73 protein-coding genes, 1 pseudogene and 1 riboswitch (1 of these 75 only partly in view) are annotated in these 54,723 nt (G+C 44.5%); of the genes and pseudogenes, 67 read left to right on the top strand and 7 right to left on the bottom strand.

The features are described from left to right. Window positions 1-656, top strand: partial view of a relaxase/mobilization nuclease domain-containing protein gene (locus tag KSZ58_RS19785; protein ID WP_009270618.1) — the 3' end only. It extends 859 nt beyond the left edge of the window; 656 of the gene's 1,515 nt are visible here — the last part of the coding sequence; the start codon falls outside the window, past its left edge; the stop codon is at window positions 654-656. A gap of 34 nt (window positions 657-690) precedes the next feature. On the opposite strand, the gene KSZ58_RS19780 is transcribed toward KSZ58_RS19785, so the two are convergent. Continuing rightward, window positions 691-969, bottom strand: a complete 279-nt coding sequence (locus KSZ58_RS19780) for a hypothetical protein (RefSeq protein WP_009270617.1) — start codon at window positions 967-969, stop codon at window positions 691-693. Between the two features lie 400 nt (window positions 970-1,369). Here KSZ58_RS19780 and KSZ58_RS19775 point away from each other — a divergent pair, with 400 nt between their 5' ends. The 9 genes from KSZ58_RS19775 (at window position 1,370) to KSZ58_RS19735 (ending at window position 8,243) form a co-directional block, all read left to right on the top strand. Continuing rightward, entirely contained in the window at window positions 1,370-1,942 is a 573-nt protein-coding gene (locus KSZ58_RS19775) for a ParA family protein (protein WP_009270616.1), read from the top strand. Window positions 1,943-1,998: 56 nt separating this feature from the next. Next, window positions 1,999-2,250 carry a hypothetical protein gene (locus KSZ58_RS19770; RefSeq protein WP_009270615.1) on the top strand — a complete coding sequence of 84 codons (252 nt, stop codon included), beginning with the start codon at window positions 1,999-2,001 and terminating at the stop codon, window positions 2,248-2,250. A 25-nt stretch (window positions 2,251-2,275) separates the two neighbouring features. Continuing rightward, complete coding sequence (locus KSZ58_RS19765) at window positions 2,276-3,223, top strand: DNA cytosine methyltransferase (protein WP_009270614.1); 948 nt, start codon at window positions 2,276-2,278, stop codon at window positions 3,221-3,223. Window position 3,224: 1 nt separating this feature from the next. Further along, window positions 3,225-4,214: a HaeIII family restriction endonuclease gene (locus KSZ58_RS19760; protein WP_009270613.1), complete on the top strand. Its 990-nt coding sequence runs from the start codon at window positions 3,225-3,227 to the stop codon at window positions 4,212-4,214. Between the two features lie 101 nt (window positions 4,215-4,315). Next, window positions 4,316-5,566, top strand: a complete 1,251-nt coding sequence (locus KSZ58_RS19755; RefSeq protein ID WP_009270612.1) for a recombinase family protein — start codon at window positions 4,316-4,318, stop codon at window positions 5,564-5,566. After that, the gene (locus tag KSZ58_RS19750; RefSeq protein WP_009270611.1) at window positions 5,523-5,885 is read left to right on the top strand and encodes a hypothetical protein; all 363 of its coding nucleotides are present in this window, start codon (window positions 5,523-5,525) and stop codon (window positions 5,883-5,885) included. Before KSZ58_RS19755 ends, KSZ58_RS19750 begins: the two co-directional genes overlap by 44 nt. 328 nt (window positions 5,886-6,213) lie before the next feature. Next, entirely contained in the window at window positions 6,214-6,720 is a 507-nt protein-coding gene (locus KSZ58_RS19745; protein WP_009270610.1) for a GNAT family N-acetyltransferase, read from the top strand. Window positions 6,721-6,808: 88 nt separating this feature from the next. Next, a complete protein-coding gene (locus tag KSZ58_RS19740) occupies window positions 6,809-7,312 on the top strand; it encodes a GNAT family N-acetyltransferase (RefSeq protein WP_009270609.1) in 504 nt (167 codons plus the stop codon). Window positions 7,313-7,403: 91 nt separating this feature from the next. Further along, complete coding sequence (locus KSZ58_RS19735) at window positions 7,404-8,243, top strand: AraC family transcriptional regulator (RefSeq protein ID WP_008816607.1); 840 nt, start codon at window positions 7,404-7,406, stop codon at window positions 8,241-8,243. A 399-nt stretch (window positions 8,244-8,642) separates the two neighbouring features. On the opposite strand, the gene KSZ58_RS19730 is transcribed toward KSZ58_RS19735, so the two are convergent. Next, window positions 8,643-9,155 carry a hypothetical protein gene (locus KSZ58_RS19730; RefSeq protein ID WP_008816608.1) on the bottom strand — a complete coding sequence of 171 codons (513 nt, stop codon included), beginning with the start codon at window positions 9,153-9,155 and terminating at the stop codon, window positions 8,643-8,645. A gap of 375 nt (window positions 9,156-9,530) precedes the next feature. On the opposite strand from KSZ58_RS19730, the gene KSZ58_RS19725 reads away from it, so the two are divergent. The 7 genes from KSZ58_RS19725 to KSZ58_RS19695 all read left to right on the top strand — a co-directional run bounded on the left by KSZ58_RS19725 (window position 9,531) and on the right by KSZ58_RS19695 (window position 15,807). Next, window positions 9,531-9,866: a helix-turn-helix transcriptional regulator gene (locus KSZ58_RS19725; RefSeq protein WP_224727230.1), complete on the top strand. Its 336-nt coding sequence runs from the start codon at window positions 9,531-9,533 to the stop codon at window positions 9,864-9,866. A gap of 95 nt (window positions 9,867-9,961) precedes the next feature. Then, a complete protein-coding gene (locus tag KSZ58_RS19720; RefSeq protein ID WP_008816609.1) occupies window positions 9,962-11,182 on the top strand; it encodes a Zn-dependent hydrolase in 1,221 nt (406 codons plus the stop codon). 59 nt (window positions 11,183-11,241) lie between these two features. Continuing rightward, a riboswitch (purine riboswitch) is annotated at window positions 11,242-11,339 on the top strand. Between the two features lie 41 nt (window positions 11,340-11,380). Next, window positions 11,381-12,715: an NCS2 family permease gene (locus KSZ58_RS19715; RefSeq protein WP_008816610.1), complete on the top strand. Its 1,335-nt coding sequence runs from the start codon at window positions 11,381-11,383 to the stop codon at window positions 12,713-12,715. A 49-nt stretch (window positions 12,716-12,764) separates the two neighbouring features. Beyond that, a complete protein-coding gene (gene ade, locus KSZ58_RS19710; RefSeq protein ID WP_008816611.1) occupies window positions 12,765-14,537 on the top strand; it encodes an adenine deaminase in 1,773 nt (590 codons plus the stop codon). A 346-nt stretch (window positions 14,538-14,883) separates the two neighbouring features. Beyond that, the gene (locus KSZ58_RS19705) at window positions 14,884-15,168 is read left to right on the top strand and encodes a GNAT family N-acetyltransferase (protein WP_008816612.1); all 285 of its coding nucleotides are present in this window, start codon (window positions 14,884-14,886) and stop codon (window positions 15,166-15,168) included. Continuing rightward, the gene (locus KSZ58_RS19700; protein WP_008816613.1) at window positions 15,165-15,611 is read left to right on the top strand and encodes a glyoxalase/bleomycin resistance/dioxygenase family protein; all 447 of its coding nucleotides are present in this window, start codon (window positions 15,165-15,167) and stop codon (window positions 15,609-15,611) included. Before KSZ58_RS19705 ends, KSZ58_RS19700 begins: the two co-directional genes overlap by 4 nt. 43 nt (window positions 15,612-15,654) lie before the next feature. Beyond that, complete coding sequence (locus KSZ58_RS19695; protein ID WP_002605956.1) at window positions 15,655-15,807, top strand: hypothetical protein; 153 nt, start codon at window positions 15,655-15,657, stop codon at window positions 15,805-15,807. Window positions 15,808-16,104: 297 nt separating this feature from the next. Here KSZ58_RS19695 and KSZ58_RS19690 read toward each other — a convergent pair whose 3' ends face one another. Beyond that, complete coding sequence (locus tag KSZ58_RS19690) at window positions 16,105-16,521, bottom strand: Rrf2 family transcriptional regulator (RefSeq protein WP_002605955.1); 417 nt, start codon at window positions 16,519-16,521, stop codon at window positions 16,105-16,107. A 209-nt stretch (window positions 16,522-16,730) separates the two neighbouring features. On the opposite strand from KSZ58_RS19690, the gene KSZ58_RS19685 reads away from it, so the two are divergent. From KSZ58_RS19685 to KSZ58_RS19670, 4 genes and pseudogenes are all read left to right on the top strand, one after another. Further along, complete coding sequence (locus KSZ58_RS19685; protein WP_217752877.1) at window positions 16,731-19,289, top strand: YhgE/Pip domain-containing protein; 2,559 nt, start codon at window positions 16,731-16,733, stop codon at window positions 19,287-19,289. 225 nt (window positions 19,290-19,514) lie between these two features. Beyond that, window positions 19,515-19,769 (top strand): spore coat associated protein CotJA, encoded by a 255-nt coding sequence (locus KSZ58_RS19680; protein ID WP_008816615.1) that lies wholly within the window; start codon window positions 19,515-19,517, stop codon window positions 19,767-19,769. After that, a complete protein-coding gene (locus KSZ58_RS19675) occupies window positions 19,769-20,017 on the top strand; it encodes a spore coat protein CotJB (protein WP_008816616.1) in 249 nt (82 codons plus the stop codon). Before KSZ58_RS19680 ends, KSZ58_RS19675 begins: the two co-directional genes overlap by 1 nt. Window positions 20,018-20,020: 3 nt before the next feature. Next, window positions 20,021-20,224: pseudogene (locus KSZ58_RS19670) on the top strand (manganese catalase family protein); the annotation flags it as partial. Window positions 20,225-20,248: 24 nt separating this feature from the next. Here KSZ58_RS19670 and KSZ58_RS19665 read toward each other — a convergent pair. The 3 genes from KSZ58_RS19665 to KSZ58_RS19655 form a co-directional block, all read right to left on the bottom strand. Continuing rightward, on the bottom strand, window positions 20,249-21,796 hold the full coding sequence (locus KSZ58_RS19665) for a recombinase family protein (protein ID WP_217752876.1): 1,548 nt from the start codon (window positions 21,794-21,796) through the stop codon (window positions 20,249-20,251). 150 nt (window positions 21,797-21,946) lie between these two features. Beyond that, the gene (locus tag KSZ58_RS19660; RefSeq protein WP_217752875.1) at window positions 21,947-22,597 is read right to left on the bottom strand and encodes an SHOCT domain-containing protein; all 651 of its coding nucleotides are present in this window, start codon (window positions 22,595-22,597) and stop codon (window positions 21,947-21,949) included. 70 nt (window positions 22,598-22,667) lie between these two features. Then, window positions 22,668-23,522: an XRE family transcriptional regulator gene (locus KSZ58_RS19655; RefSeq protein WP_233104425.1), complete on the bottom strand. Its 855-nt coding sequence runs from the start codon at window positions 23,520-23,522 to the stop codon at window positions 22,668-22,670. 152 nt (window positions 23,523-23,674) lie between these two features. Between KSZ58_RS19655 and KSZ58_RS19650 the strand changes: the two genes are divergently transcribed. From KSZ58_RS19650 to KSZ58_RS19630, 5 genes are all read left to right on the top strand, one after another. Beyond that, a complete protein-coding gene (locus KSZ58_RS19650) occupies window positions 23,675-23,878 on the top strand; it encodes a hypothetical protein (protein WP_217752874.1) in 204 nt (67 codons plus the stop codon). A gap of 34 nt (window positions 23,879-23,912) precedes the next feature. Continuing rightward, window positions 23,913-24,476: a BRO family protein gene (locus tag KSZ58_RS19645; protein WP_233104426.1), complete on the top strand. Its 564-nt coding sequence runs from the start codon at window positions 23,913-23,915 to the stop codon at window positions 24,474-24,476. A 132-nt stretch (window positions 24,477-24,608) separates the two neighbouring features. After that, window positions 24,609-24,854 (top strand): hypothetical protein, encoded by a 246-nt coding sequence (locus tag KSZ58_RS19640; RefSeq protein WP_217752873.1) that lies wholly within the window; start codon window positions 24,609-24,611, stop codon window positions 24,852-24,854. 130 nt (window positions 24,855-24,984) lie between these two features. Then, window positions 24,985-25,191, top strand: coding sequence for a hypothetical protein (locus KSZ58_RS19635; protein WP_217752872.1), 207 nt, complete (start codon window positions 24,985-24,987; stop codon window positions 25,189-25,191). Window positions 25,192-25,247: 56 nt separating this feature from the next. Next, the gene (locus tag KSZ58_RS19630) at window positions 25,248-25,436 is read left to right on the top strand and encodes a hypothetical protein (protein ID WP_217752871.1); all 189 of its coding nucleotides are present in this window, start codon (window positions 25,248-25,250) and stop codon (window positions 25,434-25,436) included. Here the strand turns inward: KSZ58_RS19630 and KSZ58_RS19625 are convergent. After that, a complete protein-coding gene (locus KSZ58_RS19625; protein ID WP_217752870.1) occupies window positions 25,433-25,615 on the bottom strand; it encodes a hypothetical protein in 183 nt (60 codons plus the stop codon). The two genes, KSZ58_RS19630 and KSZ58_RS19625, sit on opposite strands and share 4 nt — an antisense overlap. Before the next feature lie 86 nt (window positions 25,616-25,701). Between KSZ58_RS19625 and KSZ58_RS19620 the strand changes: the two genes are divergently transcribed. From KSZ58_RS19620 to KSZ58_RS19425, 41 genes are all read left to right on the top strand, one after another. Next, window positions 25,702-25,893, top strand: a complete 192-nt coding sequence (locus KSZ58_RS19620; RefSeq protein WP_217752869.1) for a hypothetical protein — start codon at window positions 25,702-25,704, stop codon at window positions 25,891-25,893. Beyond that, entirely contained in the window at window positions 25,890-26,114 is a 225-nt protein-coding gene (locus KSZ58_RS19615) for a hypothetical protein (protein ID WP_054343836.1), read from the top strand. The genes KSZ58_RS19620 and KSZ58_RS19615 overlap by 4 nt, the downstream gene beginning before the upstream one ends. Before the next feature lie 12 nt (window positions 26,115-26,126). Further along, the gene (locus KSZ58_RS23425; RefSeq protein ID WP_217752868.1) at window positions 26,127-26,393 is read left to right on the top strand and encodes a 3D domain-containing protein; all 267 of its coding nucleotides are present in this window, start codon (window positions 26,127-26,129) and stop codon (window positions 26,391-26,393) included. Beyond that, window positions 26,394-26,723, top strand: coding sequence for a sporulation initiation factor Spo0A C-terminal domain-containing protein (locus KSZ58_RS19605; RefSeq protein ID WP_054343838.1), 330 nt, complete (start codon window positions 26,394-26,396; stop codon window positions 26,721-26,723). It begins immediately after the preceding gene. Between the two features lie 5 nt (window positions 26,724-26,728). Further along, window positions 26,729-27,232, top strand: coding sequence for a hypothetical protein (locus KSZ58_RS19600; RefSeq protein ID WP_217752867.1), 504 nt, complete (start codon window positions 26,729-26,731; stop codon window positions 27,230-27,232). Further along, complete coding sequence (locus KSZ58_RS19595; RefSeq protein ID WP_233104427.1) at window positions 27,232-28,581, top strand: AAA family ATPase; 1,350 nt, start codon at window positions 27,232-27,234, stop codon at window positions 28,579-28,581. Before KSZ58_RS19600 ends, KSZ58_RS19595 begins: the two co-directional genes overlap by 1 nt. Beyond that, the gene (locus tag KSZ58_RS19590; protein ID WP_217752866.1) at window positions 28,578-29,651 is read left to right on the top strand and encodes an ATP-binding protein; all 1,074 of its coding nucleotides are present in this window, start codon (window positions 28,578-28,580) and stop codon (window positions 29,649-29,651) included. The genes KSZ58_RS19595 and KSZ58_RS19590 overlap by 4 nt, the downstream gene beginning before the upstream one ends. Before the next feature lie 17 nt (window positions 29,652-29,668). Next, window positions 29,669-30,163: a DUF669 domain-containing protein gene (locus KSZ58_RS19585; protein WP_217752865.1), complete on the top strand. Its 495-nt coding sequence runs from the start codon at window positions 29,669-29,671 to the stop codon at window positions 30,161-30,163. 6 nt (window positions 30,164-30,169) lie between these two features. Next, window positions 30,170-31,756: a DEAD/DEAH box helicase gene (locus KSZ58_RS19580; protein ID WP_217752864.1), complete on the top strand. Its 1,587-nt coding sequence runs from the start codon at window positions 30,170-30,172 to the stop codon at window positions 31,754-31,756. A gap of 3 nt (window positions 31,757-31,759) precedes the next feature. After that, complete coding sequence (locus KSZ58_RS19575) at window positions 31,760-33,973, top strand: AAA family ATPase (protein ID WP_217752863.1); 2,214 nt, start codon at window positions 31,760-31,762, stop codon at window positions 33,971-33,973. 260 nt (window positions 33,974-34,233) lie between these two features. Further along, on the top strand, window positions 34,234-34,563 hold the full coding sequence (locus KSZ58_RS19570) for a hypothetical protein (protein WP_233104428.1): 330 nt from the start codon (window positions 34,234-34,236) through the stop codon (window positions 34,561-34,563). Beyond that, a complete protein-coding gene (locus KSZ58_RS19565; protein WP_254879667.1) occupies window positions 34,511-34,939 on the top strand; it encodes a RusA family crossover junction endodeoxyribonuclease in 429 nt (142 codons plus the stop codon). Before KSZ58_RS19570 ends, KSZ58_RS19565 begins: the two co-directional genes overlap by 53 nt. Beyond that, complete coding sequence (locus KSZ58_RS19560) at window positions 34,936-35,094, top strand: hypothetical protein (protein WP_217752882.1); 159 nt, start codon at window positions 34,936-34,938, stop codon at window positions 35,092-35,094. Before KSZ58_RS19565 ends, KSZ58_RS19560 begins: the two co-directional genes overlap by 4 nt. Beyond that, on the top strand, window positions 35,075-35,278 hold the full coding sequence (locus tag KSZ58_RS19555) for a hypothetical protein (protein WP_374102580.1): 204 nt from the start codon (window positions 35,075-35,077) through the stop codon (window positions 35,276-35,278). The genes KSZ58_RS19560 and KSZ58_RS19555 overlap by 20 nt, the downstream gene beginning before the upstream one ends. Continuing rightward, window positions 35,262-35,873 carry an HNH endonuclease signature motif containing protein gene (locus KSZ58_RS19550; protein ID WP_217752861.1) on the top strand — a complete coding sequence of 204 codons (612 nt, stop codon included), beginning with the start codon at window positions 35,262-35,264 and terminating at the stop codon, window positions 35,871-35,873. Before KSZ58_RS19555 ends, KSZ58_RS19550 begins: the two co-directional genes overlap by 17 nt. 1 nt (window position 35,874) lies before the next feature. Then, a complete protein-coding gene (locus tag KSZ58_RS23285) occupies window positions 35,875-36,000 on the top strand; it encodes a hypothetical protein (protein ID WP_257318763.1) in 126 nt (41 codons plus the stop codon). A 324-nt stretch (window positions 36,001-36,324) separates the two neighbouring features. Further along, window positions 36,325-36,504 (top strand): hypothetical protein, encoded by a 180-nt coding sequence (locus KSZ58_RS19545; RefSeq protein ID WP_217752860.1) that lies wholly within the window; start codon window positions 36,325-36,327, stop codon window positions 36,502-36,504. Then, a complete protein-coding gene (locus KSZ58_RS19540) occupies window positions 36,501-36,653 on the top strand; it encodes a hypothetical protein (protein WP_217752859.1) in 153 nt (50 codons plus the stop codon). Before KSZ58_RS19545 ends, KSZ58_RS19540 begins: the two co-directional genes overlap by 4 nt. A 20-nt stretch (window positions 36,654-36,673) precedes the next feature. Continuing rightward, the gene (locus tag KSZ58_RS19535; RefSeq protein ID WP_233104430.1) at window positions 36,674-37,144 is read left to right on the top strand and encodes a hypothetical protein; all 471 of its coding nucleotides are present in this window, start codon (window positions 36,674-36,676) and stop codon (window positions 37,142-37,144) included. 240 nt (window positions 37,145-37,384) lie between these two features. Beyond that, on the top strand, window positions 37,385-37,573 hold the full coding sequence (locus KSZ58_RS19530) for a type II toxin-antitoxin system HicA family toxin (RefSeq protein WP_217752858.1): 189 nt from the start codon (window positions 37,385-37,387) through the stop codon (window positions 37,571-37,573). A gap of 57 nt (window positions 37,574-37,630) precedes the next feature. Further along, a complete protein-coding gene (locus KSZ58_RS19525) occupies window positions 37,631-38,020 on the top strand; it encodes a type II toxin-antitoxin system HicB family antitoxin (RefSeq protein ID WP_217752857.1) in 390 nt (129 codons plus the stop codon). A gap of 66 nt (window positions 38,021-38,086) precedes the next feature. Further along, the gene (terS, locus tag KSZ58_RS19520; RefSeq protein ID WP_217752856.1) at window positions 38,087-38,797 is read left to right on the top strand and encodes a phage terminase small subunit; all 711 of its coding nucleotides are present in this window, start codon (window positions 38,087-38,089) and stop codon (window positions 38,795-38,797) included. Continuing rightward, a complete protein-coding gene (locus KSZ58_RS19515; protein WP_217752855.1) occupies window positions 38,760-40,127 on the top strand; it encodes a terminase large subunit domain-containing protein in 1,368 nt (455 codons plus the stop codon). The genes terS and KSZ58_RS19515 overlap by 38 nt, the downstream gene beginning before the upstream one ends. A gap of 11 nt (window positions 40,128-40,138) precedes the next feature. Beyond that, a complete protein-coding gene (locus KSZ58_RS19510; protein WP_217752854.1) occupies window positions 40,139-41,530 on the top strand; it encodes a phage portal protein in 1,392 nt (463 codons plus the stop codon). Continuing rightward, complete coding sequence (locus KSZ58_RS19505) at window positions 41,530-43,131, top strand: phage minor capsid protein (protein ID WP_217752853.1); 1,602 nt, start codon at window positions 41,530-41,532, stop codon at window positions 43,129-43,131. Before KSZ58_RS19510 ends, KSZ58_RS19505 begins: the two co-directional genes overlap by 1 nt. Next, the gene (locus KSZ58_RS19500) at window positions 43,109-43,300 is read left to right on the top strand and encodes a hypothetical protein (protein WP_217752852.1); all 192 of its coding nucleotides are present in this window, start codon (window positions 43,109-43,111) and stop codon (window positions 43,298-43,300) included. The genes KSZ58_RS19505 and KSZ58_RS19500 overlap by 23 nt, the downstream gene beginning before the upstream one ends. Before the next feature lie 36 nt (window positions 43,301-43,336). Further along, on the top strand, window positions 43,337-43,573 hold the full coding sequence (locus KSZ58_RS19495; RefSeq protein WP_217752851.1) for a hypothetical protein: 237 nt from the start codon (window positions 43,337-43,339) through the stop codon (window positions 43,571-43,573). Window positions 43,574-43,589: 16 nt separating this feature from the next. Next, complete coding sequence (locus KSZ58_RS19490; RefSeq protein WP_008728338.1) at window positions 43,590-44,120, top strand: phage scaffolding protein; 531 nt, start codon at window positions 43,590-43,592, stop codon at window positions 44,118-44,120. Between the two features lie 3 nt (window positions 44,121-44,123). Beyond that, window positions 44,124-45,320, top strand: a complete 1,197-nt coding sequence (locus KSZ58_RS19485) for a phage major capsid protein (RefSeq protein WP_002605918.1) — start codon at window positions 44,124-44,126, stop codon at window positions 45,318-45,320. Window positions 45,321-45,359: 39 nt separating this feature from the next. Beyond that, window positions 45,360-45,749, top strand: a complete 390-nt coding sequence (locus KSZ58_RS19480) for a hypothetical protein (protein WP_002605917.1) — start codon at window positions 45,360-45,362, stop codon at window positions 45,747-45,749. Beyond that, complete coding sequence (locus tag KSZ58_RS19475) at window positions 45,746-46,111, top strand: hypothetical protein (RefSeq protein WP_002605916.1); 366 nt, start codon at window positions 45,746-45,748, stop codon at window positions 46,109-46,111. Before KSZ58_RS19480 ends, KSZ58_RS19475 begins: the two co-directional genes overlap by 4 nt. Continuing rightward, complete coding sequence (locus KSZ58_RS19470) at window positions 46,108-46,524, top strand: minor capsid protein (RefSeq protein WP_002605915.1); 417 nt, start codon at window positions 46,108-46,110, stop codon at window positions 46,522-46,524. Before KSZ58_RS19475 ends, KSZ58_RS19470 begins: the two co-directional genes overlap by 4 nt. Continuing rightward, complete coding sequence (locus KSZ58_RS19465) at window positions 46,517-46,978, top strand: hypothetical protein (RefSeq protein WP_002605914.1); 462 nt, start codon at window positions 46,517-46,519, stop codon at window positions 46,976-46,978. Before KSZ58_RS19470 ends, KSZ58_RS19465 begins: the two co-directional genes overlap by 8 nt. Next, window positions 46,978-47,520, top strand: a complete 543-nt coding sequence (locus KSZ58_RS19460; RefSeq protein WP_002605913.1) for a hypothetical protein — start codon at window positions 46,978-46,980, stop codon at window positions 47,518-47,520. The genes KSZ58_RS19465 and KSZ58_RS19460 overlap by 1 nt, the downstream gene beginning before the upstream one ends. A 3-nt stretch (window positions 47,521-47,523) precedes the next feature. Beyond that, window positions 47,524-47,988 (top strand): hypothetical protein, encoded by a 465-nt coding sequence (locus KSZ58_RS19455; RefSeq protein WP_002605912.1) that lies wholly within the window; start codon window positions 47,524-47,526, stop codon window positions 47,986-47,988. Further along, window positions 47,942-48,523 carry a Gp15 family bacteriophage protein gene (locus KSZ58_RS19450; protein WP_002605911.1) on the top strand — a complete coding sequence of 194 codons (582 nt, stop codon included), beginning with the start codon at window positions 47,942-47,944 and terminating at the stop codon, window positions 48,521-48,523. Before KSZ58_RS19455 ends, KSZ58_RS19450 begins: the two co-directional genes overlap by 47 nt. Continuing rightward, complete coding sequence (locus tag KSZ58_RS19445; protein ID WP_002605910.1) at window positions 48,517-50,883, top strand: tape measure protein; 2,367 nt, start codon at window positions 48,517-48,519, stop codon at window positions 50,881-50,883. Before KSZ58_RS19450 ends, KSZ58_RS19445 begins: the two co-directional genes overlap by 7 nt. A gap of 11 nt (window positions 50,884-50,894) precedes the next feature. After that, the gene (locus tag KSZ58_RS19440) at window positions 50,895-51,572 is read left to right on the top strand and encodes a hypothetical protein (protein ID WP_217752850.1); all 678 of its coding nucleotides are present in this window, start codon (window positions 50,895-50,897) and stop codon (window positions 51,570-51,572) included. Window positions 51,573-51,582: 10 nt separating this feature from the next. Next, a complete protein-coding gene (locus KSZ58_RS19435) occupies window positions 51,583-53,292 on the top strand; it encodes a phage tail spike protein (protein ID WP_217752849.1) in 1,710 nt (569 codons plus the stop codon). Between the two features lie 17 nt (window positions 53,293-53,309). Beyond that, window positions 53,310-53,951, top strand: coding sequence for a hypothetical protein (locus KSZ58_RS19430; RefSeq protein ID WP_065531770.1), 642 nt, complete (start codon window positions 53,310-53,312; stop codon window positions 53,949-53,951). 17 nt (window positions 53,952-53,968) lie between these two features. Continuing rightward, window positions 53,969-54,598: a hypothetical protein gene (locus KSZ58_RS19425; protein ID WP_065531769.1), complete on the top strand. Its 630-nt coding sequence runs from the start codon at window positions 53,969-53,971 to the stop codon at window positions 54,596-54,598. Window positions 54,599-54,723 lie beyond the last annotated feature (125 nt).

Below are 54,723 nucleotides of genomic sequence, written 5' to 3'. Positions count from 1 at the left end.
CGCCGGCCCCGAATCAGGATTCCCAGATGGTCGGCATGGAGGATACGCAGCAGGATTCCCCTGCCCAGCATGATTCCGACATGTACGAACCGAGCGAGTCCGACGTGAGGGACATGGCCTCCGATTTGAAGAGCGTGTACGCCCGCCGCAGGAAGAGCGAGGGCATGCCTATCGCCGGGGAGCAGTACGAGGCGCTCGCGAATGCAGAGAACGACCCGGAAGACGCCCTCGCCCAGCTCCGCGCCGATGTGGAACGCGCCCGCAGGGAGTTCCGCGATTCCAAGGAGGCACGAGACGCCCTGAAGGGAGCCTGCCCGAGCCTTGCGATGGGATTCGGGCTGTACACGTTGGCGAGCAGGACCGGGACCGACCCCGTCTCCCGCATGATGTCGGATATGATGGCCCGGATGTTCCGCATGATGATACTCCAGTTCATGGAGGACCAGCGCCGCAGGATGCAGGAGGACGCCGAGCGTCGTCTCTACGAATCGCGCGGCAACATGTGGGACGCCGAGAAGCGCCTGAAGGCCGCCGAGGAGGCTCTGGACAACGAGGCCGCCCGCACCGTCAAGCATCGCGGCGTCACGCCGAAGATGCAGCAGACGGCCGAGGCGACGGAGCGCGTGCGCGACGAGGACAAGTACCTCGGGGAGTAAAGAAATGACGGCTCCCTTGCGGGAACCGTCATTCTCAGTGAATCTCGGGGGCGGGCACGCAGTTCCAGCCTGTACCGAAGTGGGTGATTCCCCAGACGTACAGGTCGAGTTCCTCGTCATGGAACACCGGCTCGTCCGTGTGCTCCATCAGGAAGTCGGGGTAGCTGATGATGTACCACTGGAATATCTCGTCCCATGGTGCGAAATCCCCGCTCACGAATTCCAGCGGACGATGCGCCATCTCGTTGGCGAGGACCATCCCGCCGACCGTCTTGGCCAAATCCGCATAGGTCTCGATACCGTAGCCGTTCATCTCTCGTCTCCCTTTCTTTCGGGCCTTCTCCTTCACGCGCCGACCCGATGCCGAAGGCATATCGGCGGTCGAGAGCGCGGGTGGGCTTGAGATGGGCTTGGGAAAGACCTTTCAAGGGTCTTTCCCCGGAAGAGGCGGAAACGTCGAAAAATCGACTTCGGTTCATTTATGGGACGATTATCGAAAATCGTTCCGAGGGAAGTCTTTGGATGATGAAACGGTGGGCTTCGGAAAGCCCCTCGAAGGGTCTCTGTTGAGACCATAAAGTGACCATTGAGCTGGGACTTTATGCAATCGGGTACTATGTTTCGTCTTGACAAATAGATACTGAATATATATAATTTAGATATTCAGTATCTATAAAATATCTATTGAATAAATATTGATGGAGGTACTGATTATGAAAACAATTGCAGTTGTCTGCGAAAAAGGTGGGACTGGAAAGTCTGTCGTCGCATCCGAACTTTACGAGAGTTATGTGAGACAAGGGCTGCGCACGTCTCTCTATTCGCTGGATGGACAATATTCGGACACGTCCCGCTCTAAAAAGGTCGATGATGCGAAGGTTGCCGTAGTGGATACACCGGGCGTGCTGACTGATAACCTGAAGGATATCGTAGAGGGTGCCGATGTGGTGGTCATTCTCGTGCGCCCTACGCCGAACGACATCGAGCCGTTTACGCGGACGGTCTCCATCGTAGCGAAGAACACGAACGCTCCTATCGTAATTGTGGTGAACGGGCACAACCGATTCCGCATGTGCGTGTCGTTTATAGAGTGGCTGGGTAGGAAGCCGTGGGCGAAGAACGTCGTAACCGTTCCACAGTCCGAGGCTATCGTGCAGGCGCAAGGGTTGCATAAGTCTGTTGTGCTGGTCGATAAGCATGGGGCTGCCGCAAAGGCAGTTGACAAGATGTGTCGAATGGTGAGCAGTCTTGCAGGTCTTCCATTCGAGCATAAGGTTTTGAAATAAATGATAGATACTACTTAGATATAAAATAGCTATTGAGTATCTAAAAGGAGGTACATATGGCTAAGAAACAAGATATGGCTGCGATGCTTGATGAGTTTGAAGCTGCCGCGGCAAAAGAACATGATGCGAAAGAAGCGAAAGCTGTGTCAGAAAGCATTACTGAAGACGATGCGCGTGCTACTGCTCTTGTTTCTATGACAAAAAGCGATAAGGAACGTCTGACAACGATTGCGAAGGCTCACGGTTTAAGTCTCAGTGCGTTTTTCCGTTTAGCCGCAGACGAATACATCGCAAATCACAAATGGTAATTAGATTGATAAGGAGATGACATATATGAAACATATGACACAGGCGAGTCTTTTCTGCGGTGCAGGTGGATTGGATATTGGATTCGAGCGTGCCGGTTTCAAAACGGTATGGGCGAATGATTTCAACAAAGATGCCTGCGATACATTTAGTCGTTGGAGCGATGCGACAGTTGTATGCGGAGATATCGGCAAGGTTTCTGAAGATGATATTCCGGATACAGATATTATTCTTGGTGGTTTTCCTTGTCAGGGATTTTCACTGTCGGGCCCGCGTAAGCTGGATGACAGCAGGAATTCCTTGTATAAGCATTACGTGCGCATCGTGAAGGCGAAGCGACCGTTGGCTTTTATTGGAGAGAACGTCAAGGGTCTGCTCACGATGGGCGGAGGTGAAATCATCGATGCCATCGTCGAGGCGTTCTCCGATTGCGGGTACGACGTGCATTACAAGTTGTTGAACGCGAAGAATTACGGTGTTCCTGAGGATAGGGAGCGTGTCATTATCGTCGGATTCCGTAAAGATTTAGGCATTACTGAGTTTGATTACCCTGAATCGAGCAATAAAATCGTGACAATGCGAGAGGCGTTGTCGAAAGTTCCAGCACCGAATCTGGGTGATGTGTGTACGGCGCCATACAGCAGTCGATATATGTCGCGAAACCGTAAGCGAGGCTGGGATAATGTGAGTTATACGATTCCGGCAATGGCGAAGCAGGTTCCGTTATGGCCGGGGTCCCCTGATATGGTCAAAATCGACAAAGACGTCTGGCGTTTTGGTGATGGTGAAACCCGTCGTTTGAGCTGGCAGGAAGCGGCCGCGATACAGACGTTTCCTGCGGATATGCAATTTTGTGGGGATTTGACCAGCGTGTACAAACAGATAGGAAATGCTGTTCCGTGCAAACTTGCGGAGGCAATTGCCATTCGTGTTCGAGATGTTTTAGAAAATATTGATGAAAGCGAGGAAAATTGATATGGCCAAATCGGGTATACAGACAAAACTTGGAAAAGCATTTGAATATGCTTGCGTTAATGCTCTTTTTGAAAAATACAACAGCACACAGGATGTGGTTATCGAAGATACACCTCAGATGATTACGGCTAAAGGATGCTTTGAGAACGCAGATGATAAGCAACAAGATTTAATGGACGCGGCACATGCCGCAGTGAGAGTTATTGACAGACTTGAACCGCGATTGAAATATGAGGATAATGATACGCCACTTATTCTTTCGGTACAAACAGATGCGACAGGTATCGCTGGAGATGTGCGCGATGTTCTATGTATTCGCAAAGGACATCGTTGGGAAATTGGTCTTTCTTGCAAGCATAATCACCATGCAGTTAAGCATAGCCGGTTATCTGACCAGATTGATTTTGGAGCTGACTGGTTTGGATATTCATGCTCAGAGACATATTTTTCGGAAGTTGTTCCAAAGTTTACTGAATTGAGAACTCTGCGAGATGAAAGCAAAGAAACTGGCAATCCTGCTTTGTGGTCTGAGCTGGATGATAAAGCAGGTGATTATTATGAACCTATTTTGCAATCGTTTATGGATGAGTTGGCACGACTGAGTGAAAAGTATTCAGATATCCCAGAAAAGCTCATTCGATATTTAATCGGAAGGTATGATTTTTACAAAGTTATAACTGACGACGCTCGACGAACGACTCGTGTTGAGGCAATCAATATAGCTGGTACGCTCAATGAATCGTCGGAAGGGCATAAACCGATTACGAATGTTCCTTTATTGAAAACTCCAACGAAGTTCTATCACATCGGATTCAAGGAAGATAAAGGAATTAAATCGAAGAACACAATACATGTAGTGTGTGATAATGGTTGGGAAATCTCCATGCGATTACACAATGCAAGCTCAAAGATTGAGCCATCATTAAAATTTGATGTTCAGCTCATTTCGTTTCCATCAACGCTGTTTGCTCAAGTTGAACCTTGGGATTAGGGTTTGGTGTTGCAATAAGCTCGTCATCTTATTAGGTGGCGGGCTTTTTCAAATTGACCAATTATGTAATTGATTAAATAAGTAATTTGGAGGTGATTCGTTTGGCGAGAAAGAAATCAAAGCTCAACGACAACAACCTCGCCATCGCGTACTACCGCTACTCCTCCCACTCGCAGAACGAGGCGAGCATCGAACAGCAGCGCGAGCTTGCCCACGAATGGGCGGACGCGCACGGGCTGAAAATCGTCCGAGAGTACGAGGACGCGGCCATATCCGGCACGAAGGAAGACCGTCCGGGATTCCAGCTTATGCTGTCGGAGGTCGCAAAAATCCGTCCGAACACCCTCATCGCGTGGAAGACCGACCGTTTGGGTCGCGATAAGTACGTGCTGGCGATGGCGAAGAAGACGATTCGCGACGCGGGGTGCGAGATACACCTGCTGGCGGAGAACATCCCGACGGACACCGCCGAGGGAATCCTCATCGAGGGGCTGATGGAGGCTCTGGCGGAGTATTACAGCCGGAACCTGTCCGTGCACATCCAGCGAGGGATGGACTTCAACGCCGAGCACGCGAACTTCAACGGCCATAAGGTGTTCGGCTTCAAGACGGAGAAGGTGGACAAGAAGCGCAAGTACGTCATAGACCCCGATACCGCGCCGTTCGTGCAGTTGATGTTCACGAAGTACGCCGAAGGAGAACCCATGCAGTCCATCTGCGACGAGTTCAACGAGGCCGGTCTGCGTACGTCGAGGGGTAACCCCTTCGGTGTGAAGACGATGCACAGGATGCTCAAGAACCGCGCGTACATCGGCGAGTACAGGCACGGCGAGTTCGTCGTTCCCGGCGGGATGCCCGCTCTGGTCGACGAGGAGACGTTCGACAGGGCGCAGAAGCGCCTCGCCGAGAACAAGCGCAAGGGTTCCCAGAGGGCGCGAGGAATGGACGAGGATGGCGCTCCTCGCTACTGGCTGACCGGGAAGCTGTACTGCGGCGAGTGCGGGGAGACGATGCAAGGTGTCTCGGGCACGAGCAAGACGGGGCGCACGTATTACTACTACTATTGCTCCGCCCAGCGGAAGAAGCTGTGCGCGAAGAAGAAGGTCAAGAAGGACTGGATTGAGGACCTCGTGACCGACGTCCTGAGGTACATCATCGACGACTCGGAGAACCTGATGTCCCTTGCGGTGGACGCCGCCGTGTACTACAAGGAGCATTACAAGGAGACGGGATACCTCGAAGGTCTGGAGGCGAAGCGCAAGGAGGTCGAGAAAGGCATCGCGAACCTGATGAAGGCAATCGAGGGCGGTGCGCTCAGCGACACCCCTCATAGAGCGCCTGAACCAGCTTGAGGCGCAGAAGGCATCCCTGAACGACGCGATACAGGCCGAGAACGTCAAGGTCTCGCTGTGCGAGGACGAGCACAGCATCAAGGCGTACTTCGAGAAGTTCCTTCACGCGGACTTCGACAACCCGCAGACGCGCGATAAAATATTGGAATATTTCGTCGATAAGATTTATCTCTACGACGAGAAGCTGGTCGTGACCTCGTGGTATTCGGAGGATAAGACCGAAATCACGTGGGATATGCTGAAAGGAGCGGACGGCGACCCTTTTGTTAAAGGGGAAGCCGCCGAGTTCGACTGCTTCCCCTTAGGCTCCACCAAATAAAAGTGCCAAGTTGGATGTCATCGAAAAAAAGCCGATAAATAAAGGCTTATTTGATGATTTGTCCAACTTTTTTGATTGGAATCCGTATTTTATACTTCTCTTCCCCGATAGAAAACGAAGCAGGATTTGATACATCCATCTTTCATTGTAGATAAGCGCAGAGTATGCTATGATATTTTTATCAGGATGATAAGGGAAAAGGACGGGATATTTCTGTGCCTTCCTTATCAAAAGGCTAAAAACAGCATGCACATAGCTAATTTCACAAGAGATAAATCATGGGTTCATTATCTATTATATATAGATTGCAGAAAAAAGGAGGAAAACCATGTTGCAATTACGAGAATTCACAGAAAGTGACCTTGCACTGGCCGAGGCTTGGCTGCATAAGGCTCATGTAAGAAAATGGTATGAAATTCCACAGCTTGGTGTTACGCTCGAAGACTGGATGATGGAATGTAAAGAGCGAAACGGAAAATATCAATGGATCACACATCTCATTGTTATGTGGCAGGAAAAACCGATAGGTCTATGTCAGTATTACAAGGCTACAGATAGTGAAGAAGATTTTGGTACACTACCACGCATTGGAACATATGGCATTGATTATCTTATCGGTGAAGAAGACTGTATTGGTAAAGGCCTTGGAAAAGATATGCTGAAATTGCTGGTAAACAGGATATTTTCTTTTCCAGACGCCTATAGAATTACTGCTGACATCGATAGGGAGAATCACGCTTCTGAAAAAACATTGCTATCCTGCGGCTTTACCTTACAGAATCCGGTCAAGAGCCGGTACATATTGTTGAAATCGGAGTTTATTAAGACTAGTTAGCATACCGGCTACCGAAATGGTTTCTTCTCAGACTGTGATATAGCTGCTGCAGCGGTTGTCGAAATACCATGCGATAAGGAGGATGCTTATGAAGCTCACAGATTTTTCTGATACATTTCACGTCCGCAGACTCTGTCCAGAGGATGTGGAAAACATATATGCGCTATGCAAGGCAAATAAAACCTATTACAAATACTTCAAAACAGCGCCAACACATGAAAATATCATGGAGGACTTATCCCGCACTCCACCGGGAAAGACTGCAGACGATAAATACTTCCTCGGCTTTTTTCAAAAGGATCAGACACTAATTGCGATTCTGGATCTGATCTTCGATTATCCGAAACCACAAGTAGCATATATCGGTCTGTTTATGTTGGATGTTTCAGAGCAGGGAAAAGGAACAGGCTCCAATATCATGAAGGGAGTTTTTAAACAGCTTGCGAATCAGGGAATCACCTGTGTGCGTCTTGGCTGTATACACGGGAATGTGGAAGCTGCTTCCTTTTGGAAACACAATGGATTTTATTCACTTAAAGAACAATTACAGGCTGTTGATGATCAGGTTGATTTAATGGAAAAGGTGCTGTAAAAACAAAATATAAACCCGATAAAATCAATTCTCTAAACATCGGGTTTTCTTATGCGATTCCGGTTATACTTTGAATGAAAGGAGGATGGTGATGGAGCTGATTACAGGAATCAACAGGGTCATGGCTTATACGGAGCAACATTTGAAGGAGGATTTGGATTGCGCTAAGCTTGCCCAGCTTAGCGGGTGCTCCTATGCGGATTTTCAAAGAGTATTCTCATTACTGAATCATATGAGTTATCTGGAATATGTCAAAGCGAGAAGGCTATCGCAGGCTGCTGTTGAAATTATTCACAGCAGGAAACGCATACTGGATATTGCACTGGAATACGGCTATGAAAGCGCAGATGTATTTGCGGCAGCTTTTCGCAGAGCCTTCGGCTGTTCACCGAGCCAGGCCAGAAAACAGAATCTGCAGCTTCCGCTGTTTCTGCCGAGATCCTTTGCTATCACTGTGCACGGAAATACAGAAATGAAATATGAAATAAAAAGGAAAGCCGGTATGCATCTGTCCGGTCATTCCGTGATTTCTACACAAAATGAAAATCGTTCAATAAAATTTTGGTCGGATGTAAAGGCAGATGGCACATTGCAGCGTATGATGCAGGAAGCAGCTACGGCAGTTTCCTACGGCCTGTGCTTCGGATATGATAAGTACGGCAATAACCGCTATATGATTGCGGTGGAAGGTATGCTGTCAGAGGAGTATGAGGCCTTTGCGCTTCCCGCGGCAGATTGGATGAAATTTCAGAACACCGGACCGATAGCTGAGGGCTTGCCTGCATTGTGGAAAACTATTTATGCAGAAGTGCTGCCAGCGAGCGGCTATGACCGAAATGAAAGCATGCCGACCGTGGAGCTGTATGGTGAAGGATCATGTGAGGCAAAGGATTATCACATGGAAATATGGATTCCGATTATTCGGCGGTGATGCTGTACAGGCATACTTATAAATTCATGAACTGTTATACTTTTACGTTAGTAAAGGATTCACAAAGCTGTAAAAGAAACGCAGCCGGTGGATGTAAAAACATAAGCATACAAAAGGAGTGCTCATGATCGTTGCCGTGCAATGGTTGTGAATACCCCTTTTTTGTGTGTAGAGGATAATGCGTTTTCTGGTGCGTTAAAGTTAAAAAAAGAAGATTTCACCTTGTCGTTAAACACGAAAGGGATTGATCTTCTAATCTCAATGGATATTTTCCGGCTTACCTTATGCGTCCTTCAACGTATTGAAGGAAGGCAGAACATGGGCTCTTTGTTTTGCCAATACTAAAATGATTGTGGAATTCGCTGAAACACCATTATATGCTGCTGAATTTATAGGCTGTCAGCTTTCACTCAGAGCATTGATATATTTCTGGAATGCTGTCTGATACTGGCTCAGCTTGTCTGTTTTTAAATCCAGACCGGATTTCGCCTTAATTTCATTGCTTTGAACGATTTTATCGGATTCCCTGATGCCCTTATACAGCTTTTCCCATGCAAACTTCACATCATCGTACTTCTTATCCTTTAATCCGTTCACAAAGGTGTTGTATTCCTCAAGCTTTGCAATAGCTTCGTTATACTGCTTTAATGTCAGTTCGATGTCCAGCTCCTCTCCTGTCGCAGAAGTACCGCTGGAAGTGTAATACCCGATATCACATAAACCGACATTCCAGATATCTGTAACATACCAGTCATTGATTTCACGCAGCTTGGCACTCACTTCCTTTGTAGATAATTCTGTTGAGCTTTCATCATTGCTTTTTGGTGCTTCCCCGCTCTTATCATCATTTCCTCCACCGCATCCGGTAAGCATAAGCATTCCTGCAAGTAAGACAAATAACAGCTTTTTCATAGAAAACGCCTCCTTTTGTTTATCATATCATGTTTTATCCGGTTTGGTGCAGGAAATCGTATGGTTTTGTATGTAAATATTACCAGTGAAATAAAAAAATCCGACAGCTTTTTACTGTCAGATACCTAGGCAGGCCGTCATCAGATACTGATTTGTGAGAATGAAGTTAAAAGTCAGGTATTCTGATGACGGTATCGTTATTATAAACGAATTTTGCATAAAATGCAATCACTTATTTATAGTGTAGTAACTAAAAAGATTCTAAAATACCGTGTAAATATTACATATGGCATAATATAAGTTTAAATTTAGATGTTATGGTAACACTTATACTATAATGAACATATAAGTGGTGATAGTATGCAAAATGACGTGATGACTGATAAATTTATAGATTATGTGAATGACAGAATTGAGGATCTGGATATGACGAAGTCTTCTCTTGCAAGAAGTGTCGGGCTGGATAAAAACTCTGTAACAAAATATCTGAAAAAGGAACGGACGATGCCTCTGCATGTCGCTTTGAAAATAGCGAATTATCTGAATATGGATATCAGCAGAATCTGCGGTATTCAGACTGAGCAGGTGCTGATGCCGATAGAGCTGAATCTGATGCGGGAGCTGCGCAGTATCCGGGATGAAACATCACAGGTGCGTCTGACGCTTGATTTCATAAGTATTACCAAATCCTTCAACTCCTCTCATCGTTAGCACCGAGAACAAGACACCGGTTTGATGGTGTCTTTTCTGCTGTCTTGGCTTTTTTGAAGCAATCAGCTATAATGTTCATAATCAGGAGGTAGCCTATGAGAATCAATGAGAAGCGTTTATGGAATCATATACAGACACTGGGGCAGATTGGAAAAGCAGAAGATGGAAGTGTAACACGGCTTTCGTTCACGAAAGAGGATGAGGCGGCAGCTTTTCAGCTGACGGAATGGATGCGGGAAGCCGGTCTTCACGTAACGATTGATGCCTGTGGTAATATCATAGGTACGCTGAAGGGAGCTGAACCAAACCTGCCTCCTGTTGTTTGCGGCTCCCATTTCGATACGGTAAAGGAAGGCGGAATATTCGATGGCTGTCTGGGAGTGCTGACAGGTATTGAAGTATTGCAGACCATACGGGAAGCAGGAGTACAGCCGCAGCGTTCCATCATGGTCATTGGCTTTCGGGATGAAGAAGGAAACCGTTTCGGATATGGCATGATTGGCAGCCGCTCGATTTGCGGGAAAGTGGAAAAAGACGGACTGCTGTCTGTGGATCATAAGGGAATTACACTTGCACAGGCAATGACACAGGCAGGCTATCATCCTGCGTGTTATGTGACTTGCCAGCTGTCGTCGCTGGAAGCTTTTTATGAGGTACATATTGAGCAGGCTGATGTTCTGGCAGCACAGAATCTCTCCGTGGGAATTGTTGAGGGGATTGCCGGGCTGGTGAGATATACGGTCACAATATATGGCAGAAGTGCACATGCGGGGGCAACACCGATGCATCGTCGTCATGATCCGGTAACCGCCATGTCCCGCTGGATTATGCACATGACGCAGCTTGCGCAGCAGCAGCCGCATACGGTGGCTACAATCGGGGAAATTCATACCTACCCCGGCGCCTGCAATATCATTTGTGATCGTGTGAGCTTTTCTCTGGATCTGCGCTCTCTGGATGATGCTGTCATACAGCAAATACTGGATGTAATGCAGGAGTTTGAAGGAATGCTCGAACAGGAACAGGGAGTACGGATTGAACGCCGCCTGGAACAGCAGCTGCCGGCGGCGATATGTGATGAAGGCCTGAAGCAGGAGCTGGAGGTCTGCTGTAAAACACTGCAGCTGCCGATTCTGCGACTTGCCAGCGGTGCCGGTCATGACTGTATGAACTTTCAGGGCATTTGTCCCACAGCGATGATCTTTGTACGCTCTCAGCATGAAGGTGCCTCCCACTGTAAAGAGGAATACAGTACACAAAAGGACTGTGCAGACGGGTGTCAGCTTTTGCTGGAGGCATTCCGGAAGTATTTGTAAGCATTCAGGAAACAATTACCTATGCATAGACGTTTACAGTTTTGCTTCCTCTTTGGTATAATGAACACTGTTGTGCTCACCATATAATGTCGGGATATGGTCGACAGTCTCTACATCTCACCGTAAATGAGATACTATGGTGCTTCTTCTTTCATGGATATCATGGAATATGGTGAGGACATGGTTAAGGAGGAAAATATGAGCAAAATCGCAGATTTTTTCAAATTTAGGGAACGCAATACCAGCTATAAAAAAGAGCTTATCGCCGGTATCACCACGTTTATGACAATGGCATATGTTCTGGTTGTACAGCCCGGGGCAATCGTCGGCTATGGGGATGCCGCATTTATCATCGATGCCAACGGCGTCATGATTACGAAGGAGGCAATTGTTGTCACCTGTGCCATTATCAGTGGGCTGATTACGCTGCTGATGGCATTGTATGCAAACCTCCCGTTTGCACTGGCAACCGGTATGGGAAGCAACTTCATGTTCGGGGCACTGATTCAGAGCCAGCAGCTGTCCTTTGGCGGTGCTATGGCAATGACTCTGATTTCAGGTGTTATTTTTCTGTTGCTGACAATCTTCGGTATCCGTGATTTGATTGTTAAGGCGATACCAAAGAACATTAAAATATCGATCGGTACCGCAATCGGCTTCTTTATCGCCTATCTGGGATTCAAAAATACAGGGATTGCAGCCTTTACGGAAAGCGGAATGGGCATGGGGAATTTCACCGATCCTGCTGTTATGCTGGCCGTTCTGGGGCTTGTTATCATCGCTATTCTGACAGCGTATAAGGTGAACGGTGCTATTCTGATCGGTATCGTTATCGTTACGCTTCTGGGAATACCGGCAGGGGTTACCACAGTGCCGTCTACCTTTGCCAAGGTTCCTGATTTCACAGGGCTGGGCAATGTCATGTTTAATCTGGATTTTAAATCCGTATTCAGTTTCTCATCCGTCATTCTGATCTTTACGGCGTTCTGCGGAGATTTCTTTTCTACGCTGGGGACAATTCTCGGTGTCAGTGCAAAAGCCGGCATGCTGGATGAAAACGGGGATTTACCGAATATCCAGCAGCCGTTTCTGGTAGATGCCATCGGTACCTGTGTCGGTGCGCTTACCGGTAATACGGTCATCACCACCTTTGTGGAATCCAGTGCTGGTGTGGAAGCAGGCGGACGTACGGGATTTACAAGTGTTGTGGTATCCGTTATCTTTATGATTATGGTATTTCTCTCTCCGCTGGTGCTGATGATTCCCAATGCGGCAACCGGACCGGCTCTGATTTTCGTTGGCTTTTTGATGATCAGCGGCTTTAAGGATATTGATTTCGCAGATTTTACAGAATCCTTCGGACCGTTTGTCATGATTATGTTCACTGTGTTTACAGGCTCTATCGCCAGCGGTATCTCTGCCGGTATTCTGGCATTCGTACTCATCAAAACAGCAACCGGTAAATTCAGAGAAGTACATCCGATCATGTATGTTATGGCGATACCACTGATTTGTTATTTTATATACGGGTAAAGCAAAAGATGCATGAGAGTGCATCTTTTTGAGAAAGGAAGTGTTGTATATGAAGCTGCAGCCGAAGGATAAGAAACAGCTGCTCAAGGCGGCTCTTGGTGAAATTCCAAGCGATTTGCTGATCAAACATGTTCAGCTGGTCAACGTGATTACCGGAGAAATCTATCCGGCCAATGTATTTGTTTATGATGGTATGATTGCACATGTGGAATATAAGAATCTGGATGCGGATCTGGACAAGGCAGCGACCGTTGTGGATGGACAGGGACACTATCTGATTCCCGGCTTTCTGGATGCGCATGAGCATATCGAAAGCTCCATGATGACGCCACGTAATTTCGCAAAGGCAGTTCTTCCTCACGGGACAACGACCGTGATTACCGACCCGCATGAAATTGCCAATGTATGGGGCATGGAGGGCGTGCGTTATATGCATGACAGCGGAGAAGATCTCCCCATGCGTCAGCTGATCGATATTCCAAGCTGTGTGCCTGCCGTACCCGGTCTGGAGAATGCGGGAGCGGATTTTCTGGCAGAACAGATTGAAGAGCTTTGCGGCTTAAAGCGTGTCATCGGACTTGCGGAGGTTATGGATTTCCTTGCCGTTATCCATGGTGAGGACCGTATGATGGATATTCTGAAGGTTGCGGAGGATCGCGGACTGTATATGCAGGGACATGCACCGTATGTCAGCGGGCGGATGCTGTCTGCCTATCTGTGCGGTGGTCCGAATACCTGTCATGAAACACGGGCATCGGATGAGGGCTTGGAAAAGCTGCGCAGTGCAATGTATGTGGATGCCAGAGACAGCTCCATCACAAAGAATGTAAAGGATATCTGGGAGGGTGTTAAGCAGGTGAAATTCTTCGATCACCTGTGCTTCTGTACGGATGATCGCGAAGCGGATGATATTCTGAACAACGGACATATGAATGATGTAGTCCGCAATGCCATTCGATGCGGTATGGATCCGGTAACAGCTATTAAGAGTGCTACCTATAATACGGCACGTGAAATCAAAATCGAAAACCTGGGAGCGATTGCACCTGGCTTTGTGGCAGATATGCTGCTGGTGGAAAGCCTGGAGGAATTGAAGCCGAGTCATGTATTTTACAATGGTGAGCTGGTAGCGGAAAATGGAAAGCTGCTGGCAGACATTAAGGATGAAAGCTATGCTATTGAGCATCGTAATTCCATGCATGTGAAGAAGCTAAGCGTTGAGGATTTCCGTATCCAGGCTCCTGTGGAAAACGGGACGGTTAAGGTGAATCTGATGGAGTATAAGGATCTGCTGTTGTCCAGCACACTGGTAAGCTGTGAGGAGCTTCCTGTGGAAAACGGTTATCTGAAGCTGAATGATGATGATTTGAAGTTTGTAGCTGTCGTAAACCGTCATGAGGGACACGATACAGTTGCACTTGGTGTTGTGCGCGGCTTTGGTACGACAACCGGAGCTCTTGCTTCAACGGTTTCTCATGATTCACACAATCTGACGATTGTATACGATACTGCAGAGAACGCGTTGCTTGCCGCAAATGAGCTGATTGCCTGTGGAGGCGGCATGTGTGCGGTAAAGGACGGAGCTGTGCTTCATACCTTGCAGCTTCCGCTGGCAGGACTGATTTCGCTGAAGCCTGCAGAGGAGCTGGCAGTTGACAATGCACTGATGAAGGATGCGAATCGTGCGCTCGGTCTTGTGGATATGGAAAACCCGCTGCTGAGAATCGTAACCCTTGCTTTACCGGTTATCCCGGAGGCGAAAATGTCTGATCTTGGACTGATCGACGTTTTAAAGAAGGAGATTGTACCGCTGTTTGTATAAACAAGGCGAGTGAAATACGCTTAGTTTGTAATAACAACAACAGTGACAGCTGTTCATCACTTAAGGAGCAGGCTATGGGCGCTCTGCTTCTTACTTGGAAGCAGCGAGACCAGAACACTTTGAGAGATTGGGAATCAGGCTTATCAGCTTCGTGCGATGAGTCTGATTCCTTTGTTTATAACTGATAACAGCGGATAAAGCTCTGTTTTATAAAATCTGCTTCCTGTATTAAGACACGGGTATAAAACGGTAGTTAAAAATGGTATTTAATTTCAGTAATGCAGAAATGATTTATGGTACAATGAAGCTGTAATCGTCGTGCGTATGGCATGGGGAGGAGACTGTTATGGAGATAAGCAGAGAGGATCACCGTATATTTATAGAGGAACAGGGACAGCTGCCTGCAGAGTTTACATTCCCCTTTGTGGACAAGCAGGTCGTGGATATCAATCATACATTTTCCGATGTATCCCTGCGCGGACAGGGGATAAGAGGCGCACTGATGAAGGAGGCGGCAGCTGTGATAAGGAAGAAGTGCTGGAAATGTATGGCATTTAGTCCCTATGCACTTGCCTGGATGAAAAAGCATGAGAAGGAACAGGATATCTGGATGAAGGAGGAACCACGATGAAGCTGGCTTGTATATATATCAATGCACTGCATTTTCGTGATACGGTAAGCTTCTATGAGCAGCTGCTTCAGCAAAAAGGGAAGGAAGTTACTGCACAGCGATGGGTGGAGTTTTCCTGCGGGCATACGCTTGCCGTGCTGCATGCGGAATATGATGCGCAATGCGTACAGAAAGAACAGGATGTGGACGAACACTATAATGATGCATATGTCGAAGACTGCATACAGACGGTGAACCAAGGGAATGATATAATGGTTCAGAATTATGTTTGTGAGGATTTGCAGTCAGAATATACGCGTTTGAAAAATCTGCAGATCGGACCGCTCTCTCCCTTATATTATGTTTCAATCTCGATGCCTTACTGGTATTTCAATATCACAGACCCCGAAGGAAATGTCTTGGAAATAACCGGGCCGTATGCTTCAGGCAAAGAATCGGTATAGTCAATCCCTTCCGGACACATACTAAGAATGGAGTGTGATGAACATGGAACAGAAGAAAAAATCCTGCTGTGACAGCGAAGAGCTGCTGCATGGTGAGGAAGCAAAGAAAACAGCCGGCAACAATCAATGGACGAACAATAACCTGAAGTATTATCCGGATGAAAGAGATCGTCAGGACGGTCCCGGCGGAAATTGAGAAAAAGGAAAGACTGAGCCTTCTATACCGGAAGATTCAGTCTTTTTCTTATCACGTTAGGACATCGCGTAAAGGAAAAAAAGAAAAGCAGCTTAACAATCAAAGAAAGCTGCCTGGATTACCTATGGCTGATACATGGTGAGTAAAGTGCAAATGACTCTGCCAGTGTTAAAGCCCCCGGCTGTAGCTTTTTTTTATTTTCTTTTTAAAGCAAGCTTATAAAATAGCTTATGTAAGAAATATTATCATTTCTGATATGATATACAGCAGCATGAACATGTCTTGCGGCTGTTATTATCAGACATCGGATAAAATCTGCTGGATGGTGATTTCTTTTAATTTCTTTCGATATTCCAATTCCGCACCATGCAGATAATGCATGATTTTTTCTTCCTTTTCCTTTACCTGCTTTCTGGAATCAAACACCCGATCGACAAGGCTTGTACTCACAGCAAATTGCTCCTGCCCCTCGATGGCATTAAACAGGTCCAGAAAGGTGATGCGGGAGGGGGTTTTCAATAATACAAAGCCGCCGTTTTTACTGGCGATTGAAGAAACGATCTTCGCTTTGACCAGCTGCCGCATGATTTTTTTTAAATAGGAATCTGATACGTTCAGCTTTTTACTGAGCTCGCTGCTTTTTACCGGCCGGCTGCTTGTACTTATCAGCAGCACGATACAGATTGCCTGCTCCAGACTGCCGCGTATTCTCATACTCTCACCTTCTATCATGTATAGTATAGCTGTTTTTTCTTTGTCTTTGCAAGCCTTTTCCTTGAATCAAGCCGTCTTTTTCGTGTGAATTTTTCATAACAATTCTAAACTTTCTGTAAAGAGCGTTGACACAAGCATATAATGTACTATAATTCCAGTATTCCGTGGATATGGTATATCTATGGATAGAAAAGAAAGAAGAGGATATTATGAAGGAAGAATGGAAAAATATAGCAGGCAGTACATGGATCAAGGTTGTGCTGGCAGCGATTATTGTGATTCCCATGCTGTATTCAGGTATTTTTCTGGGTTCTATGTGGGATCCTTACGGAAATGCGGATAAAATACCGGTTGCAGTAGTAAATGAAGACAATAAGGTTACCTATAACGGTTCCAGCCTTCATATCGGGGAGGATCTGGTTGCGAATCTGAAAAAGGCAAAGGAAATGGATTTCTGCTTTGTCGATGCCGCAAAAGCCAGCCAGGGCTTAAAGGATGGCTCTTATTATATGATTATAACGATACCTGAAAATTTTTCATCAAATGCAACAACGCTCATGGATAAACATCCGAAAAAAATGGAGCTCAGGTATACAACGAATCCCGGTACCAATTATATCGCCTCGAAAATGGACGAGACAGCGATTGCAAAGATACGGGAACAGATTTCCGCTACTGTGACAAAAACCTATGCCGATACATTATTCTCCAACGTTCAGGTGTTGAGCAGCGGCTTGAAAACAGCGGGTAAGGGCGGTCAGAAAATTCAGAACGGATTATCCGACAGTATTGCGGGGAATCAGACCATCACGGATAATCTGAACACTCTTGCCTCCAGTACACTGACCTTTCAAGACGGAAGTGAAACACTGAAGCAGAGACTGCAGGCTTATACCGATGGAGTGGCACAGCTGCAACAGGGAAGCAGGCAGCTGCGAAGCGGTATCCGCACGATGAATGGAAAAAGCGTACAGCTAGTTAACGGCGCATCCTCGCTGCACACAGGAAGTGGTGAGCTGCAGCAGGGGGTAGAGGCGTATACAACCGGTGTAGCTGCCCTGCAACAGGGAAGTGAGCAGTTAATGCAAAGCTCTGCTGTATTAGATCAGGGGGTGAATGCTCTTGCGCAGGGAACCTCCGATTTGCATAAGGGCAGCTCTCGTGTTCTGTCTGGTATGCAGGAGCTATCCACTGCAATAAAATCAAGTACCGACAGTCATGCTGATCTACTTGCTTATTTGCACGAAAAAAATACCGGCAGTGCAGATAGTCTGAAGCAGGTTACACAAGGGGCTGCGGCATTGGAGGCTCAGCTGCAGACAATCATAAACAAGAATACAGATGCGAGTCAGAGATTGAATGCAGCCGAACAGAAATTGAAGGATTTGCATGCTTATGAGGATACTGTGAATCAGCTAACAGAAGCGGCAGCGGATATGAATGATTTAAATCAGCAATATGCTGTGCTCAAGACAGGGCTCTCTAAGCTTTCCAAAGGAAGTGAGGAGATGACAGGACTTCTCAGCGGAAACGATCAGGCATTGGCGCAGCTGCAGCAGGGTCTTTCCACTGTACAGCGTTCACTGGATGCACAGGGCTCCACCGCGGAAGCCATGGGTCTGATACAGGGTATGCAGCAGCTTCAAAGCGGCCTTGCAGATGCTGATAAAGCCTTATCTGGTGAACAGGGACTGGCTTCGGGGATTCATGCTTATACAAAGGGCGTAGATACGATTGGAAACGGTCTTTCCACCTTATCACAGAAATCTACGGCTTTAACAGCCGGTGCAGCTCAATTACAAACAGGTACGACACAACTGAACTCTGCGATTCCTGCTTTACAGGGCGGAATCACACAGCTGCTAACGGGTAGTGATTCTCTATATCAGGGAGCCTCAGCATTAAACAGCAGCAGTCCGACATTATTAAACGGCTCTGCTCAGCTGCAGGGCGGCGCTTCTCAAATCAGCAGTGGTGCTCAGCAGCTTGCGCAGGGCTCCAATACACTGGGAGGCGGACTGTTACAGCTGAAGGACGGTTCCCATACGCTGACAAGCTCGCTGCATAAGGGAGCTGAAGAAAGCTCGGTATCAGCAACACAGAATACAAAGGAAATGCTGGCACAGCCGGTGGTCACAACTCATCAGGAATTGAGCAATGTGGAAAACAATGGTACAGCGATGGCGCCCTATATGATGTCTGTCGCGCTGTATGTTGCCTGCATGGCCTTTACTCTTATGTATCCGCTGTTGAAAAACACAGGTAAAACGACGTCCGGTTTGCGTATGTGGGCTTGCAAGGCTTCTGTTATGTATACGGTCTCCACATTGATGGCAGTCATTATGATCGGTGTGCTGATGCTGGTTAACGGCCTGTCTCCCTATCAGACGCTGCTTACCTTTGCCATGGCGGCACTGGTTTCCGCGGGCTTCATGTCCATGATCGTTTTCTTTAACATCACCTGTGGAAAAATCGGAAGCTTTATTGTTCTGATATTCATGGTATTGCAGCTGGGGGGAGCGGCAGGTACCTATCCGATTGAAACATCCTCCGGATTTTATAATGCGATTCATCCGTTTATGCCATTCAGCTACAGTGTGCATGCATTCCGCAATACGTTGGCAATCGGCGGATCCATTACACCGGATATTCTTGTCTTTGCAGGTATGCTTGTAGTCTTCTCTGTTCTTTCCATTCTGTTTTATCGCTGGAAAACAAGTGTCAGTGAAGAGCATTTTGAAAAGACATTGCTGGCGCAGTTTCATTAGTGCTTATGTAAACCAGCATACTTTGAACATATTATAAGCAATCTGAAAAGGACTTATCGAAGCGATGCAAACGTTCTGATTACTTTGCGGCCGATAGGTCTTTTTTCATCTGCTTCCATGCATATAGAAATGAATTTTTCATCTTCTATATGCTTGTCCTATGCCTGTTATCAGTATTTTCATATTATGCAGTGAGGTGAAAGCCTCAGGTTAGGAGGAACTTATATGAAGTATGCGAATGGTGCGTGCTGTCCATGGATTCCCAGGGAGCGGGAAACTAATGATGAATACTGCTATGATGATGTGGACTTTATGGAGCAGCAGCCCAAACATCAACGGCAGCAGGCACAGATGCCTGGTATGGCCTATGTACCGATGCAGGTATGGAAAAAACCGTATGAAAGAGAGATTGGGTTTCAAAGAGGAACAATTTTTCATGCTCTTGATAAACCCTTTCTCGGTGATGAGGGGGCGTGCTGATGATGAATAGAAAGCAACTGCTGAGAAAGCTTCAAATGCTGGATTTTGCGATTCAGGAAACAGCACTGTTTTTAAACTCACACCCTGATGACAGACAGGCAATGCAGTATTATCAGTCTGCCGTGAAGGAACGCGAGAAGGTTGCAAAGGAGTATGAACATCTTTGCGGACCATTGACAAATCGGCAGAATCATTCGGATAGCTGGGAGTATAGTAAAGGGCCCTGGCCATGGGAAAGGGAGGATTGATGTATGTGGACATATGAAAAGAAGCTGCAGTTTCCGGTGAATATCAGAAAACCGGATCCTGCTTTCGCAAAAATCGTAATTTCGCAGATTGGCGGTCCGGATGGAGAACTGGCTGCCTCAATGCGTTATCTGAACCAGCGCTATGCCATGCCGTATGACAGTGTACGTGCGATGTTAACGGATATCGGAACGGAAGAATGCGTACATAAAAGTTATCCGTCAAAAAAGCCTTTATTTATGGGAGATTTTCGGGTATAGGTAGAGCGTGAAATTATCTGCGGTGCCGCCATCGCGTATGGAACACTCTCTTTCATACTTGACACAGCGCAGGACTTCCTTCAGCATGGAGTTCTTTTCAAGGGCACTCATATTCTCGTACTGCAAGAGAAGCTGCTCTGTCATCGGGATGATGCTGGTGGCACTTTCAATGCGTTTGTTCTCTTCTATGATCTCCTGCTGCAGTGTCTTCTGCTTCTCTTCGATTTCTGTTATTCTGGATGATATCTTTTGAGAACGCTGCAGGAAGGTGTCCACATCATAGATGCCTTTTTCCAGAAAATCGTGAATGTTATCATTCTGCTTGTTCAAATCCACTGTCTCTTCCCGCAGATCCGCCAGCTGGTTCTGCAATATCTGAAGAACACTGTCGTCGATCTGTGTGTGGCCATTGCTGATTCTTAGTTTTTCTTCCTTGATATATTCTGCCAGGACTTCGATAAGCATCTGTTCAACGTCATCAAAAGGTGCACTGACATTCCTGCATTTATTGTTGGGGCATATCAGACCGGTTCGAATGTTTTCTCTTTGATACGGACGTCGTTGCATCTTGGCACCGCACTTTGCACAGATCACAAGCCCTGCCAGTGGATTTTTCATTTCTCTAGCGGAGGTCGGCAGTGGTTTATGCATGGAGAATTTCTTCTGGACCTGGTCGAAGAGCTGCTGATCAATGATAGGCGGATGAATACCGTCAGCCAGCAGGTAGTCATCACTGCGGGGACGGCTTACAGATACGGAGCCGTTCTTTACTTTTTTACGCTGTCCTCTCCACCCCCAGCGGATCTTGCCAACATAGACCGGGTTCTGCAGGATATCTCTGACAGTGGGGTATACCCATTGTTTACCGGTTTTGGATGGAATGGCCATTTCATTCAGCTGATCAGCAATGGTGGAGATGCCATGTGCTCCATATGCATACCAGCGAAACATCATCCTTACGACCTGCGCTTCCTTCTCCAGCGGCTTTAATGTGAAGCCCTTGTCGTTCTCTATCTTGATGCGTTCATAGCCGTATGGAGGCCGGTTGCCCACATATTTGCCTTCCTTAACGGATGCCTGTCTGCCGTTGTTCAGTCTGCGTTTGATCGTCTTATATTCACGGCGGGACATGAAAAGTCCAAACTCAAAATACTCTTCATCGAACTCGTTGTTTGGATCGTATGTTTTAATCGGTGTGATGATCTTCGTATCGGACAGCTTGAAGGCCTGGGCTACAATGCCCTGGTCGATCGTATCACCTCTTGCAAGACGTTCTACTTCCATGACCAGTACGCCGTCCCATACGCCCTGTTCCACTTCAGACAGAAGCTGCTGCATCATCGGTCTGGAGGCAATGGTTTCTCCGGATACGACTTCACGATAAATGTCGGCAATCGGCAGATGCTGACGTCTGGCAAGCTCCAGGAGCGCTTTCTCATGACGGGCAAGTGTTTCTCCTTCACCACGCATCTCAGCTTCTTGGTCAGCGCGGGACTTTCTCAGATAAATTAAATATTGCATGTTGATACCTCCATTTACATTTTATGTTGCGATGTGGTAAAATAGAGGCATAGAAAAAGATATGACTGGCGAGGTCATTTTTCTATGCTGGGTGGTATTGGTAGTACCGCCTATACACTCCGTGTTGGTAGCACGGGGTGTTTTTTAATTTTATAAGTTTAAAAGCTGTTTCTTTTTTGCTTCGAATTCTTCCTGCGTGATTGCCCCGATATCAAATAACTCTTTAAGTTTTTTTATTTCTTCGTAAAGATCGAAGTGATTTAAAGTATTTCTTTCGTTAAATAGAGTCAATAATATATTAGCTTGTTTTTCATAACATTGATATTTCAAAGTTTCAGTATATTCATTTTCATACTGTATATCTAATTCAATATCTGAAACTTCTTCTTTTACAATATTATGAGTACGAGTTATACTTGTAGAATTTTCATTCATTTTAGTATTTCCTGTACCGTGTGCAGCACCGATTACTGTTCCTATTCCAGGTGCAATCAATGTACCAACAGCAGCTCCAATGACACGGCCTGTCTTTTTGCTTTTTCCATTATTAGCTGTGTCGGTTACTGATAAAACATTGCTTACAATGTTTTTGCCATTCCATTTTATATTTAAAATAGTGAATGCCGGTTCTTTATTATCTATTGTAAATAAATCTCCTCTAGAACAAAGCCAATATGTACTCAATACATAAGTTCCAAATTTGTTTTGTTGGCCTTTATATAACTCACATATTTTAATATCATCAGAGATTTTAGGTTGAATTGTTGCTACAGTGCGTTCCTTCTTATTAAATAATCGCATATTATCTTCCTCCTGCTTATATATTAAGCCTTAAACCTTCTATTAAGAAATCCTTATGTATTAAACATTTTTATTTCACTGATATAACTTTCCCCAAGCATATTACTGAATCGTTTATATGAATATCCTTATACTTTTTATTGTGACTAATCAAAACACCATCACCAAGTTCTTTTACAAATGCTTCTCCATTGATCATGAAGATACCAGTTTCACCAGTACATATCTCTGACTGCTTCTTTATCAGCAGCGTATCACCATCATTGTACGTAGGTTCCATACTATCTCCATTTACTCCGATAGCGAAATCTACATGCATGTTATCCATCTCATTTTCTATTTCTATCATTTCTGGTGGGATATCATCGAATACATATTGCCCGGTCCCAGCAGATGCTATATGGCCATAATAGGGTACTAGAATCGGTGGTTGTATCATTATGAACTCTTTATATGGCTCTGGCTTATAAGTGGAATCAAGTTTCTTTTTCACGAGATCTTGGAGAATTTTCTCAAGAAAGTTTTTGCTGGAATTCATAAGTTCTAAGTACTCATCAGCTGATATAGTTATTTCCAATCCTTCTTTTTTTATTTTATATTCGTCAATGCACTCCTCGTTAGAGTATCCTTGAATCGACCAACCTATCGAAGAAATAAGCTTTCTAAAGTTATATGAATGATCAAGATGCTTATTGAGATTTTCGTTTTCTAATTTCCATTCATCAACATCTTCTCCAACAATAATACTAGGAGAGACACCAAGCACCTTAGCCAATGCAGCTATTCTACTACGTTTCATATTTTCAATACTTCCACTTTCCCATCTTGATACAGTAGCTTCACTAACATCACAAGCTTTTGCAACATCTAACAAAGTTAAATTTTTTTCTAGTCGCCTGTTTTTTATTATATCTTTAATTTCCATTACTTTCACCTCTATTTAACAAATATATATTATCACGAGTATTGCGAAAATGCAAGGTGTTTTGCATAAAGGCAAGATAGCGAGCGATTTCGTATTGACAAGCAGAGAATAAGGGCGTATTATGTACTTGCGTAAACGTAAGGAGGTGTGAAATGAACAGTTCACTTTTAGATGCAAAAATTATTGAGCGTGGACAAACTCAAGAAGCATTGGCATCGTATTTAAGTATATCTCCATCAACTTTTTATCGTAAGAAAAAGGGTGAAAGTGATTTTTTTAGAGATGAAATACAGAAAATAAGAAAGTTTTTATCTCTATCATCACAAGAAGTAGATCTAATTTTTTTTGATGAATGACTTGCATTTACGTAAGTTAGAAGAGAGGTGTTACATGATGACAGAATTACAGATTTTCAAAAACGACGAGTTCGGAGAAGTACGAACAACAACTATTAAAGGTAAGCCTTATTTTTGCGGGAGTGATGTCGCAAAGGCGTTAGGGTATTCAGATGTGCATAAAGCTTTAAAACAGAATTGTGATAAAGATGGGTGGGCAACATGCCTAGTCAACGATTCACTGGGAAGAAAACAGGAAGCAAAATTTATTACAGAGGGAAATGTACATCGCTTGATTGTATCAGCTTCCAAGCAGAGTAGAAACAAAGATATTCAAAATAAGGCTAAAAAGTATGCAAGTTGGATATTTGATGAAATAGTTCCAAGTGTAAGAGCAAACGGCTATTATGCAATGCCAGGAGTACAAGTACCAGATTTTAGAGAGATACCAATAGGTGATCTGGCAAGTTATCTGCGTATTCAAAGAACAGTGATGAAAGACTTAGGCAAGTCACCAAAAGAAATCGCTACAGAGTTTAAGAAGGTGTCCTTGCAGTTTGGCATAAATTTTTCAGATAACTTCGATCAGTTGGCGTTTGAGCAAGAAAGTTTGTTTTAGAGCAGATTTTCCCAGTAATTTGGGAAAGAGTAGAAGAATTAGGTATAGGAAGAAGAATATGGTTTGTAAGCTCTTGGTGTTAATGTAAGCGAGCTTTTTGAAACCAGTGATTCAGATTAGGAGGTGAAGAAGATGAAGAAGAAAATGTATGGTTTATTTGAATTAGAAGATGATACGGCAAATGCGATCATCAAGATTGACGGAGAGCCTATTGGAACAGGGGTATGTGAATATACTCTAAATCACAAAGCTGGAGAACTACCAGTTGTTGACATTAAAGCTGATATTGGTGTAAGTGGAAAGAAAAAATTCATTATAAGGGCGTTCTATGCAATGAAAAAAATGCAGTATATTGTCCTGAATGTGGATTTTTATTAGGGGTAGCGATGTTTAAAGAAGGTCAGATGATTTGCCCAATATGCAAAAAAGTAGCTTCACGCAAATGAAGCCGCAATTTGAAACAAGGTCAAGTCTAAAGAATATGCATACCTTATAAAGGAGGGATGTAATGGATGTGACAGGAAATGTAATTGCAGATTATATGAGTGGGAATACCCGTATAGTTATATTGGATGATGCGATAGAACCAGAAGAGGAGCAGGAGCTCATCTATGAACGTGTCAGAGGTATCATCACAAGATCGCGTCTGCGTAGACAAAAAGAAAAGGATGCTCACCCCGTCGAAAGTGCAGCATCCAAACTCAAACCCTTATAAAAAGGATACGCCTTTATTATAAGGGATACATATGCGAAAAGCAAGGGAGTGATTTGATGAAATCAGAATTCAAAATTGCAAAAGTCAATACCATGATGTTCGATAATGGAGATTGTTTACAAGAAATAACAAAGGAAATAGTAGATTTATTAATCGATAGAGAATTAAGTGCTGGTATGGCGAAAGCAATATTAAAAGATGCCCTGATTACTGTTCAAGGCATCTTAGATAAAAAGAAACTTTAATCAATTTCTACATCGTCATATTCTTTACTGATTTTTCTAAACGCCTGTAAATATGATTTGATGTAAAATCTGGTTTCTTCACGATAGCCGATATTTTCTGGGTGCTCTTTGCGATATTCCAGAAGATAGGCTTGCGCCATACCTATAGCCAGGTTATCAATAGTATCTTCTTTATCCATAATTCCACTTCCTTTCATTATATTTAGAGTTTATCACACATAAAGGAAAGGTCAAATTTTTAACCAAAAGCAAGGAGGAATAAGACATGACAGCAAATGAATCAATAAATGCAGAAAGTCGCAAAGCCAAAAATGATGAGATCAATAAGGCCGTATCCGGTTTGACGCTCAATGATGCAGAAAGAAAGTTTCTTGCATTTCTTATCGACATGGAAGACTTGGATACTGTATGTAAATTCTGCAGTATCATCCAGAAGGCGAAGGAATACCGGCAGTGAAGATATGGAGAGTGCCCGCAGCCGGTGTGGCAGTCCTGACCATATCAGTCTGTGCTTTATTGGCCAAAGCTGATTGGGAACAGAAAATCGAAGAGCTGCAGGTGTTGAATCAGGTCAATCATGAAGAAATCGATATGCTGCAGTCTAAGGTCAAGGAACTGAATGCAGAATTAAGAATCAAAGAAAAAAAGATCGTCGAGCTGGAATCACAACCGAAATGAACAGCTCTCGAAGTGAGGATAACGTATTACTGGCCAGGTGAAGACGAGTGGGGTGATATCATCAAGTATCCATGTGATGGCGAGCACAAGGCCATAGAAGGGCATACGATCGCAGTGGATCCAAGTGTCATATCACCTGGAAGTGCAGTGCTGATAAACGGCCATGAATACATAGCAGAAGATATGGGCGGAGCTGTAAAAGGCAATGTTATTGATATTTATAGCAGTGTACCTCACTATGAATCATATGAAACTATAGTTTATGTAAAGGAGGAATAAATGAGCACAACAGCAACCCTATTGATGGATATGGGTATCACTCCTGATTTGAAAGGATTCGATTATATTAGATTGGCGGTAGCATTCGTTATAACGGATAAGGCAAAGTACAGAAATGTAACAAAGACACTTTATCCGGATATAGCCAAAGCATTTTGCTCTACTCCTGTAAGAGTAGAGAGGGATATCCGGCATGCAATAAGTAAAGCAATCTATTTGGATCATGGAGAAATTAAAAATTTAATCGGCGTATCGCCATACAAAAATAAAATGACTAATTCAGAGTTTATATTTTCGTTGGCATATGTTGTAAATGAAAATGGAGGATAAAAGTAATGGAAATGTACAAGAATCCACGTTCTGAAAGTAATATTATCCACAGACTTCAGAAACTTGGCTTCCGTGGAACGATGGCTTATACAGATGGATTCTTCCAGTTGGTAAAGTATGACGGCAGTTCAACGATACTAATCAGTCAGGACTGTGAGCAGTTCCGCTATTATGGACCGGAAGGTACCGCAACGCATGAGGATGCAGAACTTGATGGAGAAGAATGGTATAAGCAGCTTCTGCAGGCCATCTATCTGCCGGTGATTAAGCCTGGAATGCTGGTCGCATATGACCCTGGATATAAAGTAGAGCTTGGCAAGGTCAAACGCCTCAGCAAAGATGGTACAAAGGCCTTTGTCTGGTATCACAGTGGCGATACTGCAGCATGCACACAAATCGAGGATCTGTATCCGATTGAAAGGGATTTTGTCCTGCAGCATAGAGATATGTTTGAAAACGCGTATGCCATCGATGATATTCTTGCAAAAGAATTGGAAGGAGAACAATAATGAGTGAAGCTATAAAAATCAATAAGCTTGAGATTGAAAATGTCAAGCGTGTAAAGGCAGTCAAAGTAGAACCATCTCAGAATGGTCTTACTGTCATTGGAGGACGTAACAAGCAGGGGAAGACCTCTGTTCTGGATGCAATTGCATGGACACTAGGTGGAGATCGTTATAAGCCATCTAAAGCTCAGCGCGATGGTTCTATGGTACCGCCACACTTGAAAGTAGTTCTTTCAAACGGCCTTGTTGTGGAGAGAACAGGGAAGAACAGTAGTCTTAAAGTGCTGGATCCGGTAGGAAACAAAGGCGGGCAGCAGCTGCTGAAAGAGTTCGTAGAGGAGCTTGCCCTCAATATCCCAAAATTCATGCAGCAAAGCGGCAAGGAAAAAGCAAATACACTACTCCAGATCATTGGTGTTGGAGATCAGCTGCATGCATTGGAATTGAAAGAAACAGAAATCTATAATGAGCGTCATGCTGTTGGACGAGAAGCCGATCGCAAAAAGAAGTTTGCTGAGGAACAACCATACTATCCGGATGCACCAAAGGATGTTATCTCTGTTTCTGAACTGATACAACAACAGCAGGAGATCCTTGCGAAGAACGGGGAGAACGCTCGCAAGCGTCAAAAGGCTGATGAAATACAAAGGCAGTCTAACTGGCTCGATTCTGAAATAAAACGAATGGAAAAAGAATTGGAAGCTAAACGCACACAGTATGCAGTCGTTATGAATGACCTGATGATCGCCAATAAAGATTCTATGGATCTCCATGATGAATCTACAGAGGAACTGGAACAGAATATCGCAAACGTTGAGGCTATCAATATCAAGGTTCGCGCAAATCTGGATAAAGATATAGCAGAAGAAGATGCTAAAATTCTGCGCGATAATTATGATCAGCTCACAGCAAAGTTGAATGATGTGAGAAAACAGAAAACGGATCTCTTACACAATGCGAATCTCCCACTTCCGGAATTATCTGTGGAGGATGGTGAGATCATCTATGAAGGGCAGAAATGGGACAACATGTCTGGTTCCGATCAGTTGAAAGTCGCTACTGCTATTGTTCGTAAGTTGAATCCAAAATGCGGGTTCGTGTTACTGGATAAGCTGGAACAGATGGATATCGATACGATGAATGAATTTGGACATTGGCTGGAAGAACAAGGCCTGCAAGCAATCGCTACACGAGTGTCAACGGGGGATGAATGCAGCATCATTATCGAAGATGGCTATGTAGAGGATAATCTGAAAACTACTTTGCAGAAGACAACTGATATCCCTACAGAACCACTTCCTCAGCCCGTTACTCCTGGACAGACGAAATCGTGGAAAGAGGGATGGAAATGAGATTTGAAGTAATACAGGGAACATTGTATCGAGCAAATAAGGTGGTGGTTTATGGTCCCGAGGGAATAGGCAAGAGTACATTTGTAAGTCACTTTCCGCAACCTCTGTTCATAGATACAGAGGGATCTACTAACAAGCTTGATGTAAGACGTTTTCCAAAACCGTCAAGCTGGCAGATGCTGAAGGATGAGGTTACGGATGTGATCAACGAAAGACCATGTAGGACCTTGGTTATCGATACGGCTGATTGGGCAGAACGGCTTTGCATCGAATCTGTTTTGCAAGTACATGGAAAGAAAGGTATCGAAGACTTTGGTTATGGAAACGGTTATACATATGTTGCAGAAGAATGGGGACGATTCCTCAACCTGCTGCAGGATGTTATCGATGTAGCGAATATCAATGTCGTGCTGACTGCGCATGCTATCATCCGTAAATTTGAGCAGCCGAATGAAATGGGGTCTTATGATCGGTATGAGCTGAAGCTTGGAAAGAAAACTACAGCGCAGACAGCTCCTCTTACGAAGGAATGGGCTGATATGGTCTTGTTTGCGAACTATAGAACATTCTCAGTCGCTGTCGATGATAAGGGAAAGAAACACAAAGCACAGGGTGGTCAGCGTGTAATGTACACAACACATCATCCTTGCTGGGACGCAAAGAATCGAGATGGCTTATCTGATGAGCTGCCTTTTGATTATGAACATATCCGTCATGTCATTGAATCTATGCCAGTGCAGCAACCACAGCCACAGAGTAGTCCTGTTGTTTCACCAAGATTGGATATAGCTGATAATGTTGGTTCAGGTCCGATGATATATACACCAGATCCAGTCCCACAGATACCACCTAAAGAGACAGAAGATGAATATGCAGGGTTACCACAGGCTCTAATTGATCTAATGAAGTCAAATGAAATCACGGTCGAGATGATCAAGCAGGCAGTGTTGGCAAAAGGATTCTTTCCAGCTAGTATGGAGGTTCGTGAGTATGATGCGGATTTCCTGGAATACTTGACCACCAGTGATGGCTGGGGAGGACTTATGAATGAGATACAATTACCGTTTTAAATGAAGGAGGAAAATGAATGGAACAGTATAATAATTATCAGCAGAACCAGGAATTAGGATGGGATGCAGAAATCAGAAAAGAAAGTGAAATCATCTTATTAGAACCAGGTGATTACGATTTTATCGTAGAGTCATTTGAAAGATCGCGTTATGAAGGGAGTACGAAGATGCCTGCATGTAACTGTGCTGACCTATCCCTGCGCATAGATACAGCGAACGGACCGGTCACTATCAAACATAAATTGTTTTTACATCAGAAAACAGAGTGGGCACTGAGTGCATTCTTTCGATGCATTGGTCAAAAGAAGAAAGATGAGCCATTACGAATGAATTGGAATACGGTCCCTGGTTCAAAAGGAAGATGCAAGATTGGTCATAAAAATTACAACGATAATGAATATAACGAAATCAAAAAATTCTATCCAGCTGATGAAGTTACACCTGGAATGCAGCAGCCTCAGGGATATGCTCAGCAGACAGCCCCTCAGTACAATCCGTCTAAAAGATGGTAAATGGTCATGGAATTAAGACCATATCAAGCAGAAGCGAAAGAATCTATTTTCACAGAATGGGACAAGGGGATGCAGCGTACTCTCCTTGTCCTTCCTACAGGTTGTGGAAAAACGATCGTCTTTGCCAAAGTAGCTGAAGAGTGTGTATGCAGAGGGTACCGTGTATTGATCATGGCACACCGTGGAGAGTTGCTGGAACAGGCTGCTGACAAGATAGATAAAGCTACCGGTCTTAAATGTGCAACGGAAAAAGCAGAGGAAACCTGCTTGGGTAAATGGTTCCGGATCGTTGTCGGTTCTGTCCAGACGCTCATGCGGCAACAACGATTAGAAAGATTCAAGAAAGATTATTTTGATGTCATCATCATTGATGAGGCACATCATTGCCTTTCAGACAGTTACCAAAGGGTCCTTGCTTATTTTGATCAAGCAAAGGTCCTTGGTGTAACGGCTACTCCAGATAGAGGAGATATGCGGAATCTGGGTAGTTACTTTCAAAGCCTAGCATACGAGTACACATTGCCAAAAGCAATCAAAGAAGGATTTCTGGTGCCTATCAAGGCGCTTACGGTCCCGTTAAGGATGGATCTGTCCGGTGTCGGAGTCCAGGCCGGGGACTTTAAGGTAAGCAATATAGGAACAGCCTTGGATCCGTATCTGTATCAGATCGCTGATGAAATGCTGGAATATTGCAAGGAACGAAAGACAGTAGTTTTCCTTCCCCTGGTGAAGACTTCGCAGAAGTTTAGGGACATCCTGAACGAGAAGGGTTTCCATGCAGCGGAGGTGAATGGTAACAGTCATGACCGAGCAGAGGTACTGAAGGATTTTGATGAAGGCAAGTATAACGTTCTGTGTAACAGCATGTTACTCACGGAAGGATGGGACTGTCCATCAGTAGATTGCATCATCGTGCTGCGGCCGACAAAGGTACGCAGTCTGTATAGTCAGATGGTTGGTCGGGGTACTCGTCTGTGCGAAGGAAAGGACCATCTTCTATTATTGGATTTCCTGTGGCATACGGACCGGCATGAGCTTTGCCATCCTGCATCACTGATCTGTGAGAATGAAGAAGTGGCAAAGAAAATGACAGATGATATGGAAAAGGCTCCGGGGATGGCTGTGGATATCGAAGAAGCCGAACAGTCTGCAGCTGAGGATGTCATCCAGCAGCGAGAAGAAGCATTGGCCAAGAAGCTCATGGAGCAACAGAAAAAGAAGAAAAAACTTGTGGATCCTCTTCAGTTTGAATTGAGTATACAGGCTGAGGATCTATCCAGTTATGTTCCTGCTTTCGGTTGGGAATGCTCACCTGCCAGTGAGAAGCAGCTGCAGGCATTAGAGAAATTCGGTATTTATCCGGACGAAATAGACAATGCCGGTAAGGCTTCATTATTACTTGATAGACTGAATAAGCGCAAGGCTGAGGGGCTGGCAACACCAAAGCAGATTAGATTTTTGGAGAACAAAGGTTTCCAGCATGTCGGTACATGGCAGATGGAAACTGCGAAGAATATGATAAGCAGGATCCAGGCTTGTGGCTGGCACATACCTAATGGTGTGGATCCGCAAACATACAAAGGAGAAGAATAAGCTATGCAAAATACCGACTTGAAAGAATTACTGGATTATATAGATCCTGCCTCTCTTAATTATCAGGAGTGGGTGAATGTCGGTATGGCTTTGAAATACGAAGGATACACTGCAGCGGACTGGGATGCGTGGAGTATGCAGGATTCAGCTCGTTACCATAAGAATGAATGCTTCAAGAAATGGGACACCTTCAAAGGAACAGGAATACCGGTCACAGGTGCTACGATCACACAGATGGCAAAGGACAGGGGCTGGCAGCCGATGCGAAGCGGCGGGCGGGAATTGGACTGGAACGATGTCATTAGTGGCGACGATGATCTTGTGATTGTTGATAAAGGATGGATTGAAGGGAAGGAGATACAGGAGCCAAAAATCTGGAATCCTGTGAAAGAACTTTCTACATATCTTGAAATATTATTCGATTCTGATGAGAATGTCGGATATGTCACAAGAAGCTGGGTAAAAGAAGGCAAACATTTACCGACAAAAGGGTGCTGTGATCGTACCGCAGGACAGCTTATACAGGAACTCCAGAAATGCAATGGAGATATAGGCAGAGTTTTAGGCGATTATAATCCGGAAGCGGGGGCGTGGATACGTTTCAATCCTTTAGATGGAAAAGGCGGAAAAAACGAAAATGTAGTTGACTGGAGATATGCTCTTGTAGAATCTGATTCAATGGATTTAGCGCAACAGAATGCAATCATAAGAGAATTAGAGCTTCCAGTAGCGTGCCTGGTCTATAGTGGTGAAAAGAGTATACATGCCATCGTGCATATCGATGCTGCAGATTATCATGAGTATAGAAAGCGTGTCGATTACCTATATACGATCTGTAAGAAGAATGGTCTGGAAGTGGACCAGCAGAACAAAAATCCTTCCAGGTTATCGAGAATGCCGGGAGTAACTAGAAACGGTAAAAAGCAGTTCCTTATCGATACGAATATCGGAAAGACTTCATGGAATGAATGGCAGGAATGGATAGAATCCGTGAATGATGAGCTGCCAGAACCAGAAAGCTTGGAAGATTATTGGGACAACCTTCCGGATCTGGCACCACCGTTGATAGATGGTGTTCTTAGGCAGGGACACAAAATGCTTATTGCTGGTCCTTCCAAAGCAGGAAAATCATTTGCCCTCATTGAAATGTGTATTGCTATCGCAGAGGGGATGAAATGGTTCAGCTGGCCGTGTACACAGGGAAAGGTCATGTATGTCAACCTGGAACTTGATAGAGCGAGTTGTCTGCACCGATTCAAAGATGTATACCAGGAGCTGCATATCGCTCCCAGAGGGCTTAAAAACATTGATATATGGAACTTGAGAGGAAAGTCCATACCTATGGATAAGCTGGCACCGAAGCTGATAAGACGAGCTGCAAAGAAAAACTATATCGCTATCATCATCGACCCTATATATAAGGTCATTACCGGTGATGAGAACAGTGCAGATCAGATGGCCAATTTTTGCAATCAGTTCGATAAAGTATGTACAGAGCTTGGTTGTGCTGTGGTTTATTGTCATCATCACAGCAAAGGCTCACAGGGAGGTAAGCGTTCAATGGACCGTGCTTCCGGTTCCGGAGTATTCGCGCGTGATCCGGATGCGTTGCTGGATCTGATCGAACTGGATGTGAATGAAAATCTTGTTGAGCAGCAGTCGAATCGAGCTGTCTGTGATGTATGTATGAAATGGCTGCAGAAATATGGAAAAGAGGACATAGCTAATGAAGATGACCAGTGCAGTGAGAAGCAGATGCTGGCTATCTGCAGATTGAATTTAAAGGCCGTATATGAAGAAATTATCAAAGAGGTAGCCGAAGTACGCAAACAGGTCCAATGGCGCACAGCGTGGCGGATAGAGGGCACTCTGAGGGAATTTCCAAAGTTTGAACCAGTCAATCTGTGGTTCGATTATCCGGTGCATAGAGTTGATCACATAGGTGTATTAAAAGATGTCGTCCCAGAGGATGCGCAACCTGCATGGCAGAAAGCGATAGCTAAAAGGAAGGATCCTGAGGTGAAGAAAAAAGAGCGTAAAACTTCAATCGAAACAGCTTACGAGGCGTGTGGAATTGATGATAAAGTAACCGTTTCTGCCTTGTCGGAATACATGGGTGTTGGGGAAAAAACAGTAAGAAGACACATAAAAGAGCATGGAGGATTTTACATAAAAGACGGTATCGTCCTACGTAAAGAAGAGGGACAAAAACAGTAAATGTCCCTGTCCCAAACTCTGTCTTCGAGGGACAAAAACATGTTTTTGTCTGTCTGTCCCTCTGTTGAAAATATGAAAATTTGCATATATGTATACGTATATAATTACGCACGCATATAGCGCGGGCGAAAGTATACACATACTGTATATGATAAGTCAGGTATACAGTAATACGTAAGTTAAAAGAAAATGTCCCGCTTGCGGTTGCGGACATTTCCTTCCAACGTTACTGACGTAAACCGCGAGAAAGGAAAAATAAAATGAGAAAAAAAGAAGTCGAAAAGTATTGGGAAAACGAAGAAGGAGAAACAATTGAGTTTGGAAAGCATTTTATGAGATGCTTTGACAAAGCAGGGAAGTTGCAATTTGGTAAAAAGTTTTACGATCCTTCAAATGGAGGACTAAAATACAAAGTGATTTTTGTATTAGACAGAGAAGAATTGATTAACAGCAAGGAAGGTGCAGAATTTCTGATGCAAACGATCGATGACTGGAGAAGCCAAGAACAGGGGCATGATGGTTCGTTCAGTAATTGTGATGTGTGCAATAATCAAACGTGTAGCGATGGATGGTGTAGTTGGGATGACTGAGTTCTTCATGCCCATGAAGCCACCTACAACGACCGCTCAGCAGCACAAAGTGACGGGCTCACACTTCTATGACCCGCCGGAAGTAAAAGCTGCTAGAGTGAAGCTGGAAGCCCATCTGGCTAAACATATACCAGTATCGCCTTACATAGAGCCTGTAGAGTTGGTCACCACCTGGTGCTTCCCAGTAACAGGAAAGCATAAAAACGGTGAGTACAAATACACACGGCCGGATACAGACAATCTTCAGAAGCTGCTGAAGGACTGCATGACGGAATGCGGTTACTGGAAAGATGATGCACTCGTATGCCGGGAAATCATTGAGAAATTCTGGGCAGATCAACCAGGTATCTACATACGGATCAAGGAGCTTGTATGAAAAAAAATGAAACCATAGAGGGTCAAATCGATATTTATGACATTCTGTATCCAGGATGTAAACCTAAAAAATCAGGAGGAACGAGAAAGAATGAGAAACACGATGGTAGACTTGAACAATCACTTGTTCGAGCAGATGGAAAGATTGAACGATGAAGAATTGAGTAATGAAGAACTGGAAAAAGAAATACGCAGGGCCAAGGCAATGACTGAGATATCTGGACAGATCATCGAGAATGCAGCTCTTGGTCTAGATGCTGAAAAGATTAAAGCAACCTATGGAAATCGTAATATCCATTTGCCGGCAATGCTGGAGAGCAAGAATGGCACTGACAGATAAACAGAAGAAATGGATGAATGAGAATTACAAAGGCATCGGAAATAAAGAACTTGTCACGAAGATGAATGAAGTGTTTGGAACTGCAATCGATGTATCAGTAATTAAATCGTACAAAAATAATCACGGCTTGGACAGCGGTCTGACAGGCAGATTTAAAAAGGGACATATACCAGTTAACAAAGGTACCAAAGGGAAATACAACGTAGGTGGTAACTGTACCAGTTTCAAAAAAGGACAGAAGCCACCAAATACAGATCCGATCGGCACAGAAAAGATGCTTGGCGATGGATATGTATGGGTTAAAATCAACAACTTGCCAAAAGTTAAGAAGACGGTCAACTGGAAACAGAAACATGTGTTGATATGGGAACAGACACATGGTCCTGTTCCTGGAAATCATGTAATCATATTTCTTGATGGTGATCATGAAAACTTTGATTTAGATAACCTAAAGATGGTTAGCAGAGCGACGAATGCGCGATTAAATCAAAATCACCTGCGCCGCAAAGACAAAGAACTAACAGAAGTAGGAGTGGCAGTTGCTGAGCTGTTGACGACGATACATAAAGCAAAACGACGAAAGGATGGAAAATAATATGACAACAAAGCAACAGGCAGCAGAAGCATTTGAACGATATTTGGAAACCGGTAATCTTGAATATGCAAAGGTCGTTGCTGATTATCTGTCATGCAACAAGGAGGAAGAAGATGAAGTGCAGTGAGTGTAAACATCTGATTGCAGGCATATCCCAGCATAACAATTCACGTAGTAACTGGTGGTGCGCTATTGCTAGAACTGTGTGTGAACCACACAGAAGAATAGCACAGGCGAAAGGTGATGTTATACCGACAAAGACATCACCTCGATGGTGTCCATTGAAAGGAGGTAAATAACATGGGATGCAAATGCGCTAAGTATTATGATCATGATGAAGGGAGATATTACTGTGACGTGACTGGCGATCAGTGCATGTACTTAATGCCAGACAGTAAAAGATGTGCCGCAGATTATGGTGAAGGGCCTGATGCGCAGATGGAGACAGAAAATGAAGAATGCTGAAAAGTATGCGGGAGATATTGCAACACTAATAGCAAATCAGAATATTGGAGCCTGTGAGGTTTTTGCTGATTTGGAATTATTGAGATGTAGCTATTGCCCGCTACGAGGAATATGCAATAGTCAAGATAAGCTGGAGAAATGGCTCCTTCAGGAGGTTTCCTCATGAGGCCGGAGCATCACCAGGGGTACATACTGCTGCGTAACAAAGAACGACCTGTAGCAGTGACTGTGGATTGTGCCTGGTTCATGTCACTGCCTAAAAAGGTGAAGCAGTATTATCAGCTGAATTGGAATGTCGTATTGATCAGAGGTTGAAAATAGAAAGGTGGATCAGGATGATCGAAATCAAAGAAGTAAAAGAAGTAAAAGAAGAAGACGTACTGAGTATCAAAGAAAATCATGTGTTGAGCTGTTTCACGGATTACCTGTATCATAAGCATGCCTCAGATCTTATCCAGGAGGAACTGGTCAACATAGCTGCTGAGCTTTCATCCGGATCTACTTCAACCAGCATCATCAGAGTATCGAAGGACAAGGGCAGCTGCACACCTTGGGAGAATGAACTGCTGGCAAGGGAACACGAGCTGATCCAGGAGCAGGATAAGCATGAAGAGGCTATGGAGGTCGTACATAAGTGGCTTGCAAAAATTAAAAATCCAGATCACAAGAATATCATTGTGGAGTATCTGATTAACAACAGAGGTGAAAATGTTGAGATGGTCGCTGACTTATGCTCCACTTCTCCAAGTAATGTATATAAAGCGACAAAAAGGCTGATTAAGAACTTTGCAAGGAGAATTTCTTAAAATGTCCAATCATTTCCATGTCAAGTGTGTTATCATGATAGCATGGATATAGCAGGGAGGTAGAACTTCCTGCTTTGACCAAAAGGAAATAGCGGTAAGGGTTCCTAAGCGGACTTACGTAAAGCGTCTGAAAAGGGCGCTTTTAATTTGATATGGCATACAATGTGTATAAATGTGTATGAAAATATTGACATGCGCATTAGTACGTATTATAATATAGACATGAAGGGAGGTCATACGATGCCAATGACTTCAAAGCAGATGGTCAAATTGCTTAAACAAAACGGTTTTATTGAGATACGACAGGCAGGTTCTCATAAAATATTGAATAATCCTGTGACCAATAGAAGCGTCGTTGTTCCTTTTCATGCAAAAGATTTACCAAAAGGCACTGAAAGGAATATTCTAAAACAGGCGGGGCTGTTATAGCCCCTGACCTGAAATAAGAATATACCGAAAGAAATAAAATTAAAGGAGGAAATGATTATGAAGGTGATTTATCCAGCTTTGTTTGAAAAAGAAGATAGTCGCTACAATGTTACGTTTCCAGATTTGCCAGAAGCCATTACGTGTGGAGACACATTAGAGCAGGCGATTGAGATGGCTAAGGAGTGTTTAGGTCTTTGTTTGGATGTGAGAAAAGAAAACAAAGAAGAAATTCCTGAGATGAGTGATCCATCTACGATCGACTGTGCAAACGGAATGTTTGTTATGATGATTGAATTTGATTCCATTGAATTCAATAAGCGTTATAACAAAAAAGCGATAAGGAAAAATGTTACGATTCCAGCTTGGCTTAATGAATTGGCTGAGGAAAAAAACGTTAACTTTTCAAACGTACTGCAAAATGCGTTAATGAAGAAACTAAATATTTGAGCTTGGCTATATTTAGGGAGCACCCAATGAGGTGCTTTTCTTTTACCTAGAAAGGGGCGTGATAAGATGCCGAAGAAACCGGATGAGCGTATTGAACCAGCCAAGCAGATGTATCTTGATGGTATGAAATTGATCGATATAGCGAAGCAGTTGGATCTGCCAGAAGGGACTGTTCGGCGTTGGAAGTCCACTCACAAATGGGATAGCGAGCGTTCGGATAAAAAGGATGCGAACGTTCGGAAAAAACGAGGAGGCCAGCCAGGCAATAAGAATGCTACAGGACCACCCAGAAATCAACATGCCCGTAAGCACGGACTTTTTTCAAAGTGGCTGCCTGAGGAGATCAATGAGATCATTGGAGAGATACCGGAGAACACACTTGATATCCTGTGGCATAACATTCAGCTGCAGTACGCAAATATAATCCACTCCCAGCAGATCCTTTATGTGAAAGACAAGGACGATAAGACTGAAGAAACGACGTTCTCCGGCGAAAAGGGAGAAGGGTATGAGATCCAGCAAGCTTGGGACAAGCAAGCAGGTAACATGAGTGCTTTAAGCAGGTCTATGAAGACACTGATGTCGATGATCAAGGAATACGACGAGCTGCTGCATAAGAACTGGGACACTGCCAGTGAGATTCAGAAAGCACAGCTTGCACAGATACAGGCACAGACGGATAAGCTTACGGGTAATAACGCTGAGATTGAAGACCTGGAAGAAACGGACGATATGATCTATGGCGAAGATAACAAAGAAAAAAACGATACGGTATAGATTCGGCCAAAAGCATATCGACTACATCCGGAAGTGTGCTCAGTGTACGATCAATGTAGCTGAAGGTGCTGTACGTGCCGGTAAGACTGTCGATAACGTATATGCGTTCGCTCATGAACTGCGCTTCACGAAAGACCGCATCCATCTGGCCACTGGTTCTACAGTAGCCAACGCGAAACTGAATATCGGTGACGCCAATGGCTTCGGCTTGGAATACATCTACCGCGGACAATCGCACTGGGGGAAATACAAGGACAATGACTGTCTGTATATCAAAGGACCCGCAACAGGATATAGACAACGTATCGTCATCTTTGCAGGTGCGGCCAAGGCAGACAGCTTCAAGAAGATACGTGGAAACTCATATGGCATGTGGATCGCAACTGAGATCAACCTGCATCACGAGAATACGATCCGTGAGGCATTCAACCGGCAGCTGGCTGCTGACAAGCGTAAGATATTCTGGGACCTCAATCCAGACAACCCAAAGGCTAAGATCTATACAGACTACATCGACAAATATGCGAAACAGGAAGAAGAAGGGACGCTGATCGGTGGCTACAACTATCAGCACTTCACGATATTCGACAACGTAACTGTAACAAAAGAACGTTTTCAGGAGATCATGGCACAGTATGATAAGAACAGCATCTGGTACCAACGTGATATCCTTGGAAAGCGTATGATCGCGGAGGGACTTATCTATCGTGCATTCGCTGATGCCGTACTATCTGAAGCTGAAACAGGTGAGAACCGGTTCAAGCGTAAGGAAAAACCGAAGAACCTCATGGAGATCATCATCGGTGTGGACTTCGGAGGCAACGGTTCCGGTCATGCGTTCGTTGCGACTGGCATTACCAGAGGATATCAGGAGATCATTCCACTGGCTTCGGAATGGCATGATTGCAGCAAGAAAGATATCGATCCGGACAAGCTGGGGCAGCTATTCATTGACTTCTGCCTGAAGGTACTGAACATGTATGGTAATATCACACATGTCTATTGTGACAGCGCAGAACAGACATTGATCAATGGACTGAAAAGTGCAGCTAGAAAGAACGGACTCGGCTGGCTGCGTATCGACGACGCATTGAAAGAAGTAATAACGGAGCGTATCCGCCTCACCAATAGGATGATGGCGCAGATGCGCTTTTCTTATATGCCAGAGATGTGTGACACACTGGTATCTGCATTATGCACCGCTATCTGGAATCCTAAGGAGATCACAGTGGATGAGCGGCTGGATGATGGGACCAGCGATATAGATACCCTGGATGCATTTGAATATACGATCGAACGGTATATCAAGAAGTTCATCCGGTATGAGTAGGAGGTGATGGAATGAATTTCACAAGGATGATGAGCCTTATTGCAAAAGAACTGAACAAGACTTCAGAAACGCAGGTAGATATGGCTCTAACTATGAAGATGGCTACACAGATAGAGCTTTGGTCTAAGATGTTCCAAAACAAAGCCTTCTGGTTGAATAGAAATGTGAAGAGCTGCAACCTGCCCGCAGCCATCGCTTCCGAGATTGCAAGGCTGGTCACTCTGGAATTGAAATCAGAGATATCCGGAAGTCCTAGAGCGGAGTATCTACAGAAGCCCTATGCAAAGATGCTGAAGGACATCCGAAGGTACGTTGAATACGGATGTGCAAAGGGCGGACTGGTATTCAAACCGTATGTGACAGAACAGGGGATCAGTATCCAATTCATCCAGGCTGACGCATTCTTTCCTGTATCGTTTGACGACTCGGGAAATATCACAAGGTGCGTGTTCGCAGAACAGATGCGGAAAGGCCAGTCGATCTTCACTAGGCTGGAAGACCATGAATTGAAAGGTGACAAGCTGTGTATCACGAATCACGCATACCGTAGCACGACTGATGCAACGCTTGGGACGGAGATACCGGTTCAAAGTGTTCAGGAATGGTCGCGGCTGGAATATGAAGTGATATTCTCCGGTGTTGCGAAAGTACCCTTCGGTTATTTTAAGGTACCATTGGCCAACGCTGATGATACAGACAGTCCACTTGGATGCTCAGTATATTCCCGTGCAGTCGATCTGATACGTGAAGCAGACGTACGCTACAGTCAGATCAGCTGGGAGTATGAAGCAAAGGAAGCTGCTGTCCACATCGGAGAAAGTATGCTGCAGGATGACCCAAACGATAAGAGCAAGAAACTGTATCCACATGGGAAAGACAGACTTTATCGCCCATTGACATTCGATGTCGGAGCAAGAGATAAACCGTTGATGGATACTTTCAGTCCGGACATACGCTCTGATCCACTGTTCAAAGGCTTCAATGCGCAGCTGAAGCTCATAGAGTTTAACTGCAGCCTTGCTTATGGTACGATCAGTGATCCGCAGAATGTGGATAAGACTGCAGAAGAGATCAAAAGCAGTAAGCAGAGGTCCTATACTCTGGTGTCTGACACACAGATGGCACTACAGGATGCCTTGACAGATCTGATCGATGCGATAGACTTCTACTGCAGTATCTATAATCTGTGCCCTTACGGTAGCTTTGACGTATCATTTGATTGGGATGACAGTATCGTGGTCGATGCTGAGAAGGAACGTCTACAGGACATGCAGGAGGTACGTGAGGGGCTGATGCCGAAATGGAAATACAAGGTGAAGTGGCAGGGGCTGACGGAAAAGCAGGCGAAAGCTGAACTGGCTGCTGAAGAATCGCAGGGTATCGACTTTCCCGGTGATGAATAATGCTCAATCCTAGATATCTGAGGGATGTACCGGAGGGGATCGCTGAGTATTTCGACGAACTGGAAACACGTATGCTGAAAGACATTGCTAGAAGGATCTCACAGAATGATTACATGATGACCAGTACAGCTGAATATCAGATGCATAAACTGGAGGAGCTCGGTGTTTCGATGTCCGAGATAGAACAGGCGATATCGGAAGTTCTGAACATCACAGATACGAAAGTGAAGGAGATCATACACGATTCCTCTTATCGGTCTGTGCAGAAAGATAATGATATGGCTAAAGCAGCAGGGATAGAACCTCCGCATCCAGATCTGACACAAGCTATTCTGAATGGTATCCGCTCTACGAATACAGAAATACGTAACATCTGCAATTCGATGGCATCTGCAGCTAACATGGCATTTGAGCACGCTTTGGATCAGGCATATCTTTCTGTATCCTCCGGAGCGTTTTCCTTCGCAGATGCAGTGAAAACAGCAGTCAACGATTTAGGAAAGAACGGGATCCGATGGATAGATTATCCAACCGGTGCACATAGAAGAGCTGATAGTGCCATACGCAATGCATTGCGGACAGGTGTCAATCAGACCGCGGCCAGATGCCAGGAGCAGAATCTGGATGAGATGGACTGCAATCTGGTGGAAACGACATCCCATATGGGGGCAAGACCGGAGCATGCCAAATGGCAAGGAATGCTGTTCTGGCGGAAAACACCGGTCAATGGATTGCAGAACTTCTATGAAGCTACAGGATATGGGACAGGTGCTGGTCTATGCGGATGGAACTGTCGGCATAACTTTTTTCCGAATTTCGATGGTGAATTATCCTTTGAACACTATGACGAGGAAGCCAATGCGAAGCAGTATAAGCTTGATCAGGAACAGCGTTACAACGAGCGGAAGATACGTGAATGGAAGCGCAGGCAGGCCGTGAACAAGGCTGGAGGTGTAGACAATACCAGAGAAGCAAAGAAAGTCAGGGCATGGCAGAAACGTCAGGCAGACTTCCTGAAAGCACATCCGGATATGAAGCGGAATTACGCTAGAGAAAGCATATCAAATAGTAAAGTAATGCTGGGAAGCAGTGCTGGCGGTAAAGCAAATGATGCTGCAGGGATACTGATTGAGCAAATCGACATGAAACATGTTGACAATTACATCCATAAATATGAAAATAAAATTGAGAATCTACCGATTGAGCATTCCTATGTTTTACAGGCTGATGGTAAAGTGTTTCATTATACAGGAGATAAGAAGTCAGTCAGATTTGATGAAGCCAATCTGAAAGATGCGATTATCCTACATAACCACCCTATTTTAGAAGATGTTGAAACAAATTCTTTTGAAAATGATGATTTCTGGTTCTTACAAAATTATGGTCTTGTCATCGATAAATTAAGAGCAACATATGGAAATCTGCGTTATGAAGTAAAAGTCTTGAAAGATATCTCATCAATTGATTATGACAGCTATATGTATGGTGACATTGGAACAGCGTTGATGTATGGGGAGATTGAAGGAGATATCCATGAATTGATCTTTAAGCAGCTGGATAAGGAGGGATATATCAAATATGTCAAATCAAAAGCTAAATGATAAACAAAAAGCACTTTTTGAAGAATGGGTCAAGAAAGACCAGGAGTTAGAAGCATCTTTTCCTCCTTTGAAAGGTCAGCAGCTTAGTACAAGAAAAGTGTTACCGAAAAGAAAACTATTAGAAGTATACAAAAAGAAAATCAGAGAAGCAGCAGATAAGCACTCATAGCGGGTGCTTTTTTAATACCTGGAAGAGGGTGAGATAATGTGCCAGCATGCATATATCACGAAGCAGCGAATTTATTATGATAAAGGATGCAGGATCATACGGGAATATGATACCTGCATTTTTTGTGGACGCAAGACAGAAGAACGTCTCAGCTATATGAATGATCCACCGAAGCGGAAGCTGCCCTATTTTGGACCACATTTCAATAGCCACGGCGCAAGGCGTAAAAAGGCGTGCAGTCAAGTGGATGCAACCCATGTGAATAAAGCGTAGACGGAAAGGTAAAAAAATGAAAAGAAAGTTTTTAGAAGATCTCAAGCTCGAAAAAGAAACGATCGATAAGATCATGGACGAGCATGGAAAAGATGTAACGAAACTGACAACAGAACGTGATAATTTCAAAAACCAGTATGAAACTGCACAAACTGCTTTGAAAGGTTTTGAAGGTGTTGATGTCAATGAACTGCAGACAAAGATATCCACGCTGAATACTCAACTTGCGAATAAGGATACAGAATGGCAGGGAAAACTTGATGAATTGGAATTTTCCGGTCTGTTGAAAGATGCTGTTAAAGGAGCAGGGGCCCGCAATGACAAGGCTGTTATTGCTTTGCTGGATGTAGCTAATCTTAAGAAAAGCAAGAATCGTCAGGCAGATATCACCACAGCCTTAGAAGCAGTCAAAAAAGACAACGCCTATCTATTTCAGGACTCCAAGACACCGTATGTTGTTTCGAGGACAGAGGGGCCAAATCAGAATACAGCTGATCAGAAAGATCAGGCAAACGCAGCGTTTAGATCGCTGTTTGGAAAGGAGTAAGTTATGCCAGTAAATATTACAAATCGACAGGATGCGGAAGCTCTTATCAGAGAGCAGGTCGTATCGACAATTTTTCAGGACGCACCGAAGCAGTCCGTATTCATGGGGATGGCACGTAAGCTGCCAAACATGACGAGCAAACAGACACGCATCCGTGTTCTGGACTTTTTACCGACCGCATACTGGGTGAATGGTGATACCGGTATGAAACAGACGACCCGTCAGGCATGGGACAACGTGTATCTGACAGCAGGTGAGCTGGCCGTTATCGTACCGATTCCGGAAGCAGTTCTTGATGATGCAGAATTTGATATCATGGGTGAGATCACACCACGTGTCAATGAGGCAATCGGACAGTGTGTCGATTCCGCTACCATCTTCGGATATAACCGCCCGGCAGAATGGCAGTCTGATATCATCACACTGGCACGTCAGGCAGGGAACAATGTCGCTGATACAGGTGACAAGGATCTGTATGACAAGCTGCTGGGTGAAGACGGTGTATTCTCCAAGGTAGAAGAGGACGGCTACATGGTAAGCGGCTGTCTGTCTGCGCTAGGCATGCGTGCTAAGCTGCGAGGACTTCGTGCAACAGATGGGGCATTGATCTTCAAGAGCGATATGCAGGGGTCTACACAGTATGCACTTGATGGAGCACCGATGTATTTCCCTACGAATGGCAGCTATGACAAAAACATCGCGCAGCTGGTAGCCGGTGACTTCAAGCAGGCGGTATATGCGATCCGTCAGGATATCACAGTAAAGATCCTCGACCAGGGCGTTATTCAGGATCCGGTCACCAAGGAGATCGTATATAACCTTGCACAGCAGGACATGATCGCGCTTCGTGTCGTATTCCGTATGGGCTGGGCATTGCCGAACGCAGCAACCCGTCTTGATGAGAATCGTACCGGCTGCGCATTCGCATATCTGGAGCCCGCAACGCCGTATACGGCACAAAAGGTGACTTTCACTGTCAAGGATGGCAGTGGTGAAGATGCTAATCTGGTAGAGAAAGCACGCGTCGATGTAAACGGCGCTAAACTGATGACAGGTGCTGATGGTACTGTGGAATTTAATTTACGTGAAGGGACTTATCCTGTGAAGATCACGAAGAAAGACCACATCACGGTCAACGATACTGTAGTCGTAGCAAAGACTGCAGTAACGAAGGATGTCGCATTGATCAAGAACCAGTAGGAGAGGGAATCCTCTCCTTACCTTTAAGGAGGTGCTGAAATGGATTATCAGTATTATAGAGATGATTACAAGGGGACGGTCAGAGAAGCGGAGTTCAATGTATTGCTTCCAAAAGCTGAAGCAGTCTTAAAGATGTATATAGATGACCGCGTAAGGACGGATCAATTGCATGATACATTAGATGGGTATGGAAACTTTGATAAGGCATTGTGCTTTGAAGTCGATTATATCGATCAAAATGGCGGTGCAGCAGCGGTGAACGGTGCATCTGACCTGGATCTGAAGCAGGTACAGTCAAGCGGCTATACATTTCAGATGGGAAACGGCGGGCAGTCCTATAAAGGGATCCCATTTTCTCCGCTCGCTAAGTCTGTGATCATGGCGGAACTTCGCCGCAACGGTCTGCTCAAACTGGGGTGGAACTGGTGAGGGTGCTACCGAGAAGATTCCGACCGCATACAGTACAGCTGATCAAGCAGCTTCCTGAGGATGATAACGGAGTGGCAGCTGAACAGGTCATCACAATACTGCATGTGAAAGCAGATCTAAGCTACGGTATGCAGCAGTCAAAGCGCGGGATCACAACTGATGACAAGATCATCGTGTATGTAGAGCTTGGTGATTACACTGCCTATGATGAAAATGACCGTGTACTGCAGTACGGAACAGATTTTATTATCAGTACCAATGATGCACTGAAATTCCGTGATGATGAATACACCATCACAGGAGTGAATGCGATATTTCTCGATGGTACGAAGCCGATCAGAGTGGAGATGACAGGGAAATGAGTGTCAAGGTAAAGGTCCAGTTCGATGGAAACAAGCGTATGCTGAAAGACCGGATGAAGCTAACAAAGTGTAAAAAGAAGCTCATCAGTCAGGTCATCAAGGACACGACACCATATGTGCCTATGCAGGAAGGAAATCTTTCCCAATCCGCAATCACAAATCAGAACCGCTATAAAGATAAGGTCGTATGGAATGGTCCATATGCTAGATTTTTATATAAAGGGCTGGTCATGGTCGGTATACGTTCACGTAGAGCATGGGCAAGACTTGGAGAGGTCAAAGAGGCTACGAGCAAGGCATTGAAGTATGGTAAGACGCATCCGCTTGCCGGCCCTGAATGGTATATCCGTTCCAAAAGCAAAAACAGAGGGAAATGGGTGAAATTGACGAAAGGATGGTTCAAGCATGGCTAATGTAGCACTGGAGGATGTCAGGCAGATCGTAGAAGATCTGTTCATGGGATACATCAGTAATATCCGGATCCCAAACACAAAGGGATGGTATCTGGAGTATTTCCCAAACTCCAAAGAAACGGCGATCTGTTTCAAACGAATGAATGATGTTCCGATCCTTCAGCAGTATATCACCGGTGGATATAAGGCAGAGTTTTCGTTCACGGTAAGCATGCAGGCATCTGTTAAGGATACCAGACATAATCTGGACATCACGAAGCCATTGAATGACCTGGCTGCGACATTTGCCCGAGAGACAAGAGAAGGCTTTCCGAATCTCCACCTTACGGATGCGAAGCCGATCAGTCTGGAAATGACATCAACACCGGTCGATGATACCGGAGAAAAAGAAAAGACGGCTACCTTCGTGGCAGCCTACAAATTAGTATATGAAAAGAAAGGAGCGTTTGAGTAATGGCATTTACACCAAAAAGTACCGTCGTCAATCGACATGAGAATCTGAACTATGCTATATGGGATGGTATCGAGAAGCCGGTCCTTGCCGGAACCGGTATCACGGACTGGACAGAGGACGCATCACCGAATACAGATGACGGACAGTATATTAATGAGAAGAACCAGCATTCCAATATGACAGGATATGCACCATCAGTTTCGTATTCGGGAGAACTTATTCCGGATAACGCCTTTGTCATGCATGTGTATGAGGTAGGTAAGAAAAAGCTGATCGGGGAGATGTTTACGGCCTATGAAGTAGAAACATGGGCGCCGATCGAAGGGTCTGCAGGTGAATTTGCAGCACATAAATCCGAGTATGAGATCCAGCCATCCAATCCAGGATCCGGTGAGGGTGGCGGTAAGATTGCACTGGAAGGAACGTTCGCACAAAAGGGTGACAGCTTGCATGGTAAATACAATATCGCTGATGGAACATTCACAGAAGGCGTGTACGACTATAAAACCGGTACCTTCAAAACAGATGGAGTGGGGGCATAGCAGATGAAGATCACATTACAGGAAAACATCATCCCACTAGATATCGCAGGACTACACTTCGAAATGGATGCGGATGATATCACATTGCATCAGACAATCAGCGATTTCATGGATAAATATCGCGGAAACCGACTTGTAACGGAAAACTTTATCGACGACTGCCGGAATACTATTGACGGACTGTTGGGCGCTGGTACATATCGTAAGATCTTCCATAAGGATGACTTAAAGCCTTATTATGTAATCCTGCAGCTTGCAGAGGCACTGAAAGAACGTCTGGAGGAAGCTGCTACGACAGAGCAGATGAAAAAGCGTCAGCAGTCCGCAGAAAAGGAGCTTCAGGCAGTACAGGGGATCGTCAATAGCATGGAGCGGTTCACAAAGCAGATGGAATATGCGGATGGAAAGTACGGTATGAAGAATGTGGCTAACAAGAGACGACCTGCCAAGAACCGTAAGAGCAGATAACAGAGACTATACGATAGATACAGATTTCCGTACTTGGATGAAATTTGAGAATATCATGGTCGATGCAGGAATCGAAATGGATTATAAATTGTATTTCATGATACGAGGAGTCATGAACATGCCTGATGATATTTCAGAAGAGCTGATACAGGCTCTTTTTTCTTTCTACAGGCTAGATAAACCGATACGGAAGACCTCTGGCAAGCAAGGTGAAATCGGATATCGTTTTGACTATGATATGGACCTCATCGTAGCTGCATTCCGCCAGCAGTATGGCATCGATCTGCTTGCCGCAGAGTTGCACTGGTGGGAATTCAAAAGTCTATTTGAGGGACTTACAGATCAGACGAAGTTCATCCAGGTGGTAGGTTATCGTACTGCGGATATCTCCAAACTGGATAAGGAACAGAAACAGCGTTATACGGAATTGAAAAAGTTTTATGCACTTCCTAAGGAAAAGGCGCAGGATAGGTCGCAGGAGGAACTGGAGGCAGAGATCCTGTCAGGACTGAAGGGCGGTGATGCGGATTGTTAGGGAACAGTGATGGCTCCATCATCATTGAGGTAGATCTTAATGATAAAGACTATGAATCACGCCTGAAGTCGATGGAGGGGAAAACGAAATCTTTCGGTACGCAGCTGAAAAGCCTTCTGAGTGCAGTCGGAATCACCAAGGCTGTCTCTGCAGGCTTCAACGCCATGAAATCATCCATAGGAAGTGCGATGGACCGCATTGATACGATGGATCAGTTCACACGTACCATGACGACGATGACAGGCTCTTCCAAGATTGCAGAACAGGCACTGGCCAAGATCAAGGACACCGTGACAGGGACTGCATACGGACTTGATGTAGCGGCACAGAGCTGTCAGAAGTTCGTAACATCCGGTATGTCGATGGACAAGGCAACAGGGCAGGTGAAGACCTGGGCAGATGCGGTTGCATTCTATGGAGATGGTACGAATGAGACATACGCCAATGTAACAGATGCGATCGCAAAGATGGTCGCACAGGGGAAGGTCCAGGGAGATCAGCTGGACCGATTGACGGATGCCGGTATCCCTGCAGTGCAGCTGTTTGCGGATGCGACTGGCCAGAGCTTTTCTGATGTACGCGAAGCATTATCAGATGGCAGCATCTCATCAGAAGAATTTCTGAATGTCCTGCAGGATGCGATGGAAAAAGGAACTGACAAGTTCGCGGCCATTGATGGTGCTGCCAAAGAGGCAGGTGCTTCCTGGAAGGGAACATTCGATAATATGAAGGCTGCTATCACACGAGGGATGGTAGCAATCATAGAATCGATCGACGAAGTGCTGCAGAGTAATGGTCTGCCAACCTTGAAGGAAATGATCTCAGATGTGGGGAAGGTCATGGAAAAGGGATTGAATTATGCTGCAGAGCATCTTCCAGAGTTGATCTCATTGATCAAGAAGCTGCTACCGGTCGTAATCAGCGTGGGTAGTGCGTTCGCTGCTTGGAAGATCACAAATACAGTGAGCAGAGCGAGCAAGTCTATTTCTGGGTTCTTTGATCTAATGAGCAATGGTAATAGTTTGATGAATACTGTTTTTATCAAACTTGGTTCTGGAAGCGGAGCATTCTCTAAATTAGCTACAAGTGCTATCGGTGCTGGTGGAGGTATCAAGGGGCTGGGCAGCGCTTTGGTGGCTGCTGCCGGTGGGCCTGTCACATTGATCGTTGCAGCTATAGCTGCAGTAGTGGCTGCCTTCGTATATTTCTGGAATACCTCTGAGGAATTCCGGCAGTTCTGGATAGACCTGTGGAACGGCATCGTTGAATGGTGTTCAGGTGCAGTGGACAGTATTGTCGAGTTTTTTACCGTGACGATACCTCAGGCATGGGAAGATTTCAAGACAAGCCTGCAGGAGCTGTGTGACAGCATCGTTCAATGGTTTCAAGATGCATGGAACAGCGTCATAGCTTTCTTCACAGAAACGATTCCGGCGTGGATCCAGAGTGTGATCGACTGGTTCAACCAAATTCCTTATAACATTGGTTATATGGTCGGACAGATCATTGGTCATTTCATCCAGTGGGGCATCGATCTGAAGAACTTCGTTACAGAAGATATTCCTGCTTTTATAAATTCGGTAGTTGAATGGTTCAAATCACTGCCAGGAAAGATATGGGAATGGTTGAAGAGTGCCTGGGAAAAAGTCAAGACCTGGGGAAGTGATACATATAACAGTGCTAAAGAGTCGGTTACCAAAACGATCGATAAGATCGTAGAGTGGTTCCGTTCATTGCCAGGAAAGGTCCAAACATGGTTATCTAACACGATATTGAAAGTAAGGGCATGGGGTTCTGATCTTTGGAATACCGGTATCAATGCCGCAAAGCAGCTCGTCGATTCCGTGGTTCAGAAAGCTAGGGAATTACCTGGCAAGATGGTAGATATCGGTATAAACCTTATCAAGGGGCTGTGGGAAGGTATCGGAAGTGTAAAGGATTGGATCCTGGATAAGATCAGTGGGTTTTGCGATGGAATCGTCGATGGTATGTTGGATTTCTTCGGCATCCATTCCCCTTCCAGACTGCTGCGTGATCTTGTAGGTAAGATGCTGCCTCCAGGTATTGCCGTGGGATTTGAAATGGCCATGCCGAAGTCAACGAAGGATATCCTTAATGAGGTTGACGGTATGAATGCGGAATTGCAGAAACAAGTGAATGCCAGCGTGAATGACATCGGTGTACCTTTGGAAACGAATGCCAGGATCACGCAGCAGCAGAGTGTCGTGAACGCGTTCCCAAAGACTATGCAGCTAGTACGTAATGGTGTTAATGAGTTTAGATTCGTATTGGATAACGGTGCAGAAGTTGCGCATTGGCTTGCACCTGAAATGGGTGTTGAGCTTGCAGAGCTTAGATAGGAGGGTGTGACATGCGAATAAACAACAAGCGGATGGAACGATTCCATATGAGAGTAAATTCCTTCACATATCAGCCCTATGCAGTAGAGCGTGAGGTCTTTCAGCCTGAACGCTCCCTGCGTCCTGTTCTTGGCAAAAGAGTGCTGACGCCGAAGAGTATGCAACTGATAGCTGAGTTTCGCAGCAAGAAGGATATATCTGATTTTCTGGCAGAGCTATTGAACCATGAAGAGAATATGATCGACATCGAAGATGGATTCAAATATCGGTGCTATCTATCCAAACTGAGCCAACCCGTAGACGAATACTGGCAGGGCTGGTACAGGGTGACGATCCCGTTGTCCGTCATACAGGAAGGAAGCAGACGCCAGTTGTTACTCAGTAAGGTTGACAACCATATCGTTGTCGCAGGTAATTGGCAAACAGAATGTGTGTATGAAATAACGCCAATGGCAGCTATGGATTCCTTCACTATTGATGGGCACACCATCCGGAAGCTGTATGCAAACAGAACGGTCTATTTCGATGGTGAATTGAAAAAAGTTTATACAGATACAGAGCCGAATAAATATCCGGATTGTACGCTGAAACAGAACTGCTTTCCTACATTGGATCCGGGAAGTCAAAAAATCAGTATGAGCAGTACGTCTGTAAAAGTCGTATTGAAATATACACCAATTTTCGTATAGGAGGAACAAGATGCTTGAAATTTACACAAAGGAAGGTTGGTTACCGATTACCAATCGGCAGAATTACTATACAGCATATGAATATGATGGTACCCAGACTTTATGCTTTGACATTTCGCCCAGTGATGAAATGTACCGGTATATCGCTAATGAAACACCAGTCAGAAATGAAGAGAACCGCTATCTGATCAAAGATATCAACAAGAGAAAGACAGCATGCACGATAACCTGCAGCCTGGATATGGATGACTGGCATCAAAACGAGCCTTATCTCAACACGAAGGATATAGCAAAGTTTCAGACAAAGAGCCTATCAGAGATTCTGGAAGCGATCAAACCGTCTGGCTGGTCTATCTTAAACGCAGGTATACGGGATTATCGAAGGACCCTAGAGATGGAAGATGCGTCTGATTATGAAGTGTTATTCAAATGTCAGGAGATATTCAGTGTTACATATGAGATCCGAGCACTTGATAAACAGATCGTTGTAAAGGATCCTGAACAGGTCATAGATAAAGGAATCTATATCACCCCACAGTTGAATCTGGAAAGTGTTAAGATGAAAGGCAATTCAAAAGATTTCGCCACCAGGATCACAGCATATGGAAAGCAGAATGAGGATGGCAGCTATGTCAATTTTGCATCCATAAATGGAGGAAAGACCTATGTTGAAGATAATGCATATGCAGGCAAGGCGCATCCAATCTGGATTGTATGGAAGGATGAACGATATACGATTCCGGAGAACCTACTTGCTGATGCGAAAAAGAAGTTGAAGGAACAGGCATATCCGGTATTATCCTTTGAGGTCACGGTCAATGACCTTGCGGAAACAGATGATAGGTACAGCTTCCTGAAGATGGGGCTGTATGATATTGCACACGTCATTATTGACGGGCACACTGAGATCATTGAAAAGGTGATCAAGCTGCAGAGGTATCATGATTCACCAGAGAAGAACAAAATCACATTGTCTTCAGAACCGCAAACCATAACAGGAAAGGTGAATGATGCAATATCCATTCTTGGCAACGATGGTGAAAAACTGAAAGGATCAGTGCTGCAACAGGCGCAGGAGATGGCAACGAAGCTGATAAATGCATGGGCAGAGAAAGGATATATCTACCAGACACAGAATGAGATCTATATTTTGGATGCATTACCGAAAGAGAATGCGAAGTATTGCATTAGGATGAATCTAGGAGGTATAGCCTTCAGTCAGAATGGATGGCAGGGACCATATAATTCTGCATGGACGATCGATGGGAAGTTCAATGCTGATTTCATAACAGCCGGAACATTAAGAGGTATCCGGATCATGATAGGCGATAACTTCTCAGTTATGGAAGATGGCACCATGAAGTGCGCAGATGCGACAATGCGCAACGTAACGGTGGAATCGGGAACATTTAAAGGAAATCTTACAACAAATTATGATGCTTATATCGGTCGCAATTTACATTTAAGCCATGAAGTAGGGATGTTCAGTCAAATAACGCTCGGAGAAAATGGAGATACAGCAATCACGATGAGTGAAGATCTGATAAGAATTGGTATTTTCGACAACAATACCGACTTGTTATCAAGACCATCGATTTCTATAACCAAGGATGATATATTCTTAAACCTTAATGAAGACAATCATATCCGTATAAACTCTATTTTAGGTGTGACTATGAAAACGAAAGGTAAGTTTATTGATATGAATTATGATATCTAACGGTAGGAGGCGATTAAATGGATATAGTAGTAACACAAATTAAACAAATTGGTAGAGAGATAATGCTTGATGGAAACAGTCTTGTAGGTTATCAACATTCAGCTAATCTTTTTATCAAGCTTATCAAGGATGCATCGGAATCAAATCCGTTTAAAGGAATGGTGGTATCTGGTTACTGTACTAGTTGGAAATCAGATATGCCGATCGTATGCCCTCTACAGGAAAAGGATGATGGGACATACATTTTGTTGCCTGATGGGGTGTTTGAAAACGAAGGCGATGTATATTTGTCTTTGGCAGCGATTGACGAAAATAAAATCGTTATTACATCTAACATATTAGCTCTACAAGTAGATACATCCAACAGTATCAAGGCTGCAGTTTCTCCACCGGAAGAATATTGGCAAAGAGAAGTATTAAGTGCTATGAAGTCATGGTATACGAGTACTGTTGATCCTTATTTTGAAAAAAGCAAAGAGAAATTAGATGATTTGATAGACCAAACTAACGAATCTCAAAAGGATGTAAAAAATGCAGTGGCACAATGTTATGATGCTATATCAGCACTGCAACTTGAAACATTCGATATGGACGGCGGTGACCCGTTCACACAAGCGAGCGAAGAAGACATTGATGTAAACGGTGGATATCCGATTTAAAGAGAGGAGAATGAGAAATGCCATTTTATACAATAAGACCACGTGCTGGAACAAAGGCACAATGGGAACAATCAAATATGGTTTTGAAAGAACGCGAAATCGGTTATGAAATACCGAATGCAGGTGTTGGAAAGGGAATCGTTAAAATGAAAATGGGGGATGGAGTAACACCTTGGAATAGTTTACCTTATGCAATACCTGACGCATTAACACCTAGCGATATCGTTACGACGGATTCAACATCCAATGCAAAAGTACCTAGTGCCGGATATTGTAAAAAGAAATTCGATGATATAAAAACCGAATTAAACAGAAATACTGTTCAATTAACTAATTCGGTATATCTTCCTCCGGCCAATATGTATAGAAGTGGGCAAGTTGTTTATTTAAAGTGTGCTGGTTATATGCAAAAGGAATTGGCAGCGAACGGAGAGACTACGATAGCTACGCCGTCGATGATTCCGGAAGCTTTTCGCCCAACAGTAGATCTAAATTTCTATGAAATCGTAGGTAGTACAAAAATTATCGCAAAGATAAATATTAAACAGGATGGAACTATTTTGTTTTCCCCTCTTGAAAAGCTAGCAAGCGATACAGGAATAAATGTGCATCTTACCTATGTGACGGGCAAGTCTACTATCCAATGAAAGGAGCATTAAGATATGGAATTTATTAAACTGAAAAATGGCAGTAGATATCAGCTGATCACAGACGGATTCAATGTCGGAGATAATCATGTGAAACTTGCTTTCATTGCTGATAGATCACTAAA

The sequence above is a fragment of the Erysipelatoclostridium sp. DFI.2.3 genome (assembly GCF_019132535.1).
GTDB lineage: Bacteria > Bacillota_I > Bacilli_A > Erysipelotrichales > Erysipelotrichaceae > Clostridium_AQ > Clostridium_AQ innocuum.
The sequence above is the reverse complement of the archived record's forward strand: the minus strand, read 5'-3'. Positions and strand labels throughout refer to the sequence as shown.

Coding starts and splice junctions, on each gene's coding strand:
- KSZ58_RS19780 (WP_009270617.1), bottom strand. CDS start 969: ATGAACGGCTACGGTATCGAGACCTATGCGGATTTGGCCAAGACGGTC.
- KSZ58_RS19775 (WP_009270616.1), top strand. CDS start 1,370: ATGAAAACAATTGCAGTTGTCTGCGAAAAAGGTGGGACTGGAAAGTCT.
- KSZ58_RS19770 (WP_009270615.1), top strand. CDS start 1,999: ATGGCTAAGAAACAAGATATGGCTGCGATGCTTGATGAGTTTGAAGCT.
- KSZ58_RS19765 (WP_009270614.1), top strand. CDS start 2,276: ATGAAACATATGACACAGGCGAGTCTTTTCTGCGGTGCAGGTGGATTG.
- KSZ58_RS19760 (WP_009270613.1), top strand. CDS start 3,225: ATGGCCAAATCGGGTATACAGACAAAACTTGGAAAAGCATTTGAATAT.
- KSZ58_RS19745 (WP_009270610.1), top strand. CDS start 6,214: ATGTTGCAATTACGAGAATTCACAGAAAGTGACCTTGCACTGGCCGAG.
- KSZ58_RS19740 (WP_009270609.1), top strand. CDS start 6,809: ATGAAGCTCACAGATTTTTCTGATACATTTCACGTCCGCAGACTCTGT.
- KSZ58_RS19735 (WP_008816607.1), top strand. CDS start 7,404: ATGGAGCTGATTACAGGAATCAACAGGGTCATGGCTTATACGGAGCAA.
- KSZ58_RS19730 (WP_008816608.1), bottom strand. CDS start 9,155: ATGAAAAAGCTGTTATTTGTCTTACTTGCAGGAATGCTTATGCTTACC.
- KSZ58_RS19725 (WP_224727230.1), top strand. CDS start 9,531: ATGACTGATAAATTTATAGATTATGTGAATGACAGAATTGAGGATCTG.
- KSZ58_RS19720 (WP_008816609.1), top strand. CDS start 9,962: ATGAGAATCAATGAGAAGCGTTTATGGAATCATATACAGACACTGGGG.
- KSZ58_RS19715 (WP_008816610.1), top strand. CDS start 11,381: ATGAGCAAAATCGCAGATTTTTTCAAATTTAGGGAACGCAATACCAGC.
- ade (WP_008816611.1), top strand. CDS start 12,765: ATGAAGCTGCAGCCGAAGGATAAGAAACAGCTGCTCAAGGCGGCTCTT.
- KSZ58_RS19705 (WP_008816612.1), top strand. CDS start 14,884: ATGGAGATAAGCAGAGAGGATCACCGTATATTTATAGAGGAACAGGGA.
- KSZ58_RS19700 (WP_008816613.1), top strand. CDS start 15,165: ATGAAGCTGGCTTGTATATATATCAATGCACTGCATTTTCGTGATACG.
- KSZ58_RS19695 (WP_002605956.1), top strand. CDS start 15,655: ATGGAACAGAAGAAAAAATCCTGCTGTGACAGCGAAGAGCTGCTGCAT.
- KSZ58_RS19690 (WP_002605955.1), bottom strand. CDS start 16,521: ATGAGAATACGCGGCAGTCTGGAGCAGGCAATCTGTATCGTGCTGCTG.
- KSZ58_RS19685 (WP_217752877.1), top strand. CDS start 16,731: ATGAAGGAAGAATGGAAAAATATAGCAGGCAGTACATGGATCAAGGTT.
- KSZ58_RS19680 (WP_008816615.1), top strand. CDS start 19,515: ATGAAGTATGCGAATGGTGCGTGCTGTCCATGGATTCCCAGGGAGCGG.
- KSZ58_RS19675 (WP_008816616.1), top strand. CDS start 19,769: ATGATGAATAGAAAGCAACTGCTGAGAAAGCTTCAAATGCTGGATTTT.
- KSZ58_RS19665 (WP_217752876.1), bottom strand. CDS start 21,796: ATGCAATATTTAATTTATCTGAGAAAGTCCCGCGCTGACCAAGAAGCT.
- KSZ58_RS19660 (WP_217752875.1), bottom strand. CDS start 22,597: ATGCGATTATTTAATAAGAAGGAACGCACTGTAGCAACAATTCAACCT.
- KSZ58_RS19655 (WP_233104425.1), bottom strand. CDS start 23,522: ATGGAAATTAAAGATATAATAAAAAACAGGCGACTAGAAAAAAATTTA.
- KSZ58_RS19650 (WP_217752874.1), top strand. CDS start 23,675: ATGAACAGTTCACTTTTAGATGCAAAAATTATTGAGCGTGGACAAACT.
- KSZ58_RS19645 (WP_233104426.1), top strand. CDS start 23,913: ATGATGACAGAATTACAGATTTTCAAAAACGACGAGTTCGGAGAAGTA.
- KSZ58_RS19640 (WP_217752873.1), top strand. CDS start 24,609: ATGAAGAAGAAAATGTATGGTTTATTTGAATTAGAAGATGATACGGCA.
- KSZ58_RS19635 (WP_217752872.1), top strand. CDS start 24,985: ATGGATGTGACAGGAAATGTAATTGCAGATTATATGAGTGGGAATACC.
- KSZ58_RS19630 (WP_217752871.1), top strand. CDS start 25,248: ATGAAATCAGAATTCAAAATTGCAAAAGTCAATACCATGATGTTCGAT.
- KSZ58_RS19625 (WP_217752870.1), bottom strand. CDS start 25,615: ATGGATAAAGAAGATACTATTGATAACCTGGCTATAGGTATGGCGCAA.
- KSZ58_RS19620 (WP_217752869.1), top strand. CDS start 25,702: ATGACAGCAAATGAATCAATAAATGCAGAAAGTCGCAAAGCCAAAAAT.
- KSZ58_RS19605 (WP_054343838.1), top strand. CDS start 26,394: ATGAGCACAACAGCAACCCTATTGATGGATATGGGTATCACTCCTGAT.
- KSZ58_RS19600 (WP_217752867.1), top strand. CDS start 26,729: ATGGAAATGTACAAGAATCCACGTTCTGAAAGTAATATTATCCACAGA.
- KSZ58_RS19595 (WP_233104427.1), top strand. CDS start 27,232: ATGAGTGAAGCTATAAAAATCAATAAGCTTGAGATTGAAAATGTCAAG.
- KSZ58_RS19590 (WP_217752866.1), top strand. CDS start 28,578: ATGAGATTTGAAGTAATACAGGGAACATTGTATCGAGCAAATAAGGTG.
- KSZ58_RS19585 (WP_217752865.1), top strand. CDS start 29,669: ATGGAACAGTATAATAATTATCAGCAGAACCAGGAATTAGGATGGGAT.
- KSZ58_RS19580 (WP_217752864.1), top strand. CDS start 30,170: ATGGAATTAAGACCATATCAAGCAGAAGCGAAAGAATCTATTTTCACA.
- KSZ58_RS19575 (WP_217752863.1), top strand. CDS start 31,760: ATGCAAAATACCGACTTGAAAGAATTACTGGATTATATAGATCCTGCC.
- KSZ58_RS19570 (WP_233104428.1), top strand. CDS start 34,234: ATGAGAAAAAAAGAAGTCGAAAAGTATTGGGAAAACGAAGAAGGAGAA.
- KSZ58_RS19565 (WP_254879667.1), top strand. CDS start 34,511: ATGTGTGCAATAATCAAACGTGTAGCGATGGATGGTGTAGTTGGGATG.
- KSZ58_RS19560 (WP_217752882.1), top strand. CDS start 34,936: ATGAAAAAAAATGAAACCATAGAGGGTCAAATCGATATTTATGACATT.
- KSZ58_RS19555 (WP_374102580.1), top strand. CDS start 35,075: ATGGAAAGATTGAACGATGAAGAATTGAGTAATGAAGAACTGGAAAAA.
- KSZ58_RS19550 (WP_217752861.1), top strand. CDS start 35,262: ATGGCACTGACAGATAAACAGAAGAAATGGATGAATGAGAATTACAAA.
- KSZ58_RS23285 (WP_257318763.1), top strand. CDS start 35,875: ATGACAACAAAGCAACAGGCAGCAGAAGCATTTGAACGATATTTGGAA.
- KSZ58_RS19545 (WP_217752860.1), top strand. CDS start 36,325: ATGAAGAATGCTGAAAAGTATGCGGGAGATATTGCAACACTAATAGCA.
- KSZ58_RS19540 (WP_217752859.1), top strand. CDS start 36,501: ATGAGGCCGGAGCATCACCAGGGGTACATACTGCTGCGTAACAAAGAA.
- KSZ58_RS19535 (WP_233104430.1), top strand. CDS start 36,674: ATGATCGAAATCAAAGAAGTAAAAGAAGTAAAAGAAGAAGACGTACTG.
- KSZ58_RS19530 (WP_217752858.1), top strand. CDS start 37,385: ATGCCAATGACTTCAAAGCAGATGGTCAAATTGCTTAAACAAAACGGT.
- KSZ58_RS19525 (WP_217752857.1), top strand. CDS start 37,631: ATGAAGGTGATTTATCCAGCTTTGTTTGAAAAAGAAGATAGTCGCTAC.
- terS (WP_217752856.1), top strand. CDS start 38,087: ATGCCGAAGAAACCGGATGAGCGTATTGAACCAGCCAAGCAGATGTAT.
- KSZ58_RS19515 (WP_217752855.1), top strand. CDS start 38,760: ATGGCGAAGATAACAAAGAAAAAAACGATACGGTATAGATTCGGCCAA.
- KSZ58_RS19510 (WP_217752854.1), top strand. CDS start 40,139: ATGAATTTCACAAGGATGATGAGCCTTATTGCAAAAGAACTGAACAAG.
- KSZ58_RS19505 (WP_217752853.1), top strand. CDS start 41,530: ATGCTCAATCCTAGATATCTGAGGGATGTACCGGAGGGGATCGCTGAG.
- KSZ58_RS19500 (WP_217752852.1), top strand. CDS start 43,109: ATGTCAAATCAAAAGCTAAATGATAAACAAAAAGCACTTTTTGAAGAA.
- KSZ58_RS19495 (WP_217752851.1), top strand. CDS start 43,337: ATGTGCCAGCATGCATATATCACGAAGCAGCGAATTTATTATGATAAA.
- KSZ58_RS19490 (WP_008728338.1), top strand. CDS start 43,590: ATGAAAAGAAAGTTTTTAGAAGATCTCAAGCTCGAAAAAGAAACGATC.
- KSZ58_RS19485 (WP_002605918.1), top strand. CDS start 44,124: ATGCCAGTAAATATTACAAATCGACAGGATGCGGAAGCTCTTATCAGA.
- KSZ58_RS19480 (WP_002605917.1), top strand. CDS start 45,360: ATGGATTATCAGTATTATAGAGATGATTACAAGGGGACGGTCAGAGAA.
- KSZ58_RS19470 (WP_002605915.1), top strand. CDS start 46,108: ATGAGTGTCAAGGTAAAGGTCCAGTTCGATGGAAACAAGCGTATGCTG.
- KSZ58_RS19465 (WP_002605914.1), top strand. CDS start 46,517: ATGGCTAATGTAGCACTGGAGGATGTCAGGCAGATCGTAGAAGATCTG.
- KSZ58_RS19460 (WP_002605913.1), top strand. CDS start 46,978: ATGGCATTTACACCAAAAAGTACCGTCGTCAATCGACATGAGAATCTG.
- KSZ58_RS19455 (WP_002605912.1), top strand. CDS start 47,524: ATGAAGATCACATTACAGGAAAACATCATCCCACTAGATATCGCAGGA.
- KSZ58_RS19450 (WP_002605911.1), top strand. CDS start 47,942: ATGTGGCTAACAAGAGACGACCTGCCAAGAACCGTAAGAGCAGATAAC.
- KSZ58_RS19440 (WP_217752850.1), top strand. CDS start 50,895: ATGCGAATAAACAACAAGCGGATGGAACGATTCCATATGAGAGTAAAT.
- KSZ58_RS19435 (WP_217752849.1), top strand. CDS start 51,583: ATGCTTGAAATTTACACAAAGGAAGGTTGGTTACCGATTACCAATCGG.
- KSZ58_RS19430 (WP_065531770.1), top strand. CDS start 53,310: ATGGATATAGTAGTAACACAAATTAAACAAATTGGTAGAGAGATAATG.
- KSZ58_RS19425 (WP_065531769.1), top strand. CDS start 53,969: ATGCCATTTTATACAATAAGACCACGTGCTGGAACAAAGGCACAATGG.